This window comes from Ectorhizobium quercum, assembly GCF_026552795.1.
Taxonomy (GTDB): Bacteria; Pseudomonadota; Alphaproteobacteria; order Rhizobiales; family Rhizobiaceae; genus Ectorhizobium; species Ectorhizobium quercum.
Genome location: NZ_JANFPI010000007.1, coordinates 1 through 55,099, shown reverse-complemented (window position 1 = coordinate 55,099; position 55,099 = coordinate 1). Strand labels below are relative to the sequence as shown.

Here is a 55,099-nt window from a genome sequence, read left to right as displayed (position 1 = left end):
GGGCGTTGAGAAGACGGCCAAGGGCGCGAAGGTGACGTTCGAGCCGGTTGCCGGCGGCGAAGCCCAGACGCTGGAAGCCGAGATCGTGCTCGTTTCCACCGGCCGCAGGCCCTATACTGAAGGTCTCGGCCTCGAGGCTGCCGGCGTCGCACTCGACGATCGCGGCCGTGTCGAGATCGACGGCCATTTCCAGACCAACGTGCCGGGCATCTACGCCATCGGCGACGTGGTGAAGGGGCCGATGCTCGCCCACAAGGCTGAAGACGAAGGCGTGGCGCTTGCCGAAATCCTCGCAGGCCAGCACGGCCATGTGAACTACGAGGTCATTCCGGGCGTCGTCTACACGCAGCCGGAAGTGGCCTCCGTCGGCAAGACCGAGGAAGAGCTGAAGGCGGCGGGCGTCGCCTACAAGGTCGGCAAGTTCCCGTTCACCGCCAACGGCCGCGCCCGCGCGATGGAAGTGACGGACGGTCTGGTCAAGATTCTGGCCGACAAGGAAACGGATCGCGTTCTCGGCGTCCACATCCTTGGCTTCGGCGCCGGCGAGATGATCCACGAGGCAGCCGTGCTGATGGAGTTCGGCGGTTCGTCCGAGGATCTGGCCCGCACCTGCCACGCGCATCCGACCATGTCCGAAGCGGTGAAGGAAGCGGCGCTCGCCACCTTCTTCAAGCCCATTCATATGTAAGACCGCATCGTTACGATGACCGGACCGCGCCCTGCCCGACGGGGCGCGGTTTTCCATTGAATGCGCGGCAAGAGGAGCGGAGGCGGACATGACCGTTTTCGGCGAATCCGTCACGCTTCCGCATGCCGCGCTCGCCGGTGCCGACTGGGCCGACGGGTGGACGCTGGTTCTGCCGCATGGCAGGCCGACGGCATTGCAGGCCGCGCATCGCATGCTGGGCAATTCTCCGGCGTGGGTGCGCCTGCTGATGACGCTGCGCAACCGCATCGTCGCGCTGTTCGGTCTGAAGACGGCGGGGGTCGCCGCCGGGGCGGAAGGGCAGATCGGCGGCTTTCCCGTCGTTTCCGAACGGGACGATCAGGTCGTCCTCGGCTTTAACGACAGGCATCTCGATTTCCGCATCGTCATCGATGTTGTGTTGGAAAGCGCGGGCGGAAGCAGGGTTTCCGTGACGACGCTGGTCGACCGGCACAATCTTTTCGGCCGGTTCTATATCGCCGCCGTCACGCCGTTCCACAGGCTGATCGTGACAAGCGCGCTGGCCCGGCTGGCGGCGGGGGCGCCTTCGCTCAGTGCGCCGGCGTCAGGGTGAAGCCCTTCTTTTCCAGAAGGGCGACGACGCCGTCCTCTCCCGGCAGGTGCAGCGCGCCGACGGCGATGAAGACATTGCCTTTTTCCAGGATGGGAGCCGCGCGGTCGGCCATGACATGGTTGCGGTCGCGGATCAGCCGCTCCTCGAAAGCGGCGTAGCCTTCGCCCGCGCCCTCCATGCCGGGTATCGCGGCCTTCAGCATCGGCATGATCTCGCCGGTCCTGCCGTCGAGATAAAGCTCGGTCATGGTTTCGAAGACGTCTTCCATCCTGTCGCCGAGGGCCAGCGTCTCGATCAGGCCTTTCAGGTGAAACTCCGCCGGCAGCGCGGCCATAGCGGTAAACTGTTCGATCATGGTTTCGAGACCGAGAACCTCACGGCCGGCGGCTTGCGCATCGACGGCGAGCTTCTTGTCGAGAATGGCCTGGCTGGATTGCTTGCGGGCAAGCTCACACGTCGGCAAGGCCACGAAGCTGGCGATCAGCCAGGGCTGCATGCGGGCGACGGCGATCATGGGAATGCCGCGGGCTTTGAGACCGGCTTCGAGCGCCGCGGTGTCTTTCGCGTCCAGCAGGCTTTCGATGGTCTTGCCGTCGGCGAGCATGGTCAGGTCCGGGCGCGCGAGCATGGCGGCCGCCGCCTTGCCGTGGTCCAGAACGTCGGTGGTTTCGATGACCACGGTCGCGGCAGCCTCATAGGGCGCGCGTGCCGCTTCCGGCAGGGCCGTCACACGCGGATCGGCGACATGCATGGTGCCGAGCAGCCAGGATGGCGGCAGGCCGACCTTTTCGATCTTCCAGAAAATCGCCTTGCCGTTCGGAATCCGTTCCGCCTCGTCGAGAATCCGGCCATAGAGAGCGGGGTCCCGGGCCTGAAATTCCGGCAGGAGGCTTTTGCCATTGCAGGCGTCGCCATCCTCGGCGCGGACGGACGAGGCTGCGGCGAGCGCCGCGACCAGCAGGGCCAGCAGCAAAAGCGGCAGGAGGGCCGCGAGGTGCAGCAGCGGGCGGGACAGGCGATCCGCCACGGCGATTGCGGCGGCTTCGGATTTCGGGGGCATCATGGCTTTCCGGTTCAATCGAATTATCCCTCCCGACCCTAGCGGTGGAACACTCGGATCGGTTTAACGGACATGGTTAAGGAATCATGCGCGGGGATGGGCGCGGTCGTAGATGTCGAGCAGCCGGGCGGAGTCGACGCCGGTATAGACCTGCGTCGTCGACAGGCTGGCATGGCCGAGCAGTTCCTGAATGGTGCGCAGGTCGCCGCCGCCCGACAGAAGATGCGTGGCGAAGGAATGGCGCAGCGCGTGCGGCGTGGCGGTGTCGGGCAGGCCGAGCGCGCCGCGCAGCCTGCGCACCTGCTGCTGGATGATCGCCGGCTGGAGCGGCCCGCCACGGGCGCCGCGGAAGAGCGGCTGATCGGCGGCAAGCGGGAAGGGGCAGAGCGACTGGTACTGCCGCACGGCTTGCAGGACGACGGGAAGCAACGGAACGAGCCGCGTCTTGCCGCCCTTGCCGGTGATGCGCAGCATGGTCGTTTCCTCCGGCAGGTCGTCCGGCGTCAGCCCGAGCGCCTCGGAGATACGCAGGCCGCATCCGTAAAGGAGCGACAGCACGGCGGCGTCGCGCGTGCCGATCCATGCCTCCTCCTGCAACGCGGCCCCGGTTTCGATGAGGCCGATCGCCTGTTCGGGCAAAAGCGGCTTGGGCAGCGATTTCGGCTGTTTCGGCGAACGGATCGCGCCGGCGCCGGCGGCATTGACGAGGCCCTTGCGTTCGAGAAAACGCAGGAGGGAGCGAATGCCGGCCAGATGCCGGCCGAGCGAGCGGGCTCCGGCACCGTCGCGGCGGCGTGCGGCGAGGAAGGCGCGCAGGTCGGCAGGCCTGAGCGTGTGGATATCCTCGATCCGCGCCGGGCCGCCGAGATGGCCGGTCAGGAATTGCAGGAACTGCCGCGTGTCGCGCTCGTAGGCCTCGAGCGTCAGGCGGGCCAGGCGGCGCTCTCCCGCCAGACTGGCGAGCCATGCCTGCCGTTCGGCGATCAGGTCGGGGGCGGCGATGATCAGGATTTCGGTCATGGTTCATTCCTGCCGGGTGTGAGCCGAGGGTCAGGGCCTGTTCAATTGTGATCGAACCCGCAGGGCGATGGGGGGTTCGCGGCCGGGCGTCGTCGTAAAGATTTGAAAATGTTTGTCATTTCCTGGATCTCCTGACCGAACACGAAATCCGCCACGCAGAATGCGCAATTGAACAGGTCCTGACCCTACATTGCTCGACGCGGCGTTAGCAAATTGCTAACGAAGTCTCTTTCGCACAGGAGTTCCACATGCAGCTTGCCGCGTTGTCCGCCCGCCAGTATCGATCCCTGCGCGCCATCCGCATGGAACTTGGCGGCGTCAATCTGTTCATCGGCGCGAACGGCGTCGGCAAGTCCAATCTTTACCGGGCGCTGCAACTGGTTCAGGCGGCGGTGCGCGGCACGTTCGCGCGGGAAATCGCCGCCGAGGGCGGGATGATGCAGGCGCTGTGGGCCGGACCGCGCCGCAACCACGAACAGGCCCGCATCGTCTTCACCGTGGAGGTGGAGGACGAAACGAACGGCCTTTCCTTCGACTATCGGATCGAGGCCGGCCTGCGCCCGCCGAACGCGGCGGCCGGCTTCATGTACGAGCCGCAGGTCAAGGCCGAGTCCTTCCGCGTCGATACGGGCCGGGGTCCGGTCGAGATGATGAAGCGGCAGGGGCCCGGCATCTTCCTGCGCGACGGACGCGGGCGCATGGCGGCCTTCGGCGAAAGCCTTCTGACTTCGGAAACGGCCATCTCGGTTCTGGCGCATGAGGGCACGGCGCCGGAGATTTCCGCCTTCTGCCGTTTCGTCGACCAGTGGCGTTTCTTCCACGGCTTCCGCACGGATGCGGCCTCGCCGCTCCGCCATCCCTGCCTTGCCGTCACCGCGCCGCTTCTCGACGAGGACGGCGCCAATCTCGCCGCCGTGTTCGCGACGCTTTCGGTGACGCGCGAGGACACCGTGGAGCTGGACGAGGCGATTGCTGTCGCGCTCGGTGGCGCCCGGCTCGACATTTCGGAACCGGAGACCGAAGCGTCGTTCGGCCTTTCCCTCCCGGAATTTCCGAGGCGGATTTTTACCGCGCGCGAGCTTTCCGACGGGCAGTTGCGCTTTCTGGCGCTGGCGGGGGCGCTTCTGTCCTACCGCGCACCGCCGCTGATCGCGCTCAACGAGCCGGAATCGAGCCTGCATCCGGATATGATCGAGCCGCTGGCCGGATTGATCGCCAAGGCTTCCGAGAAAAGCCAGATCTGGATCGTTACCCATTCCGAGCGTCTGGCCGAGGCGGTGCGGCTGCGCTGCGGGCCGAGACCGCTGCGGGTCGTCCGGCAGGACGGTGCGACCTGGATCGAAGGCATGCGGCTGACGGGCGCGATGGCAGACGGAGACGACGAGGCGTGAGGGTTTTCCGCTTTGCGGGTTTCCATTTCGGCGGCGCGGGGGCAATGTCGCGCCGATGACGCAAGATTCGCTCGCTTCTCTTTTCGGCGACCTGCCCGCCATGCCGAAGCCCGGCCGTTCCGTTCCGGTTCTGGTGCCCCTGCCGGCGCCGGGACCCTACAGCTACGCCGTGCCGGAGGGCATGGCGGTCGAGCCGGGCTCGGTGGTGCAGGTGCCGCTCGGGCCCCGTCAGGTGATCGGCGCCGTCTGGGACGGGCCGTCCGACGGGGTCGATCCGAAGAAGATCCGCCCGATCGTCAAGGTGTTCGACTGCCCGCCGCTGACGAAGGAGATGCGCGCCTTCATCGACTGGGTATCGGCCTATACGCTGTCACCGCCGGGCCTGGTGGCGCGCATGGCGCTGCGCGCGCCGGCCGCCTTCGATCCCGAGCCGATGATCGAGGGCGTGCGGCTGGGGCAGGGCCGGCCGGAGCGGCTGACGCCCGCCCGGCTGCGGGTGATGGAACTGGCCGGCGAGGGCCTCGCATGGACGAAAAGCGGGCTTGCCCATGCGGCGGGTGTTTCGGCCAGCGTCGTCGACGGGCTTCTGAAGGCCGGGGCACTGGAAACCGTCTTCATGGCGCCGCCGCCGGTCGTCGCGCGGCCCGATCCGGATTATACGCAAGGGCGGCTGGACGGGCCGCAGGCGGATGCGGCGGAAGAGCTGCGCACGGCAGCCCGCGACGGTTTTTCGGTGACGCTGATCGACGGCGTGACCGGGTCCGGCAAGACGGAGGTCTATTTCGAAGCCATCGCCGAGACGCTCCGGCGCGGCAAGCAGGTTCTGATCCTCTTGCCGGAAATTGCCCTGACGGCAAGCTTCCTCGAACGCTTTCAGGACCGTTTCGGCTCCAGGCCGGCCGAATGGCATTCCGACCTGTCGCCGAGAATGCGCGAGAAAGTCTGGCGGCAGGTGACGACCGGCGAGGTCCGGGTGGTCGCCGGTGCGCGCTCGGCCCTTTTCCTGCCCTTCGAGGAGCTTGGGCTGATCGTGGTCGACGAGGAGCACGATCCCGCCTACAAGCAGGAGGATCGCGTCTTCTACAATGCGCGGGACATGGCTGTCGTGCGCGGGCGGATCGGCGATTTTCCGGTGGCCCTCGTTTCGGCGACGCCCTCCGTCGAAAGCCAGGTGAATGCCCGCTCCGGGCGCTACACCCTCATCCACATGCCGACCCGCTTTGGCGATGCGGCGTTGCCCGACCTGCATCTCGTCGACATGCGTCGCCATCCGCCGGAACGGGGCGGCTTCCTCTCGCCGCTTCTCCTGCGCGGCATGAAGAAGACCCTCGAAAAAGGCGAGCAATCGCTGCTCTTCCTCAATCGCCGGGGCTATGCGCCGCTGACGCTCTGCCGGGTCTGCGGCCATCGCTTCCAGTGCCCGCAATGCTCGAGCTGGCTGGTGGAGCATCGCTTTCGCGGCCAGATCCAGTGCCATCAGTGCGGCTATGCGGAACCGACGCCGCATGCCTGCCCGGAATGCGGCACGCTCGACCATCTGGCGGCCTGCGGGCCGGGCGTCGAGCGCATTGCCGAGGAGGTGGAGCGGCATTTTCCCGAGGCGCGGACCATCGTTCTTTCCTCCGACATGGCCGGCGGCGTCCGGCGGTTGCGGCTGGAACTGGAAGCCATCGCCAAGGGCGAGGCGGATATCGTCGTCGGCACCCAGCTCGTCGCCAAGGGGCACAACTTTCCCATGATGACGCTCGTCGGCATCGTCGATGCCGATCTGGGGCTGGCCAACGGCGATCCGCGCGCTGCCGAGCGGACCTTCCAGCTTCTCGCCCAGGTGACGGGCCGTGCCGGGCGTTCCGGCCTGAAGAGCCACGGGCTGATCCAGACGTACCAGCCGGCGCATCCGGTCATGCAGGCGATTGCGTCCGGAGACCGCGACGCCTTCTACGACCGCGAGATCCTGGAGCGGGAAAGGGCGCTCCTTCCCCCGTTCGGGCGGCTGGCCTCGCTGATCGTCTCGGCAGATACGCGCGCCGACGCGGAAACCCACGCCCGCGGGCTCCGGGCCGCCGCGCCGGCCGTGTCCGGCATCGCGGTGCTCGGGCCGGCGGAGGCGCCGCTGGCGCTGGTGCGCGGACGCCACAGGTTCCGCCTGCTGGTTCACGGCCAGCGCGGCAGCGACATGCAGGATTTTCTGCGCAGGACGATCGTGAACGGACCGAAGGTGCGCGGTTCCGTTCATGTGCAGGTGGATGTCGATCCGCAGAGCTTCCTGTAGACGGCCGCCTGCGAAAAATCCTTCCGGGCCTGTGGCGGAAGACGCGGCAAACGCGCATGGCTCTCGTTTGAAAACAGCCGTTTTCCCGCATGGGTCTTCGTGCGATAAGGGCCGCGTTTTCTGATTTGCCGGAGCCTGACATGGAATTCTATCTGCCGACCGAGACGGGCGAACTGCTTGCCTTCTCTTCCGCCGCCTTCACCGCGCTTGCCGGTCTTTTCATGATGTTCGCGCCGGGCCTCACCTTCCGCTTTTTCGGCCTGGGCTCTATGGAACACCGGCCCGGCGCCATCGCGGAGGCCCGCTCCTCGCTCGGCGGCTTTTATGCCGGCATCGGGCTGTCGGCGATCCTGCTCGCGCAGGACTGGATCTATATGGCGCTGGGGGCCGGCTTCGCGCTGGCCGCCTTCGGACGTATCCTGTCGCTCATGTCCGACCGGGGACGAAATCCGTTGAATTATCCCCTTCTGGTTGTGCAGATCGTGCTTGCCGCGCTGCCGCTCGGCTATGTCCTCGGATTTCTCTGAAACGGCGAGCGGAAGGCCGCAGGGGCGGCGCGGTCACTTTCCCGCCCTCTTTCGGACAAAATTTCACAAAGGGCCTTGTCCTAAAGGCGTAAACCTATATTACCCGTGTTGCGAGTCCGGACGCCGTATGCTAGACGGACCCCGAATTTTGAAAAAGGTGTGACTCCGGTCAGGCCAATTTCAGGCGAAAATGCAACGAATTCAGAATCTTGTTCAGGGCCTTTCCCGAGGTCCGGGATTCTGGAAGAAAATCAGGGGACTTTTGCCCGTGGCAGACACATCCCAGCTCATTTCCGGTGTTGCCGAACGTTACGCGTCGTCGCTTTTCGACCTCGCTGCCGAGGCCGGCAAGGTCGATGCGGTCGGTGCGGCTCTCGACGGGTTCCAGGCCCTGATCGACGAAAGCGCGGATCTGAAGCGACTGGTGCTCAGCCCGGTGTTTTCCGCCGAAGACCAGTTGAAGGCGCTGTCGGCGCTTTCCGAAAAGATCGGTCTCGACGCTCTGGTTTCGAACTTCCTCAAAGTGGTGGCGGGCAATCGCCGCCTTTTTGCACTTCCCGGCATGATCAGGGCGTATCGACAGATCGCCGCCGCCCATCGCGGCGAGATCACCGCCGAAGTGACATCCGCTCATGCCCTGACGGGCGAGCAGGAAACCGAATTGAAGGCGGCGCTGAAGAGCGTCACCGGTAAGGACGTGGCGCTTTCCGTCACGGTCGAACCGTCGATCCTCGGCGGTCTGATCGTTCAGGTTGGCTCGCGCCAGATCGATACGTCTCTTCGCACCAAACTCTCTACCCTTAAGCTTGCACTGAAAGAGGTTGGCTGATGGATATCCGCGCCGCGGAAATTTCCGCAATTCTGAAAGATCAAATCAAAAACTTTGGCCAGGAAGCCGAGGTCTCCGAAGTCGGCCAGGTTCTCTCCGTCGGCGACGGCATTGCCCGCGTCTACGGTCTGGACAATGTGCAGGCCGGTGAGATGGTCGAGTTCCCCGGCGGCATCCGCGGCATGGCGCTCAACCTCGAAACCGACAATGTCGGCGTCGTCATCTTCGGTTCGGACCGCGACATCAAGGAAGGCGACACGGTCAAGCGCACGGGCGCCATCGTGGACGTTCCGGTCGGTCCGCATCTTCTCGGCCGCGTCGTCGATGCCCTCGGCAATCCGATCGACGGCAAGGGCCCGATCGTTTACGAAAAGCGCGCCCGCGTCGACGTGAAGGCTCCGGGCATCATTCCGCGCAAGTCGGTCCATGAGCCGATGTCCACCGGCATCAAGGCCATCGACGCCCTTATCCCGGTCGGCCGCGGCCAGCGCGAACTCGTGATCGGCGACCGCCAGACCGGCAAGACTGCCATCCTGCTCGACACCTTCCTGAACCAGAAGCCGATCCACGACAACGGCCCGGAAAAGGACAAGCTGTACTGCGTCTACGTTGCCGTCGGCCAGAAGCGCTCCACGGTCGCCCAGTTCGTGAAGGCTCTCGAAGAGCGCGGCGCCCTGCAATATTCGATCATCGTCGCCGCCACGGCTTCCGATCCGGCTCCGATGCAGTATCTCGCTCCGTTCACCGGCTGCGCCATCGGCGAATATTTCCGCGACAACGGCCAGCACGCCCTGATCGGCTATGACGACCTGTCCAAGCAGGCCGTCGCCTATCGCCAGATGTCGCTGCTCCTGCGCCGCCCGCCGGGCCGCGAAGCCTATCCGGGCGACGTCTTCTACCTGCATTCGCGCCTGCTCGAGCGCGCCGCCAAGCTGAACGACGACAACGGCGCCGGTTCGCTGACGGCCCTTCCGGTCATCGAGACGCAGGGCAACGACGTGTCCGCGTTCATTCCGACCAACGTGATCTCGATCACCGATGGCCAGATCTTCCTCGAAACCGACCTGTTCTACCAGGGCATCCGCCCGGCCGTGAACGTCGGCCTGTCGGTTTCGCGCGTCGGCTCGTCGGCCCAGATCAAGGCGATGAAGCAGGTTGCCGGCTCGATCAAGGGTGAACTCGCCCAGTATCGCGAAATGGCCGCCTTCGCCCAGTTCGGTTCAGACCTCGATGCCGCCACCCAGCGCCTGCTGAACCGCGGCGCCCGCCTGACGGAACTCCTGAAGCAGCCGCAGTTCTCGCCGCTGAAGACGGAAGAGCAGGTCGCGGTGATCTTCGCTGGCGTCAACGGCTATCTCGACAAGCTGCCGGTCGCATCCGTCAGCAAGTTCGAGCAGGGCCTGCTCAGCTACCTGCGCTCGGAAGGCAAGTCGATCCTCGACGCCATCCGCACGGAAAAGGCCATCTCGGACGATACGAAGAGCAAGCTCAAGGCGGCGCTCGATACGTTCGCCAAGAACTTCGCCTGATCGGATCAAGCCAGGACGATAAGCGATGCCTTCACTAAAGGACCTCAAAAACCGGATCGCCTCCGTCAAGGCGACGCAGAAGATCACCAAGGCGATGAAAATGGTCGCCGCGGCGAAGCTGCGCCGCGCCCAGGAAGCAGCCGAAGCCGCCCGTCCGTATTCTCAGCGGATGGGTGCGGTGCTTGCCAACATCGCGCAGACTCTTGGCGACGACGACAGCGCGCCGAAGCTGATGACCGGAACCGGCAAGGACGATGTGCATCTGCTCGTCGTCTGCACGGCCGAGCGCGGTCTCTGCGGTGGCTTCAATTCCCAGATCGCGCGTGCCGCGCGCGATCATGCCCGCGCCCTTCTCCGGGCGGGCAAGACGGTGAAGATCCTCACCGTCGGCAAGAAGGGCAACGATATTCTCCGCCGCGAATTCGCTCCGCTCATCATCGACCGGATCGAACTGCGCGACGTCCGCAAGATCGGTTTCGAGAATGCCGATGCCATCGGCAAGAAGATCATCTCTCTCTTCGAGAAGGGTGAATTCGATGTCGCGACGCTGTTCTACTCCGAGTTCAAGTCGGTGATCAGCCAGATCCCGACTGCCTTGCAGCTCATTCCGGCCGCGGCTCCGACCGTTGCCGCGAGCGAGGCCGGAGCGCTCTACGAGTACGAGCCGGATGCCGGGGCGATTCTCGAGGACCTGATTCCGCGCAATATTTCCGTCCAGATTTTCCGCGCCCTGCTGGAAAACGTGGCCGGTGAAATGGGTGCCAAGATGAGCGCGATGGACAACGCTTCGCGCAATGCGGGTGACATGATCCACAAGCTGACGCTTTCCTACAACCGTCAGCGTCAGGCGCAGATCACCAAGGAACTCATCGAAATCATTTCGGGCGCCGAAGCGCTCTGAAGCAAGCAAAAGAGGTAACGAACATGGCTGACGCAGCAGCTTCCAAAGGTAAGGTGACGCAGGTCATCGGCGCCGTCGTCGACGTGGCGTTCGATGGCGAGCTGCCGCCGATCCTGAATGCTCTTGAGACCACCAATGGCGGCAACCGCCTCGTGCTGGAAGTTGCCCAGCATCTCGGTGAAAACGTCGTTCGCACCATCGCGATGGACTCGACCGAAGGTCTCGTCCGCGGCCAGGCCGTCGTCAACACGGGCGCTCCGATCTCCGTTCCGGTCGGCGACGAAACGCTCGGCCGCATCCTGAACGTCATCGGCGAGCCGGTGGACGAAGTCGGTCCGGTCAACACGACCGTCCGCCGTGCCATCCACCAGGAAGCCCCGTCCTACGTCGAACAGTCGACGGAAGGCCAGATCCTCGTGACGGGCATCAAGGTCGTCGACCTTCTGGCGCCTTACGCCAAGGGCGGCAAGATCGGCCTGTTCGGCGGCGCCGGCGTCGGCAAGACCGTTCTCATCATGGAACTGATCAACAACGTCGCCAAGGCGCACGGCGGTTACTCCGTGTTCGCCGGCGTCGGCGAGCGTACCCGCGAGGGCAACGACCTCTACCACGAAATGATCGAATCGCGCGTGAACGTCGATCCGAAGGAAAACGGCGGTTCGGCTGCCGGTTCCAAGTGCGCGCTGGTTTACGGCCAGATGAACGAGCCTCCGGGCGCGCGTGCCCGCGTCGCGCTGACGGGCCTGACGATCGCCGAGCATTTCCGCGATCAGGGCCAGGACGTTCTGTTCTTCGTGGACAACATCTTCCGCTTCACGCAGGCCGGTTCGGAAGTGTCGGCCCTGCTCGGCCGTATTCCTTCGGCCGTGGGCTATCAGCCGACGCTGGCAACCGACATGGGCGCCCTTCAGGAGCGCATCACCACGACGACCAAGGGCTCGATCACCTCGGTTCAGGCCATCTACGTTCCGGCCGACGACCTGACCGACCCGGCTCCGGCAACCTCGTTCGCCCACCTCGACGCCACGACGGTTCTCAACCGCTCGATCGCCGAAAAGGGCATCTACCCGGCCGTCGACCCGCTCGATTCCACGTCGCGCATGCTCAACCCGATGATCATCGGCGAAGAGCATTATGACGTGGCCCGCAAGGTTCAGTCGACCCTCCAGCGCTACAAGGCCCTTCAGGACATCATCGCCATCCTCGGCATGGACGAACTGTCCGAAGACGACAAGCTGACGGTTGCCCGCGCCCGCAAGGTCGAGCGCTTCCTGTCGCAGCCGTTCCACGTCGCTGAAGTCTTCACCGGTTCGCCGGGCAAGCTCGTCTCGCTCGAAGACACGATCAAGGGCTTCAAGGGCCTCGTCAACGGCGACTACGACCACCTGCCGGAAGCGGCCTTCTACATGGTCGGCTCGATCGACGAAGCCATCGAGAAGGCAAAGAAGCTGGCTGCCGAAGCCGCTTGATATTTCGCGGAAGGGGCGCGGTTCGCGCCCTTTCTCCATCCCGATAATGAAGAGTTGAAGCGTCATGGCGGACAATTTCAATTTTGAACTCGTTTCTCCCGAGCGTTTGCTCGTGTCGGAGCAGGCCAGCGAAGTTGTCATTCCGGCAACGGAAGGCGAAATGACGGTGATGGCTCGCCATGCGCCGGCAATGACGACGCTGAAGCCGGGTGTCGTGACGGTGAAATCGGCCGCCGGCCAGACCGTGAAGTATGTCGTGTTCGGCGGTTTTGCGGATATCAACGACACCGGCCTGACCGTTCTGGCCGAATCCGCCGTTCCGGTCGCCGAGTTCAGCGCGGACGATCTTCAGGCCCGTATCGAAACGGCGAAGAAGGAACTGGCCTCGGCCGAAGATCATGAAAAGCGCAACAGCATCGAGGAATTCCTCTCGGAGCTGACGCAGTTGCACGGCGCGGTTATCGCCGGCTGAAAAAGCGGCGCGATAAAGTCTCGCCCACGGAATTGTGATAGGCCGCCCGGCGAATCCGGGCGGCCTTTTCACGTTCGGTTCGAAGGAATCGTTGCGCCGTGAATTGGCATTTTCTTTCAAGTGTATGATTTCGATATCGTAATTTCCGACGTATCTTCACTGCCAGGCTCATCCTCCGCTGGCGGCGTAAAAAAGGGGCGGCAGCGGACCGAGTTACCGTCAGTTTAACATTTTCCGGTAATGCTCTGTTAGTCCTTCAAGCAGAACGGGCGCGTTCGGGCCGGCGGTCCCGCGTCGTTTTACGGCAGAGTGTAGAGTCATGCGTCTTTCTGTCCTTTCCTCATTGCTGATCGGCGGCATTGCGCTTGCCGGATGCCGGTCGTCCTCGCCGGCGGATGTACTTGCCATTACCCCGTCACGGGATATCACCAGTTCGGTAACGGCGAGCGCGCCGGTTCCCAGCGCTGACGTCGGTGCGCAACGCGCCAGCGCGGCAGCGGCGGCGGATACCGTGAACATTCCGCCGAAGCAGGAGGTGCTTGCCTGGGCGGGTTCCGTGCCGCAGGCGTCTTCCATTCTCGAGGATGTCCCCGCGTCGGCGCCCAAGCCTTCGTTGAAGCCGACGATCTCGCCGGACGCGGACCGGGCGGTTCGAAGCCGGATGCGCATCTACAGCCAGCGTTTCGGCGATGCCAAGCCGATCAATTTCGGCAAGGTGACGCCGCGTCATTACGCCGTCCACGGTGTCGATGTATCGCGCTGGCAGGGCGAGATCGACTGGCCCAGGCTGCGGGCGCACGGGGCCAACTTCGCCTATATCAAGGCAACGGACGGTGGCGACCATCTCGATCCCATGTTCCAGACGAACTGGCGGCGGGCCAAGGAGGCCGGTCTGAAGCGGGGCGCCTATCATTTCTTCTACTGGTGCCGGGTGGCGAGCGAGCAGGCATCGTGGTTCATCCGCAACGTGCCGCGCGATCCCGATGCGCTGCCGCCGGTCATCGATGTCGAGTGGAACGGCGATTCCGCCTGCAAGCGACGTCCGTCTCCGCAGCAGGTGCGGGAGAAGATGCAGGTCTTCATGGACATGCTGGAGCGTCATTACGGAAAGCGGCCGGTCATCTATACCGCGCCGGATTTCTATGCCGACAATCTCAAGGGCGCGTTCCAGAACTATCCGTTCTGGCTGCGGGCCGTCGCGCAGCACCCGTCGAAGGTCTATCCGGGCCGCAAATGGGTGTTCTGGCAATATTCAGGCTCGGGCCTGTCGCAGGGCGTCAACGGCAAGATCGACCTCAACGTCTTCCACGGGTCGGAAAGCGAATGGCATCGCTGGCTGGATCGGAACAGCGGCGCATGAGGCGCAAATGGTGATCCCGGCGCGATTCGAACGCGCGACCCCCAGATTAGGAATCTGATGCTCTATCCTGCTGAGCTACGGGACCACTTGCCGCACACATACAAAAGGCCCGGCGATTAGCCAAGCCTTTTGTTTGCCGATGACGCTCTTCGGTTCAGTCCGTCAGGCGGCTTTCGGCCAGGCGCACCCAGTAGGACACGCCGCTGGCGATGATTTCGTCGTTGAAGTCGTAACCGGGATTGTGCAGCCCCGCGCTTTCGCCGTTGCCGATGAAGATGAAGGCGCCGGGGCGTTCCTTCAGCATGAAGGAGAAGTCCTCGCCGGCCATCGAGGGCGCCACGTCCGAATCGACATGGGCGGCACCGGCGATTTCGCGGGCGACGGCCGCCGCATGGTCCGTCTCGGCGGCGTGGTTGACCGTGACCGGGCAATTCCGTTCGTAGCGCAGTTCGCCCACCGCGCCGTGGGTGGCGGCGATGCCTTCGACGATCTGGCGCATGCGTTCCTCCGTCTGGTCCTGAACGGCTTCGTTCAGCGTGCGGACCGTGCCGGCGATCTCGGCGTCCGGCGGAATGATGTTGTGCGCCGTGCCCGAGATGAATTTCGTGACGGACACGACGACCGATTCCAGCGGATCGATGTTGCGGGCGGCGATGATCTGGAGGTTCGAGACGATCTGGGCGCCGATCACGATCGGGTCGATGGCCCGGTTCGGCTGGGCGGCGTGGCCGCCGCGGCCGGAAATGCGGATGGTGAACTTGTCGGGGGCGGCCATGATCCCGCCCTTGCGGATGGCGAAATGGCCGGCCGCGATGCCCGGCATGTTGTGCATGCCGTAGACTTCGCCGATGTCGAAGCGCTCCATCAGGCCGTCCTGGACCATCGCCAGCGCCCCGGCGCCGCCTTCTTCGGCGGGCTGGAAGACCACAGCGACGCGCCCGTTGAAATTCCGCGTTTCGGCCAGATATTTCGCGGCGCCCAGCAGCATCGCCATGTGGCCGTCATGGCCGCAGGCGTGCATGCGGCCCGGAATCTTCGACGCCCACGGCTTGCCCGTGACTTCATCGACCGGCAGGGCATCCATATCGGCGCGCAGGCCGATGGTGCGGCCCGTGCTGCCGCCGCGGCCGTTGATGATGCCCACGACACCCGTGCGGCCGATTCCGGTCACGATCTCGTCAACGCCGAATTCCTGGAGCTTGCCGGCGACGAAGGCCGCCGTTCCGGTCACGTCGTAGAGGATTTCAGGATTTTCGTGGAGATGTCGCCGCCATTCGGTCACTTCCGTCTGAAGTTCGGCGGCGCGGTTCAAAATGGGCATTAGCTGTTCCTGTCGTTATCTGGCGGCAAATCATACGGAATCGTCTCCTCCATCCCGTTCAGTTTGCGCCTTGTAATTGACCTAATCAATCGTCTTTGCCATTGCTTGGACACATAGGGTAAATATCCCGACGCTTTCAATGTGCATCGCCCGCGATCAATGAGGAACAGGCCGTGTTCAAATCACGCTTTCGCGTATTCACCACCCTTGTGCTCGCCGGCGCCGTGGCGGCCGGCGGCGCGCTGGCCGGGCGCGATACGGCGCTGGCCAATCCCTATATCGTCGTCGATGTGAAGTCCGGACAGGTGATCGAGCATTCCGATGCGTTCCGCAAATGGTATCCGGCCTCGCTGACGAAGCTGATGACGGCCTATCTGGCGTTCCGCGCGCTGAAGGCCGGACGGATGACGCTGGAGACGCCGGTGGTCATGTCGCAGCGCGCCGCAAGTGCGGCACCCAGCAAGACCTTCTTCCGCGCCGGCTCGCAGGTGACGCTGGACAACGCGCTGAAGCTGCTGATCGTGAAATCGGCCAACGATATCGCGATTGCCATTGCGGAGGCGGTCAGCGGTTCGCAGGAGGCGTTCATTGCCGCGATGAATGCCGAGGCGGCCCGGCTGGGCATGACCTCGACCCGCTTCGTCAATCCGAACGGCCTGCCCGGCAAGGGGCAATATTCCACGGCGCGGGACATCGCCCTGCTGGCGGTGGCCATCAAGCGCGAGTTTCCGCAATATTCCTCCTATTTCTCGCTGGAAGGCGTTGATACGGGCAAGAACAGCTACGGCAACTACAACATGCTGATCGGCCGCTTCAGCGGCGCCGATGGCATGAAGACCGGTTTCATCTGCGCCTCGGGCTTTAATCAGGTGTCGTCGGCGACGCGGAACGGCCGCAGCGTCGTTTCCGTCGTGCTGGGCGAGGACAGCCTTGCCGCCCGCACGGAGCGCTCCGCCGCGCTTTTGCAGAAGGCGCTGACCACCGCCGGCTCCGGCGTTCCGCTGGCCAGGCTTGCGCCCTACGGCGATTACGGCGCCGACGTCGCGGATATCAGCGCCCAGATCTGCAATCCGCAAGCCGCCAAGGTCCGTTCGGAAGGGCGCGACGAGGCCGGTCGCATGATCATCAAGTCGCCCTATGTCCGCGAGATGGAGCGTCCGCCGCTCTATTCCTTCGCGGGCGTCATTCCCGGCACAGAGCCGTCGCCGCCCGAGCCGAAGAAGGCCGGCAATGCAGCCCGGGTCACGCTGCCCGCGAAAGTGGCGGTGCCGGTTCCGCGTCCGGTGAACTGAGATGCAGGCGCGCATTCCCGTTTCCATCGTCACCGGCTTTCTCGGCGCCGGCAAGTCGACATTGCTGAACCGGCTTCTCAAGGATCCGGCGATGAAGGATGCGGCGGTCATCGTCAACGAGTTCGGCGATGTCGGCATCGATCATCTTCTGGTCGAATCCTCCGGCGACTCGGTCATCGAACTGTCCGACGGCTGCCTGTGCTGCACGATGCGCGGCGACTTGATCGATACGCTGGGCGAGCTGATGGATCGCATCCAGACGGGCAGGCTGAAGCCCCTGAAGCGGATCGTCGTGGAAACGACGGGCCTTGCCGATCCCGTGCCGGTCATGCAGTCGGTGATCGGGCATCCGGTTCTGATGCAGAATTTCGACCTCGACGGGATCGTCACGGTCGTCGACGCGGTCAACGGGCTGGCGACGCTCGATGCCCATCCGGAATCCGTGCGTCAGGCCGCGGTCGCCGACAGGCTGGTGCTGACCAAGCGATCGCTGGCGCAAGCCGCCGCCGTGGATCGCCTCGTCGCGCGCCTCAGGGCGCTCAACCCGCGCGCGGCGATGACGGATGCGGAGAGCGAAGGCGCGGACGCGGCGTCGCTGCTGGTGAACGGCCTCTACGATCCGCAGAGCAAGCATCCGGACGTCGGGCGCTGGCTGCATGAGGAGGCTGCCGGCGAGGACGATCATCACCACCACGACCATGAGCACGGGCCGGATTGCGGCTGCGGCCATCATCATGACGGCGAACATTCTCACCACGGCCATCATGATCACCATCATCGGCATGCCGACGATATCCGTTCGTTCTCCATCGTTCACGACCGGCCGGTCGATCCGACGGCGCTCGAAATGTTCGTGGATCTGCTGCGGTCCGCGCATGGGGAGAAGCTGCTACGGATGAAGGCGGTGGTGCAGACCTCTGACCGTCCCGACAGGCCGCTGGTGCTGCACGGGGTGCAGAGCATTTTCCATCCGCCGGTGCGGCTGGCGGCCTGGCCTGACCCCGCCGACCAGCGCTCCCGGCTGGTGCTGATCACCAAGGGGCTGCCGGAAGCCTTCGTGCGCGATCTCTTCGCCGCCTTCACCGGCCGGCCTTCCGTCGACACGCCCGACCGGGCGGCGCTTTCCGACAATCCGCTGGCAGTACCGGGCGTGAAGTTCTAGGTGACACACCCCCGCATCGTCATGCTATTTTCCGGTGGTACTCCTATCGCGCTACGGATTGATGATGGCGTGCGTGTCAGCGGTGCGACTTTTTCCGGCCGCTTTTTAGAACCTTAAGCTTTTCGGCGTTTTCCGGCGGTTCCTGAAATAACTCCGCGATTTTGCAGTCGAGTGCGCCCGCTATTTTTTGCAGCGTTTCAATCGTCGGATTTTTCGATCCCCTTTCCAGATGGCCGACATAGGCGCGCTCGACGCCCGCGCTTAAGGCGAGATCGTCTTGCGCAATGCCTCTCAAGACCCTGATGCGACGAATATTCCAAGCCACGATAAATCTGACGTCCATAAATGAACGTCAGCATTTGACTATTCATGAAACCACGTATTATAGAACCATGAATTAATTGATTACCGAAAAGGGGGTAATTATGGCGTATCCAATTCAACTTATCGAGCCGGTTACGGGGCGTGTGGCGCTGGGCTATCACGGGTTTTCCTGGACGACCTTATTCTTCGGTCCGTTGCCCGCGCTGCTCCGCGGCCATGTCATCGGATTTTTCGGGATGCTGGCCATAGACATTTGCACTATGGGGCTGGCTCTGCTGATTTTTCCGTTCTTTTACAACAAGTGGCACTTCAACTGGCTTATGAGAAAAGGATACCGGGTGGGCAGCTCAGGTGTTGGAGGAGCCGTGTCCGGTGCGTCCTCCAATAGCCAGAACGTCATCAATGTCACCGTGGGCAGCTTGTCGCCCCAGCCTGCGGCAGCTTTGGCCAATGGTGAAGACACATCTTCCCCAGCGACCTCGTCTTGAGGGAAAGCGTTGACGGTGGGTTAGGGGCCTGTTCGCGGCGAACGCAGCGGGGCTAACGCTTCCGGATATGGAAACGGTGGCCGGCTTCCGTCTTTTCCGACGATAGCAAGGTGTGGCCGTCCTCGTTGCACATGTGGGGAATGTCGATTGCGGCCAGCGGGTCTGTGGTTTCCACGATCAGTTCCGCGCCGCCGGGAAGCGTGGCCAGCCGCTTGCGGCTGCGCAAAACCGGCAGGGGGCATTTCAGCCCCCTGAGATCGTAAAGCGTTGCGGACGGTCCGGTCACTGACGTGCCCAGAATTTCCAGCGCGAGGTTTTCTGGTTCACACCCGGGGTCGCCGGGGCATCCGCCGCATCGGCGGCAGCCACGAGGGCGGGGATGGTCGGGTTCGGAACGGGGACCGGAACGCTGCCGGTGGTGGTCGCGGCAACGGTGGGTGCCGTTGCGGCGGATGCGGCAGCCGAAGCGACGGCAGCCTGCTGGCGTGCCGTGGCGGAGGCCGCATCGGTCCGGGGTGTTTCAACGGAGGCGGTCGCCGTCTCGGAACCACCGGACGGCGCTGCCGGCGCGGGCCGCGGGGCGCGGCCGCCGGGCCGGGTGGGATCGAACTCGGAAAGCTTGACGAGGCGGCCTGCTTTCAACGCCGGGCCGGTCGGGGCGAAGGCCAGATCCTTGCCCTTGCGCTGGTCGGCCACGAGCGCCTTGCGTTCCGCTTCGGTCGGATCGTACCAGGCAACGTCGTCATATTTGGCGACAGCCTTCCTGTAGGCCGCCTCGTAGGTCTTGTTGTAGTTGTCGAGTGCGGCCTGCAAGGTTGCGGGCGTGGACATCGCCGGGCAGGCGCCGGTCGGGTTGAGCGCACCGCCCGCCTGCTTGTTGAAGACATATTTGCGGTCGCAGACGGCGACTTCCGGCGGCCGCTTGGTGATCTCGAAGTGGTCGTAGCCGGCCTTCAGCATCTTCCAGAACTCGAAGTGCTCGCTGTGCCGATGGCGGGCCATGTTTTCCGCGGTCATGCGGAAGGGGAAGGCCTGAAGCTGGATGTTCTGCTGGCCGCCCTTGAAAGCGTCGCGGGCGAAGGCCCAGATCTCGAGAATCTGCGCATCCGTCATCGAATAGCAGCCCGACGACGAGCAGGCCCCGTGGATCATCAGGTTGGTGCCGGTGCGACTGTTGGCCGCATCGTAGCGGTTGGGAAATCCGGTGTTGATCGCGAGGAAATACTGCGAATAGGGGTTCATGTTCGCCCGCGACAGCGGGTAGAACCCTTCGGGCGCCTGACGGTCGCCTTCCTTGACCTTGGGTCCGAGGCGGCCCGACCAGGCGCAGATCCTGTAGTCCCTGATCTTCTCGAAGCGGTTGTCCGCCCGGGCCTTCCAGATTTCCAGAACGCCTTCTTCCTTGAAGATGCGGATCGCGATCGGCGCGTTGCGGTCCATGCCCTTCGCCTTCATCTCGGAGACGATGCGATCGGGCAGGGGGTGTTCCGTCTTGTTCCTGACGTTCTTGACGTAGCCGGGATCGATGGCGTCGAGACTGTCATTACAGCCGGCCAGGACGGCCGCCATCAGGGAGAGGGTTACGACATTTCTCAAGCGCATTGCGAATTACCCGGTCTTCGAGTTGCGGCGCAGGTTTTACCATCCGCCATCCGTTCCGCAAATATAGAGCATTCGCCTTCACAAAAACTTAACCTTGTCGCCGGCGTCTGGCCCTCACCACTTTGTTACCGACGGATTGAAGCGTCAATATGGCCGAGGCGGGCCGCCGCGGTCGCGCCCGGCAGCGCCCTGCCGGGCATCAGAGATTGCGTCCGATATCCAGGAATTTCTGGCGGCGCTCGTCGCGCAGCTCGGTCCCGGAAAGCGGGCCGAGCGCGGCCAGCGCGGCGGCAATCACGTCGCCGGTTTCGGTGATGACCTTTTCGGCATGGCGATGGGCGCCGCCGGTCGGCTCCTTGATGATGCCGTCGATGATGCCGAGGCTCTTCAGGTCTTCCGCCGTGATCTTCATGTTGGTCGCGGCTTCCTTGGCGCGGCTCGAATCACGCCAGAGAATGGAGGCGGCGCCTTCCGGCGAGATGACCGAATAGATGGCATGTTCCAGCATGTAGACGCGGTTGCCGGTGGCGATGGCGATGGCGCCGCCCGAACCGCCTTCGCCGATGACGACGGAGACGATCGGCACCTTGACCTGGAGACACATCTCGGTGGAGCGGGCGATGGCCTCGGCCTGGCCGCGCTCTTCCGCGCCGACGCCCGGATAGGCGCCCGCGGTATCGACCAGCGTCACGATGGGCAGGCCGAAGCGGTCGGCCAGTTCCATGACGCGGACGGCCTTGCGGTATCCTTCCGGGCGCGGGCTGCCGAAATTGTGCAGGATGCGCGTCTTGGTGTCGTGGCCCTTTTCCTGGCCGAGGACCGCGACCGGCTGGCCGCGGAAGCGGGCAAGGCCGGCCTGGATGGCGGCGTCCTCGGAAAACTTGCGGTCGCCGGCCAGCGGCGTGAAATCGGTGAACAGATTGGCGGCATAGTCGATGAAATGCGGACGTTGCGGATGGCGGGCGACCTGCGTCTTCTGCCAGGCGTTCAGCCGGCCGTAGATATCGACCATCGCTTCGTTGACGCGGGTCTCGAGACGGGTGATCTCGTCGGAGATGTCGATGCTCTCGTCTTCTGCCTTCAGCTTTTTCAGTTCGTGAATTTTGGCTTCGAGGTCGGAGATCGGCTTTTCAAAGTCGAGATAGTGATGCATGACATCCACTTCCAATCGTTTTGTCCGGTGCCGCGGACAGTGCTCCCGTCATTCGTTTCGGGGTCTCTAATCCGGCTTTTTACCCTGTTTGGCAAGGGGGTGATGGGTCTGAACGAGCTGTTGCAGCCTTTCTTCCAGCACGTGGGTATAGATTTGTGTCGTCGATATGTCGGAATGGCCGAGCAGTTCCTGCACGGCGCGCAGGTCGGCCCCGTTCTGTAAAAGATGGCTCGCGAAGGCATGCCGCAGCACATGCGGCGAGAGCAGGGAAGGCGAGAGCCCGGCCCGGATCGCAAGGTCCTTCAGGTCGCGCGCGAAGACCTGGCGCGGCAGGTGGCCTTCCTTCGAAGCCGCGGGAAACAGCCACGGGCTGTCCTTCAGCCGCGCGTCGGTTTCCGCGGCTGCCGCCAGGGCGGCACCATATTCCCGCAGGGCGGCGATGGCGGCGCGCGACAGCGGCACCAGCCGTTCCTTCGCGCCCTTGCCGCGGATGACGAGAAAGCGGCCTTCCTCGCCCAATACCCGGGCGGGCAGGGCCAGCAGCTCGCTGACGCGCATTCCCGTCGCATAGAGCAGTTCCACGAGTGCCAGCATGCGCAGCCGTTTCAGCCGTTCCTCCGGCTGGGCGGCCTCGGCCTCCTTCGCGGCGCAGTCGAGCAGCCGCGTCACCTGATCGACCCCCATCGTCTTCGGCAGGGGGCGGCCTTTTTTCGGAGCGTCCAGAATGGCGGAGGGGTCGTCGGTGCGCAGGCCCTCGGCATAGAGGAATTTCGAGAACTGGCGCAGCGACGACAGCTTGCGCGCCTGCGACGTGGTTTTCAGCCCCTCGCCCGCAAGGCGGGTCATATAGGCGGAAAGATCGGCCGATCCGGCTTCCAGCATGCCGGTTCCGCGCTGTTTCAGGAAGGTGCGCAGATCCTCGAGGTCGCGGCGATAGGCCGCGAGCGTGTTCACCGATGCGCCGCGTTCGGCGCTCAGCATTTCGAGGAAGGCCTCGATATGGGCTGCGTCGAGACTGGCCATCGCTCAGCGGTTGACCGTTGCGGGAACGCCCGGCACGCCGCCCGGCGGAATGCGGATCACCATATCCCTCTCGCCGGGATCGACGAAGATCACCAGCGCCAGCATCGCGGCATAGATGCAGGCGACGAAGGTGCCGCCGAAAAACAGCAGGCGGTAGAGTGTCGGCATGTCGCCCTCCCGTGGCGATGGCGGCCGCAGCCGGACCGTTTACCCTAAAACATGGCCAGTAAGGTTCCAAGTTTTCATTAACCACGGCTTGACGCTTCCCGCGCATTTGCCGATACCATCGCGCAATCGAAACGAAGACGATCATGAACAGCTCTGACCCGACCGCGATATCGAAACCTCTCGGCGAGCGTGCCCGCGCCGCGCTGGGCGGCCGCAACCTCGTCTTCGTCGGTCTGATGGGCGCCGGAAAATCCGCGATCGGCAGGATGGTCGCGCAGGAGCTGGGCCTGCCTTTCGTCGATTCCGACCACGAGATCGAGCGCGTCTCGCGCATGACCATCACCGAACTGTTCACGGCCTATGGCGAGGCGGAATTCCGCGCGCTGGAAACGCGGGTGATCGAGCGCCTTCTCCAGACGGGACCGCGCGTCGTCTCGACGGGCGGCGGCGCCTTCATCAATCCCAACACGCGCCAGCAGATCAAGGGCAGCGGCCTTTCGATCTGGCTCAGGGCCGAACTCGACGTCCTGTGGGACCGGGTGAGCCGGCGGGACGGCCGGCCGCTTTTGAAGACCGTGAACCCGAAGGAGACGCTCGAAAACCTGATGAAAGAGCGCTATCCGATCTATGCCGAAGCGGATCTGACCGTGCAGTCGCGTGACGTGCGCAAGGATGCGATCGTCAGGGACGTCCTGACGGCCATCGCCGGCTTCGCGAACGAGGAACAAGACCCATGACCGCCGTTGAGGAAGACATCATCGAAGGCACCGGAGCGGAACAGCTCGTGCGCGTGCCGCTCGGCAGCCGCTCCTACGATATCCTGATCGGCCCCGGCATGATCGCCCGCGCCGGCGGCGAGATCACCGCCCGGCTCAAGGGACGCCGCGCCGCCATCGTCACCGACGGGAATGTCGGGCCGCTTTATCTCGAAACGCTGACGGACAGTCTCCAGACCGATGGCATAGAAGCCGTTTCCCTGACGCTGCCGGCGGGCGAGAAGACCAAGAATTTCGACAACCTGATCGCCGTCGTCGACCTGGCCCTGACGGCGCGGCTCGACCGCAACGACATGATCATCGCGCTCGGCGGCGGCGTGATCGGCGATCTGGCCGGCTTCGCCGCCGGCATCGTCAAGCGCGGCGTGCGCTTCGTGCAGGTGCCGACCTCGCTTCTGGCGCAGGTCGATTCCTCCGTGGGCGGCAAGACCGGCATCAACACCCGCCACGGCAAGAACCTCGTCGGCGTCTTCCATCAGCCCGATCTGGTGCTGGCCGATACGCAGACGCTCGCCACGCTGTCGCAGCGCGAATTCCGCGCCGGCTATGCGGAGGTGGCGAAATACGGCCTGATCGACAAGCCGGACTTCTTTGCATGGCTGGAAAAGAACCGCGAGGAGGTGTTTACGGGCGGCGCGGCGCGCATCGAGGCGATCGCGGCGTCCTGCCGCGCGAAGGCTGCCGTCGTGGCCGCGGACGAGCGGGAGAACGGCGCGCGGGCGCTGCTCAATCTCGGCCATACGTTCGGCCATGCGCTGGAAGCGGCGGTGCAATACGATTCCGCCCGCCTCGTCCACGGCGAAGGGGTCGCCATCGGCATGGTTCTGGCGCACGAATTCTCCACCCGCCTCAATCTTGCGAGCCGCGATGATGCCGACCGCGTTCGCACGCATCTCAGGCAAGCCGGTCTGCCCGTGAGCGTGGACGAGATTCCGGGCGCCCTGCCGCCGGCCGAGGAACTGATGGATGCCATCGCTCAGGACAAGAAGGTGAAGGGCGGCAAGCTCACCTTCATCCTCACGCATGGCGTTGGGCAGTCCTTCGTGGCCGACGACGTTCCCGCCTCGGAAGTCCTGTCCTTCCTGAAGGAAAAATATCCGCAATGAGCGTAAGGGCCTTCCTTCGCCGGTTCTTCGCCTGGCTCCGGGGCTTCCTCCCCGGCGGCAGGCCGGCGCTTTCGGCGCAGGAGCGGCTGCGCGGCACGGTGGACCGGCTCTACGGCCAGGGGTCGGTGTTCAAGGACGACCGCGACCGCCTGGACGGCATCCTGCATCTCGGCGAACTGGCCGTCTACGACATCATGGTGCATCGCACGGCGATGCGGGCCGTCAACGCCGACGATGCGCCCGGCGAGGTGATCCGCCAGATACTCGAAAGCCCCTTCACCCGCCTGCCGGTCTGGCGCGGTTCCATCGATAACATCATCGGCGTCGTCCATGCGAAGGATCTGCTGCGGGCGCTGGCGGAGCCGGGCATGGAGCCCGGAAATCTCGACATTTCCCGGGTCGCCCAGAAACCGTGGTTCGTGCCGGACACGACCAATCTCAAGGACCAGCTCAATGCCTTCCTGCGCCGCAAGGTGCATTTCTCCATCGTCGTCGACGAGTATGGCGAGGTGCAGGGCCTCGTGACGCTGGAGGACATTCTGGAGGAAATCGTCGGCGACATCGCCGACGAGCACGATATCGACGTGCGGGGCGTGGGGCAGGAAGCCGACGGTTCCATCGTCGTCGACGGCTGGGTGCCGATCCGCGACCTCAACCGCGCGCTCGACTGGGCGCTGCCGGACGATCACGCAACGACGATCGCCGGTCTCGTCATTCACGAATCGCAGATGATTCCCGAGGAGCGCCAGTCCTTCACCTTCCACGGCAAGCGCTTCTTCGTGATGAAGCGCGAGAAGAACCGCATCACCCGCCTGCGCATCCGCCCGGCAGACGAGCCGGTTTCGACGGAAAGGGCCTGATCACCACCGCACCGGCTCGCCCGGTGCAGCGGCCTCGATGGCGAGCGCGTGCAGGCCCGCGTCGAGTTCCGGTTTCAGGAGGTCGTTGATGGCCCGGTGGCGGCCGACGCGGGAAAGGCCGGAAAAGGCGCCGGCGACGATGCGCACGCGCATATGGGTTTCCGCCTCGCCGGTCATGCCCGGCTGATGGCCGGCATGGCGGGCGCTTTCGTCGATCACCTCCAGCCGTTCGGGGCGGAATGTCTCTCGCAGACGATTTTCGATGCTCTCGCGGATGCGCATGCCTGTGACCGTACCTATATGAAGCGGGCATCCCAAAAGCCACCAACAAACACCTTTGTCAATTCTTGTTTCGGCCCGCCGCCGCGCCGATAATGATCCGCCATGATGAGACTCGATTCAAAATATTTCGACCGTATCCGCACCCGCCGGAAAAAAGCCTCCGAACCCGAGGCCACCGGACCCGTGTGCCAGTGGGACGGCTGCAACGAGAAGGGCGCTCACCGTGCCCCCGTCGGCCGCCATGCCGAAGGCGAATTCTTCTTTTTCTGTTTCGAGCACGTCAAGGAATACAACAAGGGCTACAACTACTTCTCCGGCCTGTCCGACAACGAAGTCGCCCGCTACCAGAAGGAGGCGGTGACGGGACATCGCCCGACCTGGACGATCGGCGTGAACAGCGCCGCCAAGGCGAGCCCGCTGCATTCGACGGCGCGCTCCGGCTCGGCGGGAGCGCAGGCCCGCATCAAGGACCCGTTCGGCTTCGTGCAGCAGCGGCGCGGCGGCCCGAACCGCTCCAGCCCGGTGCAGCGCAAGCTGAAGACGCTGGAGGCGAAGGCCTTCGACACGCTGGGGCTGACCGCCGGCGCGACGGCGCAGGATATCAAGCGCCACTACAAGGAACTGGTGAAGAGGCATCACCCCGACGCCAACGGCGGCGACCGGGCCTCGGAGGAGCGGTTCCGTGCCGTCGTGCAGGCCTATCAGCTTCTCAAGCAGGCAGGCTTCTGCTGAGCGTCCGTCTGTCGGAAAAAACCTCGCGCCGGATGAAAATTCCTGGCGTCAAAACGGTTCCAAAGAGGGCGTCTATGCTCTAAACCTTTGAACCAAGCGATGGCGACGCGAATTTAGATGATCCGGCCGTCTCTCCGGCGGCCGTCCTGGAGATATTATGAGCACGATCGACCCCGAGATTTCCGAACTGCCCGACACGACCGTTTCCGTCAGGGAGGTGTTCGGCATTGATTCCGATATCCGCGTACCGGCCTATTCCAAGGCGGATTCCTATGTTCCCGATTTCGACCCGGACTATCTGTTCGACCGCGAGACGACGCTCGCCATCCTCGCAGGCTTCGCCTATAATCGTCGCGTGATGATTTCCGGCTACCACGGCACGGGCAAGTCCTCCCATATCGAGCAGGTCGCCGCCCGTCTGAAGTGGCCGTGCGTGCGCGTCAACCTCGACAGCCACGTCAGCCGCATCGATCTGGTCGGCAAGGATGCCATCGTCATCAAGGACGGACTTCAGATCACCGAGTTCAAGGACGGCATCCTGCCCTGGGCCTACCAGCACAATGTCGCGCTCGTTTTCGACGAATACGATGCCGGCCGCCCGGACGTGATGTTCGTCATCCAGCGCGTTCTGGAATCCTCGGGCCGCCTGACGCTTCTCGACCAGAGCCGCGTCATCCGTCCCCACCCGGCCTTCCGCCTGTTCGCGACGGCCAACACCGTCGGCCTCGGCGATACGACCGGCCTCTATCACGGTACGCAGCAGATCAACCAGGCGCAGATGGACCGCTGGTCCATCGTCACCACGCTGAACTACCTGCCGCACGACAAGGAGGTCGATATCGTCTGCGCCAAGGTGAAGAGCCTTGCCACCAAGGAAGGCCGCGAGACGGCATCGCGCATGGTGCGCGTGGCCGATCTCACCCGCGCCGCCTTCATGAACGGCGACCTTTCCACGGTCATGAGCCCGCGCACGGTCATCACCTGGGCGGAAAACGCCGAGATCTTCGGGGATGTCGCCTTTGCCTTCCGCGTCACCTTCCTCAACAAGTGCGACGAGCTGGAGCGCAATCTGGTGGCCGAACAGTACCAGCGCGCCTTCGGCGTCGAACTGAAGGAAAGCGCTGCCAATATCGTGATCAGCGCGTAAGGCGCGCCGCCCGATACGAGTGGCGGTCCGGGCTCGTGTCCGGATCGTCCGGTCTGCAATCAACGGGTCTCCGTGCGGCGAAATCCGCCGGGGACGTGTTTCAGGAATACGGCGAGCATGTCCGGTCAAGGCGATAATTCGAAAGCGAAATCAACGACGGTCGTCGATATGGAGCCGGTGCGCCGCGCGCTTGCCGGATGCGTGCGCTCGATCGCCGGTAAGACCGATATCGACGTCGCCTTCGCCAACGAGCGGCCGGGGCTGACCGCCGAACGCATCCGCCTTCCCGATCTTTCCAAGCGGCCGACATTGCAGGAACTCGCCGTGACGCGCGGCATCGGCGATGCGATGGCGCTCAGGGTCGCCTGTCACGACGCCAATGTGCATGCCGTCATGTCGCCTGGCGGTCAGGACGCGCGCACGATTTTCGATGCGGTGGAGCAGGCCCGGATCGAATCGCTCGGCGCCTTGCGCATGGCCGGCACGGCCAGGAACCTTGCCAGCATGCATGCCGAGAAATACGCCAAGGCGAATTTCGCCGGCATCCTGGCGAAGGAAGACGCGCCCATCGGCGAGGCGCTGGCGATGCTGGTGCGCGAGAAGCTGACCGGCGAGGCGCCGCCGCCGAGCGCCGGCAAGGTGCTGGACCTGTGGCGCCCCTTCTTCGAGGAGAAGGCGGGCGACCAGTTCAGCGACCTGAGTGCGCTGGTCGAGGATCAGCAGGCGTTTGCGAAGGCCGTGCGCCACATGATGGCGTCGATGGGCGTCGCCGAGGATTACGGCGACGACGACAGCGAGCCGGACGAGTCGGAAGAAAGCAACGACGACGACCAGCCGCGTTCGGACGACCAGAACGAGGAGAGCGTCGAGGAGGAAGCCGGTTCCGAAGCCGCGCCGGCCGAGGAGAGCGAGGCCGCCCAGGACGAGATGGAAGACGGCGAGATGGATGGCGCGGAAGTCTCCGACGAGGAGATGGACGACAATTCCGACGACGATTCCGAAACGCCCGGCGAAACCCGCCGGCCGCAGACGCCGTTCGACGATTTCAACGAGAAGGTCGACTACCGCGTCTTCACGCCGGAGTTCGACGAGACCATCACGGCCGAAGAGCTTTGCGACGAGGCCGAACTCGACCGGTTGCGGGCGCTACTCGACAAGCAGCTCGCCCATCTTCAGGGTGCCGTCGGGCGGCTCGCCAACCGTCTCCAGCGCCGCCTGATGGCGCAGCAGAACCGCTCGTGGGATTTCGATCTCGAGGAGGGCTATCTCGATCCGGCGCGCCTCACCCGCCTCGTCATCGATCCGATGCAGCCGCTGTCCTTCAAGCGCGAACGCGACACGCAATTCCGCGACACGGTGGTGACGCTGGTCATCGACAATTCCGGCTCTATGCGCGGACGCCCGATCACGGTCGCCGCCACCTGCGCCGACATTCTCGCCCGGACGCTGGAGCGCTGCGGCGTCTCGGTGGAGATTCTCGGCTTCACCACCAAGGCGTGGAAGGGCGGGCAATCGCGCGAGAAGTGGCTGGCGGAGGGCAAGCCGGCCAATCCGGGCCGTCTCAACGACCTGCGCCACATCATCTACAAGTCGGCGGATGCGCCCTATCGCCGGTCGCGCCGCAATCTCGGCCTGATGATGCGCGAGGGCCTGCTCAAGGAAAACATCGACGGCGAAGCGCTGATCTGGGCGCATAACCGGCTGCTGGCGCGGCCGGAGCAGCGGCGCATCATGATGATGATTTCGGACGGCGCGCCGGTCGACGATTCGACGCTTTCGGTCAATCCGGGCAACTATCTCGAACGGCACCTGCGCGCGGTGATCGAGCAGATCGAGACGCGTTCGCCGGTCGAACTGCTGGCCATCGGCATCGGGCACGATGTGACGCGCTACTATCGCAAGGCCGTGACGATCGTCGATGCCGACGAACTGGCCGGCGCGATGACCGAACAGCTTGCCTCGCTGTTTGCGGAAGATACGGGCGGGCGCGGTCGGCGCCGGGCCGGGTGAGCCGATTGGCCGGATCGGGTTTGCGTCGCTTTCTGTCGGCTGCCGTCCTCGTCTGCGGCTTTACAGGAGCGGCACTGGCCGCTCCGCTCGACATCGACGCCCAGCCGATCGTCTCCTTCAAGACCGGCATTGAAAACTCACGTTTCGGCGTGCTGGAATTCATGGGCGGCTTGCGTCTCACCTCCGGCGAACCGCTGTTCGGGGCGTGGTCCTCGATCCGCTTCCGCCCGGACGGCCGCGATTTCGTGGGCGTGCTCGATACCGGGCACTGGTTCACCGGAACGCTGGTGCGCGATCCGGCGGGGCGGATCGTCGGCATTCGCGACGCCGATATTTCCGAGATGCTGGACCGTCGCGGGCGTCCGTCGCCGGGCAAGTCGGAAATGGATTCGGAAAGCCTCGCCCTCGTGCCCGGCGGTGTGGCCGTCGGCTTCGAGCAGCGTCACCGCATCGACCTCTATACCGATCCGGGTTTTGCGGCCTCCAGGCCGATCGCCGCCATCGATCCGCTCATCCCGGTTTCGAGCCTGCGCCACAATGGAAGCCTCGAAACACTGGCGCTTTCGCCGGCTTCCAGCCCTCTGGGCGGGGCGCTCGTCGTGGTTTCCGAAAACAGCACGGACCGGGACGGCAACGTGCTGGCGGCCATTCTCGGCGGACCGTTGAAAGGCCGTTTCTCGGTAAGGCGGACGGACGAGTACGCAATCACGGATGGCGCCTTCCTGCCGGACGGCGACCTGCTGATCCTGGAGCGGCGCTTCAGCCTGTCGCGGAGCATCGGCATGCGCATCCGCCGCATTCCGGGGGAAGCCATCCGTCCCGGCTCGGTCGCCGACGGCGAGGTTCTGATCGATGTCGATTTCTCGCATCGCATCGACAACATGGAAGGGCTGGACGTGGTCGAGGGACCGGACGGCCAGCCCCGCATCATCGTCATATCCGACGACAATCACTCCATTTTCCAGAATACGCTGATGCTGGAGTTCCGCTTCGCGGATTGAGCGGAAGCGAACTTGGACCTTTGTGGCGATACGGGCGGGGCGTGCCGCCGGCTTACGCCTTGGCCGGCACGGCGTCTGCGGCGGGCATCGGCTTGACGACGCTCATCAGCGCGCCGTAGGGCAGCAGCATGACGAGGCCGATCAGCATCTTGACGGCGAAATCGCTGATGGCCCACGATACCCAGCGGGGCGCGTCCGCCGGCAGCACGCCGAGGATCGCGCTCGCCTCCAGCGCGAAATCGTCGTTCGGGCCGAGGAAGACGAAGAAGGCCGCGAAGGCCAGCGAAAAGAAGATCGCCGTATCCAGCACCGAGCCGACCAGCGAACCTGTGAGGGGCGCGCGCCACCAGGCCTGCCGGCGCAGGCGGTTGAATACCGATATGTCGAGAAGCTGCCCGACCAGATAGGCTGTGCCGGAGGCGATGGCGATGCGCGGCACGGCGGTGAAGAAGGACAGCGACACGCCGACCACGAAGCCCGCGAAGACGACGCGGCGGGCGGCGGACGGGCCGAACTGACGGTTCGTCAGGTCGGTGACGAGGAAGGCGACGGGATAGGAGAAGGCGCCCCAGGTGAGGATGTCGGCCAGGTCGATCCCGGCAATCCTGGCATTCACCGGAAACTGCACGAGAAAGTTGGAGGCGACGACGATCAGCGTCATCAGGGCGATGTAGATGATAATGACGGGTGTCTTCCGCATTTTTTTATCCTGGGTGATGCCACCAGTTCGGGTTTGACAACAAGGCAAAGGAAAAGGCTTGAACGGGCGCGCCGTCAAGCCTCTTCAACCTCGATAAGACTGCGGTGCCGCTTATGCAGCTTCAGCCGTCTTCTTGACGATCTGGCGGCGCAGCAGACGGGCGCGCGAGCTCAACTCGGTTTCGTCGGACTTCAGAAGGAAGGCGTCGAGACCGCCGCGATGCTCGACGGAGCGCAGGGCAGCCGCCGAAACGCGGAGGCGGAAACGCTGGCCGAGAGCGTCGGAGATCAGCGTGACCTGGCACAGGTTCGGCAGGAACTTGCGCTTGGTCTTGTTGTTGGCGTGGCTGACATTGTTGCCCGACTGGACGCCCTTGCCGGTCAATTCGCAAATACGGGACATGGTACACCTGCTTGTTATGAGCCCATGAACCGTTCTGTCGGACAAAGCCCGAACCGCGATCCAACGGGTGACAATTGGAAAGTTGCGGTTCTATAGTCAGATGACGCGGCGGCGTCAAGCCGTCGGGTGCAGATTCCCGGAATTCCGGCCCGCTTGCCCTATTTTCCTCGCAAGGCTCGCAGAGTATAAGGTGCCGTTCCCTGCATGAGGCAACCCGATGACATCAGCTTTGCGTTTGGCAAGCTTTCTGACGCTCTTCCTCGCGATCCCCGCCATTTCCGTTGCCCAGACGGCGGGCCGGCACGTCACCGACTATACGGTGAGGCTGGCCGGGTTCACGATCGCGACGGCCAGTTTCGACACGGTTCTCAAGGACAGGGGCTATTCCGTCGCCGGGCGGTTCCGCACGGCGGGCATTGCCGGTCTGCTGACGACGATTTCCGGCGAGACCACCGTGGAGGGCGCGGTTGCGCGGGGGCGCCTTGCGGCCGGCGACTATCGCCTCGTCTACAAGCGCGGGGAGCGTTCGCGCGTTTACGACGTGAAGATGCGCAACGGCAACGTCACCAGTTCCACGATCACGCCGGCGCCGCGCCGCAATCCGGACAACTGGGTCGCCGTGCGCGACGCCGATCTCAGGCGCGTCGCCGATCCGCTGTCCGGCCTGATGATCCCGGCGGGAAGCCGGATCTGCCCCTCCACCCTGCCGATCTACGACGGCGAGACGCGGATGGACATCGTACTGACCGACAAGGGGACGAAGCCGTTCACCATCGGCAAGAGGCAGGTGGAGGCCATCGTTTGCGGCGCGCGTTACGTGCCGAAGGCGGGTTATCGCCGCGACCGCAAGGATGTGGAGTATCTGAAGTCCGTTTCGATGGAAATCTGGTTTGCCAAATCGGACGTTGTGGATTTATATGCGCCGGTCTATGCGCGCATCCCCACGAAAACCGGCACTCTGGTGATTGCCGCTACCCGGTTCGGGAACTAGGGTCAGGGTCTGTTCAATTGGCGCATTCTGCGTTGCGGATTTCGTGTCCGGCGAGGAGGGAAGATGCAGGAAATGCCGATCATTTTCAAATCTTCCCGACGACGTCCGGGCGCGAAATCCGCAACGCCCTTCGGGTTCGAAGTCATGGGTCGGCTGATCGCAAACAATGCTCGACAAGACCATAAGGTCTTGTCTTGCGCTTGTTTGCTTCCATCCAATCCCATGACTTCGAACAGAATGCGTCAATTGAACGGGCCCTGACCCTGGGCCGCTATCTGTTGGTATCACCGGGGTGTGTCGGCCCCTGCTTTCCGCGTGCCGCGAGGCGGTGCGCTCATGGGGATGTGGCGTGAAATTTCGGGCAACGCTGATCGGTTTCCTGACCATTCTGATGTGGGCTTTCCTGGCGACGCTGACGGCGGCTTCAGGCAACATGCCCCCTTTCCAGCTCACGGCCGTCGCGTTCGCGCTCGGCAGCGTTCCGGGCCTCGTGGCGATGGCGGCGCGGCCGGCGCGGCTGAAGGCGCTGCGGCAGCCGCTGAGGGTCTGGCTGGTGGGGATCGGCGGCCTGTTCGGTTATCATTTCCTCTATTTCACGGCGCTGCGGAATGCGCCGGCCGTCGAGGCGACGCTGGTCAATTACCTCTGGCCGCTGCTGATCGTCGTCGGTTCGGCCCTGTTGCCGGGCGAACGGCTCGGCTGGCATCATCTTCTCGGCGCGGCCATCGGCCTCGGCGGCACGGTCCTGCTCGTCGCCGGCGGCAATGTCGCCTTCAACCCGGCCTATATGGCGGGCTATGGCGCAGCGTTGCTTGCCGCCGCGACGTGGGCCTCCTATTCGCTTCTGTCGCGCCGCTTCGGCTCGGTGCCCACGGATGCCGTCACGGGTTTCTGCTTTGCCACCGCCATCCTGTCCGGGGTCTGCCACCTGGCGCTTGAAACCACGGTCTGGCCGGAAACGGCCTTCCAGTGGTCGATGGTGGTCGCGCTTGGCCTGCTGCCGCTCGGCCTTGCCTTCTACACCTGGGATTATGGCGTGAAGAACGGCGATATCCAGGTGCTGGGCGCGGCGAGCTATACGACGCCGATTCTCTCGACGCTCATCCTTCTCGCCGCCGGTTACGGCCAGCCGGGCTGGCGGCTGGCGCTCGCCTGCCTTCTGGTCACGGGCGGTGCGGTCCTTGCGTCCAAGGACATGATCTTCCGGCGCCGGAAAACCGTGGCCGCCGCCTGATCAGGTGCCCGGTTTCCAGCCGGGCGGGGCCATTTCGAAGGATTCGAAGATAAAGCCCGGCGCCACCGTGCAGCCCACCAGCGTATAGTCGCCGAGCGAGCGGGCGGATTGCCAGCAGCCGGCGGGCACGACGCCCTGCGGCCGTTCCCCGGCCGGAATGTCCGGCCCGAGAATCATGGTCTCCTCGCTCATGCCGTCCCGTGACAGCGACAGGGCGAGAGGGGCGCCGGCATGATAGTGCCACACCTCCGCCGCGTCGCAAACGCGGTGCCAGTGCGAACGGTCGCCGGCTTCGAGCAGATAATAGATCGCCGTGGACCGGCCCCGCCCGCCGTCTTCCGCGTCGCGAAAGGTTTCCCTGTACCAGCCGCCTTCCGGATGCCGCGCCATGCCGAGCGCGGCGACGATTTCGGCTGCCGTCACTTGAAGTTGTCCTTGCGCTTGCGGATTTCGGCAAAGACCTCCTCGTTCTCGCGGGTCTCCATGAGCAGGTTGCGACGAATGGCCGGATCGGCGACGCGCAGGTAGGGATTGGTTTCCTTCTCCAGCCCGATGGAGGTCGGGATCGTGTAGCGCCCGGCCTTGAGCGTTTCCTCCACCTCCGCGACACGCGCCTTCAGCCGCTCGTTGTCGGGATCGACGGTCAGCGCGAAGCGGCCGTTCGACAGCGTGTATTCGTGGCCGAAATAGACCGCCGTCTCGTCCGGCAGCGCGGCAAGCTTCTGCAACGAATGCCACATGTCCGCGGCGGGACGTTCGAACAGGCGTCCGCAGCCCAGGGCGAACAGGGTATCGGCGGCGAAGAGCAGCTTGCTTTCCGGCAGATGGAAACAGACGTGCCCGGCGGTGTGGCCCGGGGTTTCGATGACATGGACGGGTTCGCCGCCGAATTCGAAACTGTCGCCGTCGCCCACGGTCCGGTCGATGCCGGGGATCGCCACGGATTCGTGGACGGGGCCGATGATCGTGCAGCCGAACCGGTCCTTCAGCGCCAGATTGGCGGCCACATGGTCGTTATGGTGGTGGGTGGTGAAGATGTGGGTGAGTGTCCAGCCATGCCGCTCGAGGGCCGCCAGGATCGGCGTTTCTTCCGGTGCGTCGATGCTGGCCGTCACGCCGCTTGACGGATCGTGAAGGAGAACACCGAAATTGTCGCTGCGACAGGGGAAAACGTCTATCTGAAATGCGGTCATTGCAAGCTTTCTCTCCGTTTCAGGGAGGTTACGCCGGAAATGTAGTGGTTCGGGCCTTGAAGTCCAACCTTTCTCTGGTAGCGTCGGGGCAATGCACACCGATATCGTCGATCTCAGGCAGTTCTATTCCTCGCGGCTCGGCCACCTCGCGGAGCAGTCGATTACCGCAGCGCTGCGGACCGTGTGGCCGCGCCTGCCGGACGAGCGGCTCGTCGGCCTCGGCTATGCCGTGCCCTTTCTCGACAGCTTTTTCGAGGGAACCGAACGCACCTTCGCCTTCATGCCCGCCCCCCAGGGCGCGGTGAACTGGCCGGTGGGCGCGAAGTCCGCGACGGCGCTCGTCTTCGACGAGGAACTGCCGCTGCCCGACGCGTCGATAGACCGCGTTCTAATGGTCCATTGCCTGGAATTCGCCGAAAATCCCGTCGAGACGCTGAAGGAGATCTGGCGGGTGCTGGCGCCCGGCGGGCGCCTCGTCATCGTCGTTCCGAACCGGCGAGGATTGTGGGCGCGGCTCGAACACACGCCGTTCGGCTCCGGGCGGCCCTATTCGCGCGGCCAGTTGACCGGGCTGCTGCGCCAGACGAATTTCACGCCCGGCGCCTTCGCCGAGGCGCTGCTTTTCCCGCCGTCGCCGCACGGCTACATGCTGAAGCCGTGGCGGACGCTGGAGGCCATCGGTCGCAGGCTTTGGCCCGCCTTTTCCGGCGTGACCGTCGTCGAGGCGCAGAAGCGGCTCTATCAGGGCCTGCCGGTTGCCGCGCGCGCCTCGCGCCGCGTTTTCGTGCCCGTTCTTTCGCCACAGGGCGTGCCGACCACAAGAATGCCGGTTTCTCTCGACAAACGGCCGTTTCGGGATTAATCCCGGCGGCACCATCCGGGCCGCCGAACGTCTGGCGGCCGGCCATCCCGAAGGTTGAGAACGATGACTGCCCAGAAGACCAAGCCCGCGCCCCGCCCCGGTGTCATGGATATCGCCGCCTACGTGCCGGGCAAGGAGCATGCGCCGGGCGTGGCGCGGGTCTTCAAGCTTTCGGCGAACGAGACGCCGCTGGGGCCGAGCCCCCGGGCCATCGAGGCGTTCAGGGCCGCCGCCGGCCAGCTCGAGCGCTATCCGGACGGGCAGGCGAAGGAACTGCGCGAGGCGATCGCCTCCACCTTCCGGCTCAACGCGGCCAACATCCTGTGCGGCAACGGTTCCGACGAGCTTCTCGGCCTGCTCTGCCACGTCTATCTCGGCCCGGGCGACGAAGGCATCGTCACCGAACACGGCTTTCTGGTCTACAAGATCCAGATCATGGCCGCCGGCGCGACGCCGGTGACGGTGAAGGAAAGGGATTGCCGCGTCGACGTCGACGCGATCCTCGCCGCCGTGACGGACAGGACCAGGGCGGTCTTCATCGCCAATCCGGGCAATCCGACCGGCACCTATGTGCCCGTCGCCGAAATCCGCCGGCTTCACGCCGCGCTGCCGCCGCATGTGCTGCTGGTGCTCGACGCCGCCTATGCGGAATATGTTCGCCGCAACGATTACGAGGCGGGACTGGAACTCGTCTCCTCCTGCCAGAACGTCGTGATGACCCGCACCTTCTCCAAGGCCTACGGACTTGCCGCACTGCGTCTCGGCTGGCTTTATGCGCCGGAGCACGTCATCGACGCGCTCGACCGCGTGCGCGGCCCGTTCAACATCAGCGCCCCGGGCATCGCCGCCGGGGCGGCGGCGATGCGCGACCAGGCCTTCATCGAGCAGGCCGTGGCCTACAATGCGCTTTGGATCGGCCGGCTTGCCGAGGCCTTCGAGGCGTTAGGCCTCAGGGTCACGCCGTCGGTGGCGAATTTCGTGCTGATCCATTTTCCCGAAGAGGACGGCCGGCGTGCGGCGGATGCGGATGCCTTCCTGACCGCGCGCGGCTACATCCTGCGCGCCGTCCGGTCCTACGGTTTCGACAATGCGCTGCGCATGAGCGTCGGTCCCGAGGAGGCCAATCTCGGCGTGATCGACGCGCTGCGCGAATTCATGGGGCGGGCCTGACATGAGCGAAGCTCCGTTTGAAAAGATCGCGCTGATCGGCATCGGCCTGATCGGCTCGTCCATCGCCCGCGACGTCAAGGCACTCGGACTGGCAGGCGAGATTTCGGTCTCGACACGCAGTCCCGATACGCTGAAGCGCGCCGAGGAGCTGGAACTCGGCACCTCCTACACGGCTTCGGCGGCGGAAGCGGTGAAGGATGCCGATCTGGTCATCGTCTCGGTGCCGGTCGGCGCCTCCGGCGCGGTTGCCGAACAGATCGCCCCGACGCTGCGGAAAGGGGCGATCCTGACGGATGTCGGCTCCACCAAGGCGTCCGTCATCGCGCAGATGCAGCCGCATGTGCCGGAAGGCGTTCACTTTATTCCCGGCCACCCGCTGGCGGGGACGGAAAAATCCGGTCCCGACGCCGGTTTCGAAGGGCTGTTCGCCGGCCGCTGGTGCATCTTCACGCCGTTGCCGGAAACGGACAGGACCGCGCTCGACAGGCTGCGCGGCTTCTGGGAGGCGCTCGGCAGCCGCGTCGACGAGATGGACCCGCAGCATCACGACAAGGTGCTGGCCATCGTCTCGCACCTGCCGCACATCATCGCCTACAACATCGTCGGCACGGCGGACGATCTGGAGGCGGTCACGCAGTCGGAAGTCATCAAATATTCGGCCTCGGGTTTCCGCGACTTCACCCGCCTTGCTGCGTCCGACCCGACCATGTGGCGCGACGTCTGCCTGCACAACAAGGACGCCATCCTCGAAATGCTGGCGCGGTTTTCCGAGGATCTGGCCTATCTCCAGCGGGCGATCCGCTGGGGCGAGGGCGACAAGCTTTTCGATCTCTTCACCCGCACCCGCACTATCCGCCGCTCCATCGTCGAGGCCGGGCAGGATGTGGACGAGCCGGACTTCGGCCGTCACGGCGCGGCCAAGAAGTCCTGATTCCGGTCGAACCCGTTGTTCTTGCGCATTTCCCGGCGCAAGACCGCTTTACGCTTTTACCGGAAATGCTCTCGATCAGAGCGGCGGGATCTCGCCGACGGGAATGAAGCCGGCGACGAAGACCTGGCCGTCTCTCACGGTCAGGTCGAGGGAAAGGTCCGTATCGCCCTTGGTGTAGCTGCGGATCAGCGAGCCGACCGTTTCGATCAGGGGCGCGGCTTCCGGCAGGGCCTGCTGCGCGGCCTCGATCCAGGCCGCGACATTCTTTGCCTCGATCCTGAATTTGCCGGAGATGCGCCCGGCATCGTCGACGGAAAACGGGCCGGTGACGACGATGTCGCGGCCTTCGCCGAGGCGGGCGGCGAAGCGCCGGATCTCGCCGTTCGTCCCATAGAGCGCCTGCCGGTCCAGGCGGCCTGCGAGATCGCCGCGCCCGTCGACGGTCAGGGCCGCGTCCACCGTCAGCGGCGGCAGCGGCAGCGCGACGCCGTTTCGCGCCAGTTTCGCCTCCTCCACCGTGACGCCGGCGACAAGGTCGCCGCTTTCCCCGTCGAGGGAGCCGGTGAAGCGGTTTGCCGTGGCCTGAAGGCCGTTGCCCCTGCCTGGGTCTGTGAAGTTGGTCTTCAGGGCATCGGCCTCGACGCGGATGGACTGCATGCCGTTCAGGCCGAAACCGACCTCGCTTGCCAATGCGCTCCATTCGCTGACGAGCAGCCCCTGGACCGAGCGGATTTCCGCCGGCCCGCTGAAGGTGGAGCGGACGCGATCGGGGGAAAACATCGAAATACGGGCCTCGGCCGGCCCGAGCGTCGTGGAGATGCCGTGCTCCACATCGTCGACCTCCAGCGCCGAACAGTTCAGCGTCATGGAAAAGGGAAAGCCGCCGGTGGTCATCCGCCGGCAGTCGATGCTCCGGCCCCTGTCGTCCTGACCGGCAAGGGCGGCCAGCAACTTCCCGCGCAGGTGGGAAGCGGCGAGGTGCCATCCGCCCGCATAGACCGCTGCGAGGGCGGCGAGCGCCCCGACGGCCAGCAGCCACTTGCGGCCCGATGCCTTGCCGCCGGCTGCGGGTTGCGTTACCTCCATGTCATGCTTCCTTCCGTGGGTCGTTGGCCGGCCTGGGTCTTTGCCTCAGCCTTGTTATAGGGCGAATCAATCGGATTTCACGAATTGGCGCGCGAAATGGACGAATTTTGGGTCTTCGGGTACGGTTCCCTGATGTGGAATCCGGGTTTTCCCCATGTGGAAAGCGCAAAGGCGCGGCTTCGCGGCTACCGTCGCTCGCTCTGCATCTATTCCTGGGTGCATCGCGGAACGGAAAGCCATCCCGGCCTGGTGCTGGGGCTCGACCGCGGCGGCTCCTGTTCGGGCGTGGCCTTTCGCGTCGCGCCCGAGGAATGGGGCAGCGTGCTCGCCTATCTGCGGGAACGCGAACTCGTCACCAATGTCTACAAGGAAAAGCTGCTGACGCTTTCGCTGGCGGACGGGCGCCGGGTGGGGGGGGTCGTCTATGTCGCCGATCCCGCCCATGCACAATATGCCGGTTCGCCCGAAACGGAGGTCGCCGCGCGGATCGTCGATGCGGCCTCGGGGATCTCGGGGCCAAACGACGCCTATCTCTTCAACACGCTGACGCAGTTGCGGGCTATGGGCATCCACGACCATCTTCTGGAAGAGATCGCCCGCCATGTGGAAAATCTCCGCAGCAGCGGTGCCGGGCGTTCACATTCCGGCGAAATGCACGCAAACGGCGCGAAAACATGAGGCGCGACCTCGCCTTCGCCACAAAGGGTGTTATCCTCCCGACTTCAAGGCACGCCTTTGCATGGATAGGAGAACCGCATGAACGGTGACAGCCGGCAGAAGGAGCGTTCGGTCGCAAGCGCATTCGCCGCGCGACCCGGCCTTGCCCGGCAGCTCGCGTTCAAGAGAGTGACGGCGAGGGCGATCCTGTTTTTCGAGAGGTTGCTGCCGAGGCTGATCGTCCCGGCCTCGATCGCGGCCGTGTTCGTCTCGCTCGCCTGGTTCGGCGTGTTCCGCATCCTGCCGGACTGGGCGCGGATCGTTCTTCTCGCAGGGCTGGCGCTGTCCTTCATCGGTTCGCTCAGGCCGCTGTTCCGGCTGGAATGGCCGGATGCGCATGCCGCCGACCGGCTGCTCGAGGAGCGGAACGGACTTGCGCACCAGCCTGTGGCCGCGCAGGAGGATCGTCCGGCCAACGATACGCCTTTCGCGCGGGCGCTGTGGCGCGAGCACCAGATCCGCATGGCGGAGCGCATCGCGACGCTCGACGCCGGCATGCCGAGCCCCGACCTGTCGCGCTTCGACCGCAACGGCTTGCGCGCCGCGCCGGTGCTGCTTCTGGCCGCGGCCTTCGGCTTTTCCTTTTCGAACGGCGCCGGCCGTCTGATGGATGCCTTCGTCTCGCCCGGCGCGGGCAGCGCCGTCGATCCCGGCCTGCGGATCGACGCCTGGGTGACGCCGCCTTCCTATACCGGCCGCGCGCCCGTCTATCTGACCGCGCGGGCCGAGGCCGGCGGCGGGCCGGCGGAAGTGCCGGAAGGCTCCGAACTGACGGTGCGGATCGCCGGCGAGGGCAAGGGCGAAGTCCTGACCTTCACCTCCGCTTCGGGTGGCGACGATGTGACGCTCGATGCTGCCGAAGCCCCTGCGCCGCAAGGCGCGGCGGCGAACGCCGGCGCCCGCAGCTATGGCATGACGCTCGAGGAGGACGGCGTTCTGGCCGTCAACGGCCAGAGCTGGGCCTTCACCGTCATTCCCGACAAGACACCGGAAATCGCCTTTGACGGCGAGCCGCGCGTCAGCGTCAACGGCGCTCTCGAAATCGGCTTCATGACGCGGGACGATTACGGCGTGCAATCGGCCCGGGCGGACATCGAGCCGGTCGAGGAGCCACTGCCGGGCGCCAAGCCGCTGTTTCCGCCGCCGGACTACAAGCTCGACCTGCCGCGGCGGGGCAATGCCACGATCAAGGGGCTGACCAGCCGGAACCTGACGGAGCATCCGCTGTCGGGAACGCGCGTGCGCGTGACGCTGGTGGCCGTCGATGCCGCGGGACAGGAAGGGCGCAGCGAACCCTATGAGATGACCATGCCCGCGCGGCGTTTCTACGAGCCGCTGGCGGCGTCGGTTTCCGAGCAGCGGCAGACCTTCTCGCTGGATACGTCGGCCCTGCCGCGCGCCATCGAACTGAACGAGGTGCTGGCGCTGCGCCCGGAGGAGACGATCCCCAACCTCAAGAATTTCCTGCTGATCCGCTCCGCGCTGGGACGCATGGAGACGGCCCGCACCGAGGATGACCTGAAGGGGGCCGCCGACTATCTCTGGGAGATCGCGCTGGGTCTCGAGGACGGCGATCTTTCGATGGCCGAGCGGCAGATGCGCGACGCCCAGAAGGCGTTGTCCGAAGCGCTCGAACGCGGCGCCTCGGAAGAGGAGATCGCCCGGCTGACCGCCGAGTTGCGTCAGGCGATGGAACAGTATCTGTCCGAACTGGCGCGGCAGATGCAGCAGAACCCGAACATGCAGGGCCGGATGGCGGAAAACACGCTGCGCCAGCAGGATCTGAACCGCATGCTGGACCAGATCGAGAATCTGGCGCGGTCCGGCAACAATGACGCCGCCCAGCAGCTTCTTTCCGAATTGCAGCGCATGATGAACAACCTGCAAGCCGGGCGTCCGAACCAGCGCCCCGGCCAGCAGCAGGACAACAGCCCCATGCGCCAGCAGATCGACAGGCTGGGCGAGTTGATGCAGGAGCAGCAAAGGCTGATGGACCAGACGTTCAATCTGGAGCAGCAATTGCAGAACCGCATGATGGAAAACGACGAACTGGGACAGGACGGCGACCTCTTCGACCGGCCCGACCAGCAGCAGGGCCAGAACGGCGACCCCCAGCAACAGCAGCAGGGCGAGGGCGGTCAGATGACCGAGCAGCAGCTTCGCGACGCGTTGAAGCAGCTTCGCGAACAGCAGGATGCGCTCGGCCGCAAGCTGGAAGAACTGCAAAAGGGGCTGGCGGACATGGGCATGCAGCCGGGCGAGGGCTTCGGCGAGGCCGGCGAGCAGATGAAGGGCGCGGGCGAGGCGCTTGGCGAAGGCGAGGGCGGCCGTGCCGTCGAAGGCCAGGGCCGGGCGCTTGAGGCGCTGCGTCGCGGTGCGCGCGACATGATGAACCAGATGATGCAGGCCATGCAGCAGGGGCAGGGCCAGGGCGAGCAGGGCCAGCAAGGACCGGGCATGGTGGGCCAGGGCAACCAGAACGGCCGCGACCCGCTTGGCCGTCCGCGCGCCACGTCCGGCCCCGAGTTCGGCGATCAGGTGAAGGTGCCGGACGAGATCGACGTGCAGCGCGCGCGCCAGATTCTCGAATCCATCCGCGAGAAGCTCAGCAACGGGCTGGGCGGCGAGATCGAGCGCCGTTATCTGGAGCGGCTGCTGGACCTGCAATGACGTCCGGCACACGAGGCGGAAGGCCCGGGCGATGGCCGGGCTCAGACTGCTGACAAACGGCTCCTCGCTCTCTTCGTCATGGTCGGGTCAAGCCCAAGGGTGACGAAGGAGAGCATTGTTTGTCGATACACCGGGGCCTGGTCAGAAAGCCGGGCTCCAATCGCTCTTGCGCGGGCGAGGTGTCGTCGGTTCAGGCCGCCAGGGCGCGGGCGACGGCGCGGCGGATGTCGGGGAGCGCGAAGGGCTTCGGCACGACGTCGACGATCTTTTCCATCAGGTCGTCGGCGCGTTCGCGCTGGTCGGCGAAGCCGGTCATCAGCAGGATGCGCAGGCCCGGATGGTCGGCGGCGGCGCGGTGCGCCAGTTCGATGCCGTCCATGACGGGCATGCGGATGTCGGAGAGCAAAAGGTCGAATTCTTCCTCGGCAAGCCGCTCCAGCCCTTCAGCCCCGTCGGCGGCTTCCATCGTGATGTGGCCATCCAGCCGGAGTGCGCGCGCCACGAAGGTGCGCAGGGTATCTTCGTCTTCGGTGATCAGGATTTTCGCCATGATGGCTGCTCCGCTTGTTCTGTCTGCGGGCGCGCGTCTCATGCCCGCCCGGAACCGGCATGGCCGGTACGAGGGGCAGATCACCAGAGTTTCCTTGTCGATCGGTAAATATTCGCACGGGCGTGCTGGCCGTGGTTAACGGGCTATGACCTCGGCCATGCCGGAAATGACCCTGCGGGTTCAGCCTTGCGCCGGTGCGTCGCCCGTTACCTTGCCGACGAAGGGAAGCTCGCGGAAGGCGTAGGCAGCGTCCATGCCGTAGCCGACCACGAAATCGTCCGGGCACTCGAAACCGACATAATCGGCCTCCAGCTTTTCCTGGCGCTTGACGCTCTTGTCGAGCAGGACGGCGATGGAAACGTTGCGGGCGCCGCGGGAATAGAGCAGCTCTTTGGCGAAGAGAAGGGTGCGGCCGGATTCGAGAATATCGTCGATCAGCAGCACGTCGCGATCCTTCACGTCGCTGTCGATGTCCTTGACGATGCGGACCCCCTTGGAGACGGTGCCGGCGCCATAGCTGGAAAGCGTGATGAACTCGACTTCCGGCGCAAGGCCGCTGTCATGCAGGGCGCGGATAAGGTCGGCGGCGAAGATGAAGGAGCCCTTCAGGATCGCGATGACCAGAAGATCTTTGACCGGGCCGGCGGCAATCTGTGTGGCAATCGCCTTGTTGCGTTCGGCGATTTGCTCGGCGGAAAAAAGCGGCTCGATGATCTTTCCACGGACAACAGGCATGCAGGGCTCCTCGAATTTACGCCCTGCTTACCATAATCACAGGCCCGGAACATCCTTCGCACCGAAGGAAAGCTTCAGTTCCGGCGTTTTTCCACCGGGGTGAGCGATGCGTGCGACGAAGCCGTGGCTTTGTCCCGGTTTGACGCTGGCGACGGGGGGATCGATGACGAGGCTGGCGACCCGCGCTTCGCCGGCCATCAGTTCGGCGCGGATCGGCGGCACCTCCATCGTGGTGTGGCCGCGGTTCTCGACGATGCCGTTGACGATCAGGAGCGGCATTCCGTTCGCTTGCTGCGGCGTCAGGTTGGCATGGGTGATGACGAGCGGCCGGGGCGGTGCTGCCGGCGTTTCGGCCGGGAAGAAGCCGGAGAGGCCGCCGGCGAGAACGAAGACGCCGACGCAGGCAGCAGCGACCAGCGCCGAAAAGCCGTCCGTCGAGAGTCTGGCCAGACGTTTTTCCAAGCGTTCGGCAAGTGTACGGGCGATTTCCAACGCGGATGGGCGGCGCGGTGCGGCTTGGCGGTTGTCGTTACGGCGCGGGTCTGCGGCGGCGGGCTCGCGGATGGTGATGAATTCGGCCTCGACGACGGGTTCGGAGGCTCTGGTGCGCACGCGGCGCTGCCGGGCGCGCGGGACTTCGGGAGCCAGAATGTCGTAGGCGAGGGCTTCGTGTCTGCGGGCGTTGAAAGCGGTCATCAGGGCCTTTCGCCTTTCTCCTCCCGCTTTCGCCTGTTGAGGCGTGACCGGAAGGCATTGCAACAAAGTCTCGCCAGACGTAAATAAAAATGGTTAACGCTTCGGTAACGTCGCCGGTATGAACCGGGCAGGTCGGCGTTCGGGCCGTGTCGGAGGACGCGGCTTGCAGGTGCAGGCTTCAGAACAAGGCCGGAAGGAACCGGGGAACGGGCGCCCATTGATTCATTTCGAAAATGTCGGTCTGCGCTACGGGATGGGGCCGGAGATCCTGAAGGATCTGACGTTTACCATTCCCAAGGGCTCCTTCCAGTTCCTGACCGGGCCGTCCGGCGCGGGCAAGACGACGCTTTTGCGCCTGATGTTCCTGTCGCTGAAGCCGACGCGCGGCCTCATCCGCAGCTTCGAGCGCGACATTGCCCGCATTCCCGTGAGCGAGCTGCCGATGCTGCGGCGGCGCATCGGCATCGTCTTCCAGGACTTTCGCCTGCTCGATCATCTGACCACCTACGAGAATGTCGCCCTGCCGCTTCGGGTTCGCGGCAAGGAGGAGGTCTCCTACCGCAAGGACGTCATCGAGCTTCTGAAATGGGTCGGGCTCGGCGAGCGCATCAATGTGCTGCCGCCGGTGCTTTCGGGCGGCGAGAAGCAGCGCACGGCCATCGCGCGCGCGCTCATCGACCGGCCCGAGATCCTGCTGGCCGACGAACCGACCGGCAATGTCGATCCGCCGATGGCGCGGCGGCTGCTCAATCTCTTCCTCGAACTCAACCGGCTCGGCACGGCGGTGGTGATCGCCACCCACGATCTCGGCCTGATGGATCAGGTCGACGCCCGCCGCATGATCCTCACAGACGGACGGCTGGATATCTATGAGTGACCGTTCCGACCCGAAGGATGTCAGGCAGGCAACAGGCCCGGCCCGGCGCCGGGAGATGCAGGTGCGCCCGACAGGGCCGATCCTGCCGTCCTCGAACATCCAGGGCAACGCGCTGATGGTGGTCATCGCCATCATGGCCTTTCTCGCCTGCCTGACGCTCGGCGCCGTCAGCATGGTGCGGGCGACGGCGGCGAGCTGGCAGAGCCAGATTTCCCGCGAGGTGACGATCCAGATCAAGCCGGACGATTCGCTCGACATGGACCAGGCGCTCAACCGCGCCAGGGATATCGCGCTCACCTTCGTGGGTACGCGGGAGGGGCGGGTTCTGGACGACGCGGCCACCGCGCGCCTGCTCGAGCCGTGGCTGGGAACCGGCCTGCAACTGGACGAACTGCCGGTGCCGCGCCTCGTCGTCGTCACCATCGACGAAAGCAATCCACCCGATTTCGCGGCGATGCGCGCGCTGTTGCAGGAGGAGATACCGCAGGCGTCGCTGGACGACCACCGGACATGGGTCGACAGGCTGGTTTCGATGGCGCGGACGACGGTGCTGATCGGCATGGGGGTGCTGGCGCTGGTCTTCACCGCGATGATCCTGACGGTCGTCTTCGCGACGCGGGGGGCGCTTTCCGGCAACCGCCACATCGTCGAGGTCCTGCATTTCGTCGGGGCCGAAGGGCGGTTCGTGGCCAGCGAATTCCAGAAGCATTTCCTGAAGATCAGCCTGAAGGGCTCGGCGGCGGGCGGATTTGCCGCCGCGGCCGTCTTCGCGGTGCTGGGCTTCTGGCAGCGGCACACCGTGGCGACGCCCGAAAGCGATCAGGCGTCCGCCCTGTTCGGCCAGTTCACCATCGGCTTTTCCGGCTACATGGGCGTTTTCGCGACGATGATCGTGATCGCGCTGATCACCACCGTGACGGCGCGGCTGACCGTCATGCAGACCATTGCCGAGATCGACAGCATCCGTTCCGATCCGGCGCGACTCGATGGATTGCCGAATGGCTGAGGTTTCGGCAAGCTTGGCGGACAGGGAGAATTTTCGGTCAACCGTCTGCTGTCCGCCGCAATCAGCGGCTATGGATCGATGATGGAATCACACGAGTCGAAGCACGAGGAAATGGGTGCCGCACCGCCGTCCGGCGTGGCGGACGGCCTCTTTTCAAGGCGCAGTCCGCTTCGGCGGACCGTGCGCGTGCTCGGCGCCATTTTCATCCTGTGCCTCGGCATCCTGTTCGCCGGCTTCCTGCGCTTTGCCGATTCCGTCGTTTCGCTCGCGCCGCCAACAACGCCCCGGGCGGACGCCATCGTTGTGCTGACGGGCGGATACCAGCGGATCGATCAGGCCGTGAACCTGCTGATTTCGGGCGCCGGGGAGCGGCTCCTGATTTCCGGCGTCAATCCCGGCACGTCCGCCGCCCGTCTCAGCAAGCTGACCAGAAGTTCGAGCGCGCTGTTTTCCTGCTGCGTCGACATGGGCTATCAGGCGCTGGACACGATCGGCAATGCCGCCGAAACGGCGCGCTGGATTTCCGATCACGGCTATCGCAGCGTCCTCGTGGTGACGAACAACTATCATATGCCGCGCAGCCTTCTCGAACTGCGCCGGGCCGACCCGGATACCGATTTCATCGCCTATCCGGTGGTCAACAGCGATCTCAAGGTCAAGAACTGGTTCATCGATCCCGACGCCCTGCGCACGCTGCTTTCCGAATATGCCAAGGTGACGGTGGCCACGGTCCGCGACCTGATCGGCCTGCGTTCGTCGCCGGGGCTGCGCGATCCGCTGGCCACGGGCGGCATTACGGGTGCTTCTTCCCTTTGAAGCGGCTTTTTCTCGGTGGCGATATCGTGTAGGCACGGGGCGTCGCCCGTCGAGGCATTCCGGAAAATCGCGTCATGATCCTTCTGCGTTCGGTCCTGTTCCAGCTCGCCTTCTATATCAACATCACCGTGCGGATGATCGTGCTCAGCCCGATCTACTTCCTGATGCCGCGCTCCTATCGCATTCCGAAGGCCTGGGCCGCATCCTCCAACCGGCTGATGGGCTGGATCGTCGGCGCGACCTTCGAGATCGAGGGGCTGGAGCATCTTCCGAAGGGACCGGCCATCATCGCGCCGAAGCATCAGTCGGCCTGGGATACGTTCATGCTGCTGCCGTGGATGCACGATCCGGTCTATATCCTCAAGCGCGAGCTGTTCTGGCTGCCCCTGTTCGGCTGGTACATGAAGAAGCAGCGGCTCATCCCGGTGAACCGGGCCGCTAAGGGCCGCTCGATGGCGGATGTGATGGCGAGAACCTCGGCGGAGCTTGCGACCGGGCGCCAGCTCATCATCTATCCGGAAGGCACGCGCCGTCCGCCCGGCGCCGAGCCGATCTACAAGCACGGCATCGGCCGGCTTTATCGCGAGCTTCAGGTGCCCGTCGTGCCGGTCGTCATGCATCCCGGCCTGTTCTGGCCGCGGAATGCGTGGTTGCGCTATCCCGGCCATTTCAAGGTGAGGATCCTGCCGCCCATCGAAGCGGGGCTGGCGCAGGACGTGTTCATGCAGACCCTTGTGGACGTCATGGAAAAGGCGAGCGACGCGCTTCTGGTCGAGACCGCCGCCGCCAATCCGCACCTGACCCTGCCGCCGAGTGCCGTGAAGCGGCTTGCCGAGCTGAAGGATGTCACGCCGGAGAATGATGTTTCGTGCGATCCGGCCGGCACGCGCTCGTGAGGACGGGGACGGTGTTCAGCCGCCGGGCTGGAACCGCAGGTGCAGCAATGGATAGGGCCGTCCCTGACCATCCCGCTCGGATCGTCCCATACGCTTGAAGCCGATCCGCTCGTAGAAGCCGACAGCCTGAACGTTCTGCTCGTTCACATCGGTCGTCAGGGCGGGATGCAACGCGAGAGCGTTCTGCACGAGTTTCCTGCCGACACCTTTTCCGTGATGGTCCGGATCAACGAAAAGCGCTTCCATGTGCCCGTCGTGCAGGTACATAAAGCCGACGGGCCGCTTCGAAGGGTCGATGGCGAGTATCAGTTCCACCTGCGGAAAAAAGGCGGCGAGTTCCCTTTCTATTGCGGCTCTATCGTCCGGCGTCAGGAAGGCATGGGTGTCATCGACGGCCTTGCGCCATATGTCCATGATGCGGTCGGCGTCTTCGGGAGCGGATGGACGGAGATCAAACATAAGATGCTTCATGCTTTCTGCGCCGAAGGCCATATCGGGTCATCATTTATCGATCCGACCGACCGCTTATGTCAGCCAGCCCGGTATGGAATCGAGGCCGATCAGCTCGTCGTAGGTGCCGCGCGGGCGGATGACGTGGAATTCGTCGCCCTTCACCAGCACTTCCGGGACGAGGAGGCGGGAATTGTAGGTGTTCGACATCACCGCGCCGTAAGCGCCGGCGGAGCCTGCATAGAGCAGGTCGCCGGGCGCGGGGCGGGCGAGTTCGCGGTCGAGGCCGAGATAGTCGCCGGTCTCGCAAACCGGGCCGACGATGTCGGCGCGGATGCGCGGGGCATCGGGCTTCGGCTGAACGACCGGGCCGATCTCGTGATACGCCTCGTAGAGCGTTGGGCGGATGAGGTCGTTCATCGCCGCGTCGACGATGACGAAATTCTTCTCGTCGCCATCCTTCACGAAGACGACTTCCGTCACCAGGATGCCGGCATTGCCGACGATCAGGCGGCCCGGCTCGCACACCACCTTGCAGCCGAGGCCCTTCAGCTGGCGCAGGACGGTTTCGGCATAGGCGTCCGGCAGCGGTGGCGGGTCGTTATCGGCCTTGTAGGGAATGCCGAGGCCCCCGCCGATATCGACATGCTCGATCGTGTGACCGTCGGTGCGCAGCGTCTCGACCAGTTCGCGCAGCAGGGCGAAGGCGTCCTCGAAGGGTTGCAGATCGGTGATCTGGCTGCCGATGTGCATGTCGATGCCGGTGATCTCGATGGCTTCCAGCTCCGCCGCGCGGGCGTAGGCCTCGCGGGCGTTCCTGAAGGAGATGCCGAACTTGTTCTCCTTCTTGCCGGTGGAAATCTTGGCATGGGTGCGGGCATCCACATCCGGGTTGATGCGCAGCGACACGCGCGCCTTCTTCCCGGCTTTCAGCGCGCGGGCGTTCAGCACTTCCAGTTCCGGCAGGGATTCGACGTTGAAACAGTAGATACCGACCGACAGCGCGAAATCCATTTCATGCGCCGTCTTGCCGACGCCCGAGAACATGATGCGGCCGGCGGGAACGCCGGCGGCGAGCGCGCGGCGCAGCTCGCCTTCGGAAACGACGTCCATGCCCGCGCCGAGCCGCGCCAGCGTCTTCAGCACGGCGACGTTGGAATTGGCCTTCAGCGCATAGCAGACCAGCGCATCGGCATCCTTGAACGCATTGGCGAAGACGCGGTAGTGGCGCTCGATGGTGGCGGTCGAATAGACGTAGAAGGGGGTGCCGACGGCCTTTGCGATTTCGGGGACCGGTACGCCTTCGGCATGGAGCACGCCGTTGCGGAATTCAAAATGGTTCACGGCTTTCGTCCTGTCGGATCAAAGAAGGGGATCGAGAATGAAGGGCCGGTCCTGAACGGCGGGTCTGGTGTCGTTGCCGCGGCGGTTGAGTTTTTCGGTCGGCGTGGACGGCGGATCGAGTTCGCCCTTGCGCCCGCAGCCGGAGAGGGCAAGGCCCGCGGCGGCGAGAAGGCCGAGAGAAAGCATGACGGTGCGAAAGGATCTCGAAGACATGGGGCTCACTGTCCGGCGGCTGGAACTGCGTTGAACACGGATTGGCGTTACGCTTGGTGATAAACAAAAACAGGGCGCTTGTGCATCCTGTTTCTGTTGATGCGTCGTTCTCGAAAACTGATCAGTTGCGCGCGCGCCACCAGGCGATCTGCTTTTTGACTTCGGCCGGCGCGGTGCCGCCGAAGCTCTTGCGGCTGGCGACCGATGCCTCGACCGTCAGAACGTCGTAGACGGCCTTTGTGATGTCGGGGTGGATGCCCTGGAGCTCCTCCAGCGAAAGCTCGGCCAGATCGCAGCCCTTGCTTTCGGCCAGCGCGACGGCGCGGCCGGTCACATGATGGGCGTCGCGGAAGGGAAGGCCGGCCTCGCGGACCAGCCAGTCGGCGAGATCCGTGGCGGTGGAGTATCCGGAGCCGGCGGCGGCCTTCATGCGGTCGGTGCGGACGGTGAGGTCGCGGACCATGCCGGTCATGGCGGCGATCGCCAGTTCCAGGCTTTCGGCGGCGTCGAACACCTGTTCCTTGTCTTCCTGCATATCCTTGGAATAGGCGAGCGGCAGGCCCTTCATCACCGTCAGGAGCCCGACCAGCGAACCGTTGATGCGGCCCGTCTTGGCGCGCACCAGCTCGGCGGCGTCGGGGTTCTTCTTCTGTGGCATGATGGAGGAGCCGGTGGAGAAGGCGTCCGACAGGCGGATGAAGCCGAATTGCGGCGTCGACCAGATGACGATTTCCTCCGCCAGGCGCGACAGATGCGTGGCGCAGATCGCCGCGGTGGACAGGAATTCCAGCGCGAAATCGCGGTCGGAGACGGAATCGATCGAATTGCGGGTCGGCTCGCGGAAGCCGAGCGCGCGGGCCGTCAGGTGCCGGTCGATGGCATAGCCGGTGCCGGCGAGAGCCGCCGCGCCCAGCGGGCTTTCGTCCAGATGGTCGATGGCGTGGCGGACGCGGTTGCGGTCGCGGCCGAACATCTCGACATAGGCCATGCAATGATGGCCGAATGTCACGGGCTGCGCGGTCTGGAGGTGGGTGAAGCCGGGCATGACCGTGCCGGCATGTTCCTCCGCGCGGTCGAGAAAGGCCTCGATCAGGCCTGTCAGCGCCCTCTCGGTCTTCATCAGCTCTTCCTTGACCCACAGGCGGAAATCCACCGCGACCTGATCGTTGCGCGAGCGGGCGGTGTGCAGGCGGCCGGCGGCCGGGCCGATGAGGTGGGCGAGCCGCGCCTCGATGTTCATGTGGATGTCCTCGAGCTGGCGCGAGAACTCGAAATTGCCGCTTTCGATCTCGGTGCGGATCGTCTCCAGGCCGGTCACGATCTTTTCACGATCCTCGGAGGAGATGATTCCCTTCTCCGCCAGCATGGTGGCATGTGCTATAGAGCCACGGATATCCTGATCGAAAAGCTTCTTGTCGAAACCGATGGAGGCATTTATCTCCTCCATGATCGCGTCAGGGCCGGAAGCGAAGCGACCGCCCCACATCTGGTTGGAGGAATTGGTGTCCTTGGTTCCATCGGCCATTGGCTTTTGCCCATCCTGGAGAATGACATGACGAAGAAAAGGCCGCTCGGGCTTCCCTCCGTGAGACTGGTTGTTGTCGCGGCGCTCGCCGGCCTGACAGCCGGGGCCGTTGCGGTATACGTGAAGCGCACCGGGTCTGGCAACACGGATGCGCCGGCGATGGCCGCTTCCGGGCAGTGTCAGGCCACGAAGGCGAAGGCTGCGACGCTGAAACCCTTCCTCAAGGGCGAGGTGGCGACCATGACGGCGGTCGACGATCCGCGCCCGCTTTCCGCCATCGCCTTCAAGGGGCCGGACGGCACGGACAGGACCCTTGCCGACTTCAGGGGCAAGACCGTGCTGTTCAACCTCTGGGCCACCTGGTGCGTGCCCTGCCGCAAGGAGATGCCGGCCCTCGACGCGCTGGAGAAGGCAAAGGGTGGCGACGATTTCGAGGTGGTTGCCGTCAATATCGACGTCGGCTCCGACGAGAAGCTGCGCACATTCCTCTCCGAAACCGGGGTCGCCTCGCTCGCCTACTATCGCGACGATTCGATGGGCGTGTTCAATGCGGTGAAGAAGGAGGGGCTCGCCATCGGCCTGCCGGCCACGCTTCTGTTCGATGCCGAGGGGTGCCTGACGGCGGCCATGAACGGCCCCGCCGAGTGGGCGGGTGCCGACGCCTTCGCCCTGGTGGATGCGGCGGTGAGGGCGAAGTAGCCGGAAGCGTGTCTTCTGTATCCGTGCGAACCGGATTTTCAATCCGTGAGGATTCGATTATGCTGTGATTTCGGCACAGCCCATGCCTCCCCCCTCCGTTTCGGGAAAGCAGCATTCCTGTAGGGCTCTTCGATCACCGAACCGACTGTTCGAGCGAAAGCATGCGGAGGGATTGCGAATGTTGCTCGCGATAGGAGGTTATCAATGGAACTTTCGGCGTCTATCCATCGCCTGAAGCGCAAGGCACGGCTGCTGGCCCGCGAACAGGCCATTCCCCTGCATGAAGCGCTCGACCGCATCGCCTTGCAGGAGGGCTACCGCAGTTGGAGTCTGCTGGCGGCCAGACACGCCGCAATCGCCCCGGCAACCCGATTTTCCCGGCGGCTGAGGGAAGGCGACCTGGTTCTCCTCGGTGCCCGGCCGCGCCAAGGCAAGACCCTGATGGCGCTCGAACTTGCCGTCGAGGCGATGAAGTCCGGCAGACGCAGCATCTTCTTTACGCTGGAATATACGGAGAAGGACATTCTGGCGCGGTTCCGCGCCATCGGGGTGGAGCCGGCGCATTTCGGCGATCTGTTCGCCTTCGACTGCTCCGATGCCATCAGCGCCGATTACATGATGGCCACGCTGGAAACGGCGCCGGCAGGTACGCTGGTCGTCGTCGACTATCTTCAACTGCTGGATCAGAGACGCGACACGCCTCCGCTTGCCTTACAAGTCGGCAGGCTGAAGCTGTTCGCGCGCCAGCGGGGGCTGGTGATGGTCTTCATTTCCCAGATCGACCGGCTGTACGATCTGTCCACGAAGCCCCATCCCGGCATCCAGGACGTGCGGCTTCCGAACCCGCTGGACCTGACCTTGTTCGACAAGGCCTGCTTCCTGCATGAGGGCGAAATCCGGTTCCACATGCCGGGTTAGGGCGGTTCAGCGGGTGGGCACGGGCGTTTCGCCGCGGTAGTCGTAGAAGCCGCGTCCGGCCTTGCGGCCCAGCCATCCGGCCTCGACATATTTCACCAGCAGCGGGCAGGGACGGTACTTGGAATCGGCCAGCCCGTCATGGAGAACCTGCATGATCGACAGGCAGGTGTCGAGACCGATGAAATCCGCGAGCTGAAGCGGCCCCATCGGATGGTTCGCGCCGAGCTTCATGGCGGTGTCGATGCCATCCACGGTGCCGACACCCTCGTACAGCGTGTAGATGGCCTCATTGATCATCGGCAGAAGGATGCGGTTGACGATGAAGGCCGGGAAATCCTCCGCGACCGTCACGACCTTGTCGAGGGAGGCGACGAAGGCCTTGGCCGTTTCGAAGGTCCGCTCCTCGGTCGCGATTCCGCGCACCAGTTCCACCAGCTTCATGACCGGGACAGGGTTCATGAAGTGGATGCCCATGAAGCGTTCGGGGCGGTCGGTGGCCGCCGCAAGCCGGGTGATCGAGAGAGACGAGGTGTTGGTAGCGAGAATGGCGGCGGGATTGAGGACCGGGCAAAGCTCGGCGTAGATCTTCCGCTTGACGGTCTCGTCCTCCGTCGCCGCCTCGATGACCAGATCCATCGGGGCGAGATCGCCAAGGCCGGTGGAACCGGTGATGCGCGACAGCGCGGCCTTGCGGTCGTCCTCCGCGATCTTTTCGCTGGCGACCTGCCGGGCCAGATTGCCGTTGATGGTGGCGAGCGCGGCCTCGGTGCGATCCCGGGAGAGATCGTAGAGCGTCACGTCATAGCCGGCGAGGGCTGCGACATGGGCGATGCCGCAGCCCATCTGCCCCGCGCCGATCACGCCGATTTTCGTCATGCCGGTGGTCATGGCCGTTCCTCCCTGAAGTCCGTCCGGGAGCGGGGAGGGCTGGCCGCCCCGCTCCCCGTTTGAATCACAGCGCCTTTTCGAGTTCGGGCAGGGCCTCGAAGATGTCTGCGACGAGGCCGTAGTCGGCGACCTGGAAGATGGGGGCCTCCTCGTCCTTGTTGATGGCGACGATGACCTTCGAATCCTTCATGCCGGCCAGATGCTGGATCGCGCCCGAGATGCCGGCGGCGATGTAAAGCTCCGGCGCCACCACCTTGCCGGTCTGGCCGACCTGCCAGTCGTTCGGAGCATAGCCGGCATCGACCGCCGCGCGCGATGCGCCGACGGCGGCGCCGAGCTTGTCGGCCACCGGCAGGATCACCTCGTTGAATTTCTCCGCAGACCCCAGCGCCCGGCCGCCCGAGATGATGATCCGCGCAGCCGTCAGCTCCGGACGTTCCGACGCCGCGATCTCCTCCGAGACGAAGCGCGAAGCGCCCTTGTCGCCGGCGGACGCCACGGCCTCGATGGCCGCCGAGCCGCCTTCGGGCGCCACGGCGAAGGAGGCGGTGCGAACGGTGATCACCTTCTTCGCGTCGGTCGACTGAACCGTCTGGATGGCATTGCCGGCATAGATCGGCCGCTTGAACGTGTCGGCGGAGACGACTTCGACGATTTCCGAAACCTGCATCACGTCGAGAAGGGCGGCGACGCGCGGCAGCGCGCTCTTGGCGATGGAGGTCGCCGCTCCGAGGATGACGTCATAGGACGGGGCCAGCGAGACGATCAGCTCGGAAAGCGGCTCCGGCAGGCCGTTGGCGTAAGCGGCATCGTCGGCCAGAAGCACCCTGGAAACGCCGGAAAGCTGCGCGGCGGCTTCGGCGACGGCCTGCGCGCCAGAGCCGGCGACCAGCACATGCACCTCGCCGCCGAGCTGCGAGGCCGCCGTCAGCGCCTTGGCGGTCTGTTCGGAAAGGGCTGCATTGTCGTGTTC

Annotated in this window: 57 protein-coding genes, 1 tRNA gene and 1 pseudogene (1 of these 59 cut by a window edge); 34 read left to right on the top strand and 25 right to left on the bottom strand. The window is 64.7% G+C overall.

The window, feature by feature from the left end; all coding sequences use genetic code 11:
• Positions 1 to 688, top strand: partial view of a dihydrolipoyl dehydrogenase gene (gene lpdA, locus NOF55_RS19195; protein ID WP_306412730.1) — the final stretch only. The gene continues 719 nt to the left of window position 1, outside the view; the window shows 688 of its 1,407 coding nt (coding positions 720–1,407); its start codon lies off the left edge, out of view; the stop codon is at positions 686 to 688.
• Positions 689 to 776: 88 nt separating this feature from the next.
• Positions 777 to 1,280 (top strand): DUF2867 domain-containing protein, encoded by a 504-nt coding sequence (locus NOF55_RS19190; RefSeq protein ID WP_306412729.1) that lies wholly within the window; start codon positions 777 to 779, stop codon positions 1,278 to 1,280.
• Here the strand turns inward: NOF55_RS19190 and NOF55_RS19185 are convergent.
• Positions 1,258 to 2,340, bottom strand: a complete 1,083-nt coding sequence (locus NOF55_RS19185; RefSeq protein ID WP_306412728.1) for a TraB/GumN family protein — start codon at positions 2,338 to 2,340, stop codon at positions 1,258 to 1,260. The genes NOF55_RS19190 and NOF55_RS19185 overlap by 23 nt on opposite strands.
• A gap of 84 nt (positions 2,341 to 2,424) precedes the next feature.
• Positions 2,425 to 3,360, bottom strand: a complete 936-nt coding sequence (locus NOF55_RS19180; RefSeq protein WP_306412727.1) for a tyrosine recombinase XerC — start codon at positions 3,358 to 3,360, stop codon at positions 2,425 to 2,427.
• Positions 3,361 to 3,608: 248 nt separating this feature from the next.
• On the opposite strand from NOF55_RS19180, the gene NOF55_RS19175 reads away from it, so the two are divergent.
• From NOF55_RS19175 to NOF55_RS19135, 9 genes are all read left to right on the top strand, one after another.
• Positions 3,609 to 4,751 carry an AAA family ATPase gene (locus NOF55_RS19175; RefSeq protein WP_306412726.1) on the top strand — a complete coding sequence of 381 codons (1,143 nt, stop codon included), beginning with the start codon at positions 3,609 to 3,611 and terminating at the stop codon, positions 4,749 to 4,751.
• 55 nt (positions 4,752 to 4,806) lie between these two features.
• Positions 4,807 to 7,023 (top strand): primosomal protein N', encoded by a 2,217-nt coding sequence (locus NOF55_RS19170; protein ID WP_306412725.1) that lies wholly within the window; start codon positions 4,807 to 4,809, stop codon positions 7,021 to 7,023.
• Positions 7,024 to 7,163: 140 nt separating this feature from the next.
• Positions 7,164 to 7,550, top strand: a complete 387-nt coding sequence (locus tag NOF55_RS19165; RefSeq protein WP_306412724.1) for an AGROH133_08824 family phage infection protein — start codon at positions 7,164 to 7,166, stop codon at positions 7,548 to 7,550.
• Between the two features lie 262 nt (positions 7,551 to 7,812).
• Entirely contained in the window at positions 7,813 to 8,379 is a 567-nt protein-coding gene (locus NOF55_RS19160; RefSeq protein ID WP_306412723.1) for a F0F1 ATP synthase subunit delta, read from the top strand.
• Positions 8,379 to 9,908, top strand: a complete 1,530-nt coding sequence (atpA, locus tag NOF55_RS19155; protein WP_306412722.1) for a F0F1 ATP synthase subunit alpha — start codon at positions 8,379 to 8,381, stop codon at positions 9,906 to 9,908. The genes NOF55_RS19160 and atpA overlap by 1 nt, the downstream gene beginning before the upstream one ends.
• Positions 9,909 to 9,933: 25 nt before the next feature.
• On the top strand, positions 9,934 to 10,809 hold the full coding sequence (locus NOF55_RS19150) for a F0F1 ATP synthase subunit gamma (RefSeq protein ID WP_306412721.1): 876 nt from the start codon (positions 9,934 to 9,936) through the stop codon (positions 10,807 to 10,809).
• A 23-nt stretch (positions 10,810 to 10,832) separates the two neighbouring features.
• A complete protein-coding gene (atpD, locus tag NOF55_RS19145; RefSeq protein ID WP_306412720.1) occupies positions 10,833 to 12,278 on the top strand; it encodes a F0F1 ATP synthase subunit beta in 1,446 nt (481 codons plus the stop codon).
• Between the two features lie 64 nt (positions 12,279 to 12,342).
• Positions 12,343 to 12,750 carry a F0F1 ATP synthase subunit epsilon gene (locus NOF55_RS19140; protein WP_306412719.1) on the top strand — a complete coding sequence of 136 codons (408 nt, stop codon included), beginning with the start codon at positions 12,343 to 12,345 and terminating at the stop codon, positions 12,748 to 12,750.
• Between the two features lie 319 nt (positions 12,751 to 13,069).
• The gene (locus NOF55_RS19135) at positions 13,070 to 14,110 is read left to right on the top strand and encodes a glycoside hydrolase family 25 protein (protein ID WP_306412718.1); all 1,041 of its coding nucleotides are present in this window, start codon (positions 13,070 to 13,072) and stop codon (positions 14,108 to 14,110) included.
• A gap of 8 nt (positions 14,111 to 14,118) precedes the next feature.
• Here NOF55_RS19135 and NOF55_RS19130 read toward each other — a convergent pair.
• Both NOF55_RS19130 and NOF55_RS19125 read right to left on the bottom strand, forming a co-directional pair.
• Positions 14,119 to 14,195, bottom strand: a tRNA-Arg gene (locus NOF55_RS19130).
• Between the two features lie 69 nt (positions 14,196 to 14,264).
• On the bottom strand, positions 14,265 to 15,431 hold the full coding sequence (locus NOF55_RS19125; RefSeq protein ID WP_306412717.1) for a M20 aminoacylase family protein: 1,167 nt from the start codon (positions 15,429 to 15,431) through the stop codon (positions 14,265 to 14,267).
• 173 nt (positions 15,432 to 15,604) lie between these two features.
• Between NOF55_RS19125 and NOF55_RS19120 the strand changes: the two genes are divergently transcribed.
• Together NOF55_RS19120 and NOF55_RS19115 are read left to right on the top strand one after the other, a co-directional pair.
• Positions 15,605 to 16,723, top strand: coding sequence for a D-alanyl-D-alanine carboxypeptidase family protein (locus NOF55_RS19120; RefSeq protein WP_370869003.1), 1,119 nt, complete (start codon positions 15,605 to 15,607; stop codon positions 16,721 to 16,723).
• A 1-nt stretch (position 16,724) separates the two neighbouring features.
• Complete coding sequence (locus tag NOF55_RS19115) at positions 16,725 to 17,885, top strand: CobW family GTP-binding protein (protein ID WP_306412716.1); 1,161 nt, start codon at positions 16,725 to 16,727, stop codon at positions 17,883 to 17,885.
• A gap of 76 nt (positions 17,886 to 17,961) precedes the next feature.
• On the opposite strand, the gene NOF55_RS19110 is transcribed toward NOF55_RS19115, so the two are convergent.
• Positions 17,962 to 18,210, bottom strand: a complete 249-nt coding sequence (locus NOF55_RS19110) for a helix-turn-helix domain-containing protein (protein ID WP_306412715.1) — start codon at positions 18,208 to 18,210, stop codon at positions 17,962 to 17,964.
• 100 nt (positions 18,211 to 18,310) lie between these two features.
• On the opposite strand from NOF55_RS19110, the gene NOF55_RS19105 reads away from it, so the two are divergent.
• Positions 18,311 to 18,697, top strand: coding sequence for a hypothetical protein (locus NOF55_RS19105; RefSeq protein ID WP_306412714.1), 387 nt, complete (start codon positions 18,311 to 18,313; stop codon positions 18,695 to 18,697).
• Positions 18,698 to 18,749: 52 nt separating this feature from the next.
• Here the strand turns inward: NOF55_RS19105 and NOF55_RS19100 are convergent, their stop codons facing one another.
• The 5 genes from NOF55_RS19100 to NOF55_RS19080 form a co-directional block, all read right to left on the bottom strand.
• Positions 18,750 to 18,983, bottom strand: a complete 234-nt coding sequence (locus NOF55_RS19100) for a sulfurtransferase TusA family protein (protein WP_306412713.1) — start codon at positions 18,981 to 18,983, stop codon at positions 18,750 to 18,752.
• A complete protein-coding gene (locus tag NOF55_RS19095; RefSeq protein ID WP_306412712.1) occupies positions 18,980 to 20,299 on the bottom strand; it encodes a L,D-transpeptidase family protein in 1,320 nt (439 codons plus the stop codon). The genes NOF55_RS19100 and NOF55_RS19095 overlap by 4 nt, the downstream gene beginning before the upstream one ends.
• Positions 20,300 to 20,498: 199 nt before the next feature.
• Entirely contained in the window at positions 20,499 to 21,452 is a 954-nt protein-coding gene (locus tag NOF55_RS19090) for an acetyl-CoA carboxylase carboxyltransferase subunit alpha (protein WP_306412711.1), read from the bottom strand.
• Between the two features lie 66 nt (positions 21,453 to 21,518).
• Positions 21,519 to 22,475: a site-specific tyrosine recombinase XerD gene (locus tag NOF55_RS19085; RefSeq protein WP_306412710.1), complete on the bottom strand. Its 957-nt coding sequence runs from the start codon at positions 22,473 to 22,475 to the stop codon at positions 21,519 to 21,521.
• Positions 22,476 to 22,478: 3 nt separating this feature from the next.
• The gene (locus NOF55_RS19080) at positions 22,479 to 22,643 is read right to left on the bottom strand and encodes a hypothetical protein (RefSeq protein ID WP_306412709.1); all 165 of its coding nucleotides are present in this window, start codon (positions 22,641 to 22,643) and stop codon (positions 22,479 to 22,481) included.
• 143 nt (positions 22,644 to 22,786) lie between these two features.
• Between NOF55_RS19080 and NOF55_RS19075 the strand changes: the two genes are divergently transcribed.
• The 3 genes and pseudogenes from NOF55_RS19075 to NOF55_RS19065 all read left to right on the top strand — a co-directional run.
• The gene (locus NOF55_RS19075) at positions 22,787 to 23,380 is read left to right on the top strand and encodes a shikimate kinase (RefSeq protein WP_306412708.1); all 594 of its coding nucleotides are present in this window, start codon (positions 22,787 to 22,789) and stop codon (positions 23,378 to 23,380) included.
• Positions 23,377 to 24,525 (top strand): 3-dehydroquinate synthase, encoded by a 1,149-nt coding sequence (aroB, locus tag NOF55_RS19070; RefSeq protein WP_306412707.1) that lies wholly within the window; start codon positions 23,377 to 23,379, stop codon positions 24,523 to 24,525. The genes NOF55_RS19075 and aroB overlap by 4 nt, the downstream gene beginning before the upstream one ends.
• Positions 24,507 to 25,385, top strand: a pseudogene (locus tag NOF55_RS19065) (HlyC/CorC family transporter); the annotation flags it as partial. The gene aroB and the pseudogene NOF55_RS19065, both read left to right, overlap by 19 nt.
• Here the strand turns inward: NOF55_RS19065 and NOF55_RS19060 are convergent.
• Positions 25,386 to 25,667, bottom strand: a complete 282-nt coding sequence (locus NOF55_RS19060; RefSeq protein ID WP_306412706.1) for a BolA family protein — start codon at positions 25,665 to 25,667, stop codon at positions 25,386 to 25,388.
• Positions 25,668 to 25,772: 105 nt separating this feature from the next.
• Here NOF55_RS19060 and NOF55_RS19055 point away from each other — a divergent pair, with 105 nt between their 5' ends.
• The 4 genes from NOF55_RS19055 to NOF55_RS19040 all read left to right on the top strand — a co-directional run bounded on the left by NOF55_RS19055 (position 25,773) and on the right by NOF55_RS19040 (position 30,557).
• Positions 25,773 to 26,399, top strand: coding sequence for a J domain-containing protein (locus tag NOF55_RS19055; protein ID WP_306412917.1), 627 nt, complete (start codon positions 25,773 to 25,775; stop codon positions 26,397 to 26,399).
• A gap of 157 nt (positions 26,400 to 26,556) precedes the next feature.
• On the top strand, positions 26,557 to 27,546 hold the full coding sequence (cobS, locus tag NOF55_RS19050; RefSeq protein ID WP_306412705.1) for a cobaltochelatase subunit CobS: 990 nt from the start codon (positions 26,557 to 26,559) through the stop codon (positions 27,544 to 27,546).
• A 117-nt stretch (positions 27,547 to 27,663) separates the two neighbouring features.
• A complete protein-coding gene (gene cobT, locus NOF55_RS19045) occupies positions 27,664 to 29,556 on the top strand; it encodes a cobaltochelatase subunit CobT (RefSeq protein WP_306412704.1) in 1,893 nt (630 codons plus the stop codon).
• Between the two features lie 20 nt (positions 29,557 to 29,576).
• On the top strand, positions 29,577 to 30,557 hold the full coding sequence (locus NOF55_RS19040; RefSeq protein ID WP_306412703.1) for an esterase-like activity of phytase family protein: 981 nt from the start codon (positions 29,577 to 29,579) through the stop codon (positions 30,555 to 30,557).
• A gap of 52 nt (positions 30,558 to 30,609) precedes the next feature.
• Here the strand turns inward: NOF55_RS19040 and NOF55_RS19035 are convergent, their stop codons facing one another.
• Together NOF55_RS19035 and rpmB are read right to left on the bottom strand one after the other, a co-directional pair.
• On the bottom strand, positions 30,610 to 31,257 hold the full coding sequence (locus NOF55_RS19035) for a queuosine precursor transporter (RefSeq protein WP_306412702.1): 648 nt from the start codon (positions 31,255 to 31,257) through the stop codon (positions 30,610 to 30,612).
• 111 nt (positions 31,258 to 31,368) lie between these two features.
• Positions 31,369 to 31,659: a 50S ribosomal protein L28 gene (gene rpmB, locus NOF55_RS19030; RefSeq protein ID WP_306412701.1), complete on the bottom strand. Its 291-nt coding sequence runs from the start codon at positions 31,657 to 31,659 to the stop codon at positions 31,369 to 31,371.
• A 217-nt stretch (positions 31,660 to 31,876) separates the two neighbouring features.
• Here rpmB and NOF55_RS19025 point away from each other — a divergent pair, with 217 nt between their 5' ends.
• Both NOF55_RS19025 and yddG read left to right on the top strand, forming a co-directional pair.
• A complete protein-coding gene (locus tag NOF55_RS19025; RefSeq protein ID WP_306412700.1) occupies positions 31,877 to 32,650 on the top strand; it encodes a DUF3108 domain-containing protein in 774 nt (257 codons plus the stop codon).
• 349 nt (positions 32,651 to 32,999) lie between these two features.
• Positions 33,000 to 33,884 (top strand): aromatic amino acid exporter YddG, encoded by an 885-nt coding sequence (gene yddG / locus NOF55_RS19020; RefSeq protein WP_306412699.1) that lies wholly within the window; start codon positions 33,000 to 33,002, stop codon positions 33,882 to 33,884.
• Here the strand turns inward: yddG and NOF55_RS19015 are convergent, their stop codons facing one another.
• Both NOF55_RS19015 and gloB read right to left on the bottom strand, forming a co-directional pair.
• Positions 33,885 to 34,307: a cupin domain-containing protein gene (locus NOF55_RS19015; RefSeq protein ID WP_306412698.1), complete on the bottom strand. Its 423-nt coding sequence runs from the start codon at positions 34,305 to 34,307 to the stop codon at positions 33,885 to 33,887.
• Positions 34,304 to 35,077, bottom strand: a complete 774-nt coding sequence (gene gloB / locus NOF55_RS19010; RefSeq protein WP_306412697.1) for a hydroxyacylglutathione hydrolase — start codon at positions 35,075 to 35,077, stop codon at positions 34,304 to 34,306. The genes NOF55_RS19015 and gloB overlap by 4 nt, the downstream gene beginning before the upstream one ends.
• A gap of 91 nt (positions 35,078 to 35,168) precedes the next feature.
• On the opposite strand from gloB, the gene NOF55_RS19005 reads away from it, so the two are divergent.
• From NOF55_RS19005 to NOF55_RS18995, 3 genes are all read left to right on the top strand, one after another.
• Positions 35,169 to 35,939, top strand: a complete 771-nt coding sequence (locus NOF55_RS19005; RefSeq protein ID WP_306412696.1) for a class I SAM-dependent methyltransferase — start codon at positions 35,169 to 35,171, stop codon at positions 35,937 to 35,939.
• A 63-nt stretch (positions 35,940 to 36,002) separates the two neighbouring features.
• Positions 36,003 to 37,109, top strand: coding sequence for a histidinol-phosphate transaminase (gene hisC, locus NOF55_RS19000; protein ID WP_306412695.1), 1,107 nt, complete (start codon positions 36,003 to 36,005; stop codon positions 37,107 to 37,109).
• 1 nt (position 37,110) lies between these two features.
• Positions 37,111 to 38,040, top strand: coding sequence for a prephenate/arogenate dehydrogenase family protein (locus NOF55_RS18995; RefSeq protein ID WP_306412694.1), 930 nt, complete (start codon positions 37,111 to 37,113; stop codon positions 38,038 to 38,040).
• 75 nt (positions 38,041 to 38,115) lie between these two features.
• Here the strand turns inward: NOF55_RS18995 and NOF55_RS18990 are convergent, their stop codons facing one another.
• Positions 38,116 to 39,126 (bottom strand): DUF2125 domain-containing protein, encoded by a 1,011-nt coding sequence (locus NOF55_RS18990; protein WP_306412693.1) that lies wholly within the window; start codon positions 39,124 to 39,126, stop codon positions 38,116 to 38,118.
• Positions 39,127 to 39,222: 96 nt separating this feature from the next.
• On the opposite strand from NOF55_RS18990, the gene NOF55_RS18985 reads away from it, so the two are divergent.
• Positions 39,223 to 39,804, top strand: coding sequence for a gamma-glutamylcyclotransferase (locus NOF55_RS18985; protein WP_306412692.1), 582 nt, complete (start codon positions 39,223 to 39,225; stop codon positions 39,802 to 39,804).
• Positions 39,805 to 39,882: 78 nt separating this feature from the next.
• Positions 39,883 to 42,513, top strand: coding sequence for a TIGR02302 family protein (locus NOF55_RS18980; RefSeq protein WP_306412691.1), 2,631 nt, complete (start codon positions 39,883 to 39,885; stop codon positions 42,511 to 42,513).
• A 190-nt stretch (positions 42,514 to 42,703) separates the two neighbouring features.
• Here NOF55_RS18980 and NOF55_RS18975 read toward each other — a convergent pair whose 3' ends face one another.
• The 3 genes from NOF55_RS18975 to NOF55_RS18965 form a co-directional block, all read right to left on the bottom strand.
• Positions 42,704 to 43,063, bottom strand: a complete 360-nt coding sequence (locus tag NOF55_RS18975) for a response regulator (protein ID WP_306412690.1) — start codon at positions 43,061 to 43,063, stop codon at positions 42,704 to 42,706.
• A gap of 180 nt (positions 43,064 to 43,243) precedes the next feature.
• Positions 43,244 to 43,798 carry a hypoxanthine phosphoribosyltransferase gene (gene hpt, locus NOF55_RS18970; RefSeq protein WP_306412689.1) on the bottom strand — a complete coding sequence of 185 codons (555 nt, stop codon included), beginning with the start codon at positions 43,796 to 43,798 and terminating at the stop codon, positions 43,244 to 43,246.
• A gap of 36 nt (positions 43,799 to 43,834) precedes the next feature.
• Complete coding sequence (locus NOF55_RS18965; protein ID WP_306412688.1) at positions 43,835 to 44,494, bottom strand: hypothetical protein; 660 nt, start codon at positions 44,492 to 44,494, stop codon at positions 43,835 to 43,837.
• Between the two features lie 217 nt (positions 44,495 to 44,711).
• Here NOF55_RS18965 and ftsE point away from each other — a divergent pair, with 217 nt between their 5' ends.
• From ftsE to NOF55_RS18945, 4 genes are all read left to right on the top strand, one after another.
• The gene (gene ftsE, locus NOF55_RS18960; protein WP_306412687.1) at positions 44,712 to 45,371 is read left to right on the top strand and encodes a cell division ATP-binding protein FtsE; all 660 of its coding nucleotides are present in this window, start codon (positions 44,712 to 44,714) and stop codon (positions 45,369 to 45,371) included.
• A gap of 55 nt (positions 45,372 to 45,426) precedes the next feature.
• On the top strand, positions 45,427 to 46,377 hold the full coding sequence (locus tag NOF55_RS18955; RefSeq protein ID WP_306412916.1) for a cell division protein FtsX: 951 nt from the start codon (positions 45,427 to 45,429) through the stop codon (positions 46,375 to 46,377).
• 111 nt (positions 46,378 to 46,488) lie between these two features.
• Entirely contained in the window at positions 46,489 to 47,193 is a 705-nt protein-coding gene (locus tag NOF55_RS18950) for a YdcF family protein (RefSeq protein WP_306412915.1), read from the top strand.
• Between the two features lie 74 nt (positions 47,194 to 47,267).
• Complete coding sequence (locus NOF55_RS18945) at positions 47,268 to 48,089, top strand: lysophospholipid acyltransferase family protein (protein ID WP_306412686.1); 822 nt, start codon at positions 47,268 to 47,270, stop codon at positions 48,087 to 48,089.
• Positions 48,090 to 48,104: 15 nt separating this feature from the next.
• Here NOF55_RS18945 and NOF55_RS18940 read toward each other — a convergent pair whose 3' ends face one another.
• The 4 genes from NOF55_RS18940 to argH form a co-directional block, all read right to left on the bottom strand.
• Positions 48,105 to 48,548: an acetyltransferase gene (locus tag NOF55_RS18940; protein WP_306412685.1), complete on the bottom strand. Its 444-nt coding sequence runs from the start codon at positions 48,546 to 48,548 to the stop codon at positions 48,105 to 48,107.
• Positions 48,549 to 48,614: 66 nt separating this feature from the next.
• Positions 48,615 to 49,883, bottom strand: a complete 1,269-nt coding sequence (gene lysA / locus NOF55_RS18935; RefSeq protein WP_306412684.1) for a diaminopimelate decarboxylase — start codon at positions 49,881 to 49,883, stop codon at positions 48,615 to 48,617.
• Positions 49,884 to 49,901: 18 nt separating this feature from the next.
• The gene (gene lptM, locus NOF55_RS18930) at positions 49,902 to 50,096 is read right to left on the bottom strand and encodes an LPS translocon maturation chaperone LptM (protein WP_306412683.1); all 195 of its coding nucleotides are present in this window, start codon (positions 50,094 to 50,096) and stop codon (positions 49,902 to 49,904) included.
• Between the two features lie 121 nt (positions 50,097 to 50,217).
• Positions 50,218 to 51,621 (bottom strand): argininosuccinate lyase, encoded by a 1,404-nt coding sequence (argH, locus tag NOF55_RS18925; RefSeq protein ID WP_306412682.1) that lies wholly within the window; start codon positions 51,619 to 51,621, stop codon positions 50,218 to 50,220.
• Between the two features lie 27 nt (positions 51,622 to 51,648).
• Here argH and tlpA point away from each other — a divergent pair, with 27 nt between their 5' ends.
• Together tlpA and NOF55_RS18915 are read left to right on the top strand one after the other, a co-directional pair.
• On the top strand, positions 51,649 to 52,320 hold the full coding sequence (gene tlpA, locus NOF55_RS18920; protein WP_306412681.1) for a thiol:disulfide interchange protein TlpA: 672 nt from the start codon (positions 51,649 to 51,651) through the stop codon (positions 52,318 to 52,320).
• 204 nt (positions 52,321 to 52,524) lie between these two features.
• Positions 52,525 to 53,238, top strand: coding sequence for a DNA helicase (locus tag NOF55_RS18915; RefSeq protein ID WP_306412680.1), 714 nt, complete (start codon positions 52,525 to 52,527; stop codon positions 53,236 to 53,238).
• Between the two features lie 6 nt (positions 53,239 to 53,244).
• Here the strand turns inward: NOF55_RS18915 and NOF55_RS18910 are convergent, their stop codons facing one another.
• Positions 53,245 to 54,126, bottom strand: coding sequence for a 3-hydroxybutyryl-CoA dehydrogenase (locus tag NOF55_RS18910; RefSeq protein ID WP_306412679.1), 882 nt, complete (start codon positions 54,124 to 54,126; stop codon positions 53,245 to 53,247).
• Between the two features lie 64 nt (positions 54,127 to 54,190).
• Positions 54,191 to 55,099: electron transfer flavoprotein subunit alpha/FixB family protein (locus NOF55_RS18905; RefSeq protein WP_306412678.1), on the bottom strand; the 909-nt coding region annotated here is incomplete at its 5' end.

Coding starts and splice junctions, on each gene's coding strand:
- NOF55_RS18995 (WP_306412694.1), top strand. CDS start 37,111: ATGAGCGAAGCTCCGTTTGAAAAGATCGCGCTGATCGGCATCGGCCTG.
- NOF55_RS19170 (WP_306412725.1), top strand. CDS start 4,807: ATGACGCAAGATTCGCTCGCTTCTCTTTTCGGCGACCTGCCCGCCATG.
- NOF55_RS19055 (WP_306412917.1), top strand. CDS start 25,773: ATGAGACTCGATTCAAAATATTTCGACCGTATCCGCACCCGCCGGAAA.
- NOF55_RS19140 (WP_306412719.1), top strand. CDS start 12,343: ATGGCGGACAATTTCAATTTTGAACTCGTTTCTCCCGAGCGTTTGCTC.
- NOF55_RS19115 (WP_306412716.1), top strand. CDS start 16,725: ATGCAGGCGCGCATTCCCGTTTCCATCGTCACCGGCTTTCTCGGCGCC.
- NOF55_RS18980 (WP_306412691.1), top strand. CDS start 39,883: ATGAACGGTGACAGCCGGCAGAAGGAGCGTTCGGTCGCAAGCGCATTC.
- NOF55_RS18985 (WP_306412692.1), top strand. CDS start 39,223: ATGGACGAATTTTGGGTCTTCGGGTACGGTTCCCTGATGTGGAATCCG.
- NOF55_RS18915 (WP_306412680.1), top strand. CDS start 52,525: ATGGAACTTTCGGCGTCTATCCATCGCCTGAAGCGCAAGGCACGGCTG.
- gloB (WP_306412697.1), bottom strand. CDS start 35,077: ATGACCGCATTTCAGATAGACGTTTTCCCCTGTCGCAGCGACAATTTC.
- NOF55_RS19185 (WP_306412728.1), bottom strand. CDS start 2,340: ATGCCCCCGAAATCCGAAGCCGCCGCAATCGCCGTGGCGGATCGCCTG.
- hisC (WP_306412695.1), top strand. CDS start 36,003: ATGACTGCCCAGAAGACCAAGCCCGCGCCCCGCCCCGGTGTCATGGAT.
- hpt (WP_306412689.1), bottom strand. CDS start 43,798: ATGCCTGTTGTCCGTGGAAAGATCATCGAGCCGCTTTTTTCCGCCGAG.
- lptM (WP_306412683.1), bottom strand. CDS start 50,096: ATGTCTTCGAGATCCTTTCGCACCGTCATGCTTTCTCTCGGCCTTCTC.
- NOF55_RS19075 (WP_306412708.1), top strand. CDS start 22,787: ATGAACAGCTCTGACCCGACCGCGATATCGAAACCTCTCGGCGAGCGT.
- cobT (WP_306412704.1), top strand. CDS start 27,664: ATGTCCGGTCAAGGCGATAATTCGAAAGCGAAATCAACGACGGTCGTC.
- NOF55_RS18910 (WP_306412679.1), bottom strand. CDS start 54,126: ATGACCACCGGCATGACGAAAATCGGCGTGATCGGCGCGGGGCAGATG.
- tlpA (WP_306412681.1), top strand. CDS start 51,649: ATGACGAAGAAAAGGCCGCTCGGGCTTCCCTCCGTGAGACTGGTTGTT.
- NOF55_RS18955 (WP_306412916.1), top strand. CDS start 45,427: ATGCAGGTGCGCCCGACAGGGCCGATCCTGCCGTCCTCGAACATCCAG.
- NOF55_RS19175 (WP_306412726.1), top strand. CDS start 3,609: ATGCAGCTTGCCGCGTTGTCCGCCCGCCAGTATCGATCCCTGCGCGCC.
- NOF55_RS19060 (WP_306412706.1), bottom strand. CDS start 25,667: ATGCGCATCCGCGAGAGCATCGAAAATCGTCTGCGAGAGACATTCCGC.
- NOF55_RS19090 (WP_306412711.1), bottom strand. CDS start 21,452: ATGCATCACTATCTCGACTTTGAAAAGCCGATCTCCGACCTCGAAGCC.
- NOF55_RS19095 (WP_306412712.1), bottom strand. CDS start 20,299: ATGCGCTTGAGAAATGTCGTAACCCTCTCCCTGATGGCGGCCGTCCTG.
- NOF55_RS19080 (WP_306412709.1), bottom strand. CDS start 22,643: ATGCCGACACTCTACCGCCTGCTGTTTTTCGGCGGCACCTTCGTCGCC.
- NOF55_RS19005 (WP_306412696.1), top strand. CDS start 35,169: ATGCACACCGATATCGTCGATCTCAGGCAGTTCTATTCCTCGCGGCTC.
- NOF55_RS19125 (WP_306412717.1), bottom strand. CDS start 15,431: ATGCCCATTTTGAACCGCGCCGCCGAACTTCAGACGGAAGTGACCGAA.
- NOF55_RS18945 (WP_306412686.1), top strand. CDS start 47,268: ATGATCCTTCTGCGTTCGGTCCTGTTCCAGCTCGCCTTCTATATCAAC.
- NOF55_RS18950 (WP_306412915.1), top strand. CDS start 46,489: ATGGGTGCCGCACCGCCGTCCGGCGTGGCGGACGGCCTCTTTTCAAGG.
- atpA (WP_306412722.1), top strand. CDS start 8,379: ATGGATATCCGCGCCGCGGAAATTTCCGCAATTCTGAAAGATCAAATC.
- NOF55_RS18990 (WP_306412693.1), bottom strand. CDS start 39,126: ATGGAGGTAACGCAACCCGCAGCCGGCGGCAAGGCATCGGGCCGCAAG.
- rpmB (WP_306412701.1), bottom strand. CDS start 31,659: ATGTCCCGTATTTGCGAATTGACCGGCAAGGGCGTCCAGTCGGGCAAC.
- NOF55_RS18965 (WP_306412688.1), bottom strand. CDS start 44,494: ATGACCGCTTTCAACGCCCGCAGACACGAAGCCCTCGCCTACGACATT.
- NOF55_RS19025 (WP_306412700.1), top strand. CDS start 31,877: ATGACATCAGCTTTGCGTTTGGCAAGCTTTCTGACGCTCTTCCTCGCG.
- NOF55_RS18940 (WP_306412685.1), bottom strand. CDS start 48,548: ATGTTTGATCTCCGTCCATCCGCTCCCGAAGACGCCGACCGCATCATG.
- NOF55_RS18975 (WP_306412690.1), bottom strand. CDS start 43,063: ATGGCGAAAATCCTGATCACCGAAGACGAAGATACCCTGCGCACCTTC.
- NOF55_RS19085 (WP_306412710.1), bottom strand. CDS start 22,475: ATGGCCAGTCTCGACGCAGCCCATATCGAGGCCTTCCTCGAAATGCTG.
- NOF55_RS19150 (WP_306412721.1), top strand. CDS start 9,934: ATGCCTTCACTAAAGGACCTCAAAAACCGGATCGCCTCCGTCAAGGCG.
- NOF55_RS19165 (WP_306412724.1), top strand. CDS start 7,164: ATGGAATTCTATCTGCCGACCGAGACGGGCGAACTGCTTGCCTTCTCT.
- NOF55_RS19105 (WP_306412714.1), top strand. CDS start 18,311: ATGGCGTATCCAATTCAACTTATCGAGCCGGTTACGGGGCGTGTGGCG.
- NOF55_RS19035 (WP_306412702.1), bottom strand. CDS start 31,257: ATGCGGAAGACACCCGTCATTATCATCTACATCGCCCTGATGACGCTG.
- NOF55_RS19190 (WP_306412729.1), top strand. CDS start 777: ATGACCGTTTTCGGCGAATCCGTCACGCTTCCGCATGCCGCGCTCGCC.
- cobS (WP_306412705.1), top strand. CDS start 26,557: ATGAGCACGATCGACCCCGAGATTTCCGAACTGCCCGACACGACCGTT.
- NOF55_RS19180 (WP_306412727.1), bottom strand. CDS start 3,360: ATGACCGAAATCCTGATCATCGCCGCCCCCGACCTGATCGCCGAACGG.
- atpD (WP_306412720.1), top strand. CDS start 10,833: ATGGCTGACGCAGCAGCTTCCAAAGGTAAGGTGACGCAGGTCATCGGC.
- argH (WP_306412682.1), bottom strand. CDS start 51,621: ATGGCCGATGGAACCAAGGACACCAATTCCTCCAACCAGATGTGGGGC.
- NOF55_RS19135 (WP_306412718.1), top strand. CDS start 13,070: ATGCGTCTTTCTGTCCTTTCCTCATTGCTGATCGGCGGCATTGCGCTT.
- aroB (WP_306412707.1), top strand. CDS start 23,377: ATGACCGCCGTTGAGGAAGACATCATCGAAGGCACCGGAGCGGAACAG.